The sequence below is a fragment of the Calyptranema fuscum S582 genome (genome assembly GCF_055793305.1).
Window position 1 is genome coordinate 1 of record NZ_JBSLYH010000035.1, and the last position, 57,671, is coordinate 57,671.

Here is a 57,671-nt window from a genome sequence, read left to right on the forward strand (position 1 = left end):
AATAACGTCAGCAGGGGATAAAGCCAGGGATCTTTGACTCTGACAATCACCGGAATTGACGTTTCACCCTCCGTGTAAACCAATAAAACTTCTCCAGTAAATTCGCCATTGGGTATAGCCTGGAGATTAAATGTGATTGGAATACTGAGCAATTCATTTGAACTGATTTGGGTAGGAGATGCTTTGATTTGAATGGCGGTAGAAGGCAAAACCGTGCTGTTATCTGCACTAAAAGCATCCAGGGCAATCGCTTTGAGATTGCTGGTCGTTTCAGGAGAGCGAAGGGCGATTGTGCGAGTAATGATGTCTCCTCGCGTGGTATAAATCGTAATTGACTTAGGAATGATGCTAATTTCTGCCTGGACAGTAACTATGGATTCCATCCAAATTGTTAATGTAAGAAACAGGATATTAAGAATTCCACTGCGAGTGAATTTCATACGTAAGATAGATTTGTAAATGCCTCAATACTAGCCCCCTTTTGCACATGAGTGAACTCTTTACCCATGGTTATGCCTGCGTCATTGGCGTAGGTGGAGACTTACCCAATACAGTAGATGATGCCATCGGTCTTGCTCAAATCCTCACTGATCCAGAGCGCTGTGCCTATCCAGTCGAACAGACCTATTTATTAACGAAGGAACAGGCAAAACGAGAGGATATTCTAGCAGCACTAGATCAACTTGCCCAAACAACGACTACTGATTCTACTGTCATCATCTATTTTTCTGGGCATGGGTATCAGGTTACCAGTGCCATGGGGGAAGCCTACTTTTTGATGCCCTTTGGTTATGACCAGACGAAACTTCATAAAACCGCGATCAGTGGCATTGAGTTAACGACCAAATTGCAGGCAATTCCAGCCAAAAAGTTGTTGTTATTACTGGACTGTTGTCATGCAGGTGGTTTAGGAGATGCAACAACACTGCAATACCACGCAGAAAAAGCACCCCTGCCCCCAGATGCTCAAGCACTATTTGCAAATGGCAAAGGACGAGTAGTGATTGCCTCGTCTCAAGCCGATGAAAAATCTTTGGCAGGCAGACCCTACAGTGCTTTTACACTGGCGTTGATCGAAGCACTGGCAGGTAAAGGAGCCTCTAAAAAAGATGGCTATGTACGGGTGGCAGATTTAGCCCTTTACGCTCGTGAAGTTGTACCGCATCGAACCCGCGATCGTCAGCATCCGATTTTGAACTTTGACCAAGCGGATAATTTTGAACTGGCGTACTACGCGGGTGGAGCTACTGAACCCAAGGGGCTACCCTTTGTAGAGGAGCCTGAAATTGAATCTGAGCCAGGTGAATTGAATCGTCAAATCATTAACCGTACTGAGGTTATTGCATCAGGCGATCGCGCTGTTGCTATCGGTGGAAATGCTAATGGTGCCATCATTATAGGAGGAGATGGCAATATCGTTGGCAGTAACAATGTTGTACAACGTGGAAAATATAACCTCAATGCTCAATCTATGAGCGGTGTACAGATTGGAGATACTTATGCCTCCTCTGAGCAGAGAACTTGGGAGGAGAGGCGATCGCCCAAGGATCAACAGACTTCATGCAAACAAGAATCGGCATCAAAATCGAATCGGGAATCACCATCTGATGCTACGGACGAGAAGGAGGTATTTATCTCCTATGCCTGGGGTGGCAAAAGTGAGGAGATTGCCAACCAAATTGAGAAAGCACTTCAAGCGAATCATATTTCACTTATCCGCGACAAGAACCATTTGGGTTTTAAGGGACGTATTAAAGCCTTTATGGAGCGCATTGGGCGCGGTAAGTGCGTTGTCGTTGTAATTAGTGAGAAGTACCTCAAATCTGAAAACTGCATGTTTGAGCTAGTGCAAATTGCAAAGAATGAGGAATTCTACGAGCGGATTTTTCCAGTTGTTCTAGAGGATGCCAAGATTTATAAACCGATTGAGCGCATCCAGTATGTGCAATATTGGGAGCAGCAGATTCAAGAACTCGATCAGCAGATTAGAAGTGTGTCTTCTGCCAATCTAGAAGGCTTTCGAGAGGATATTGATCTATACAATGAAATTCGCCAATATCTTCCTCGGCTCACCAATATTCTTAAGGACATGAATACCCTTACGGCTCAGATTCACAGTGAATCTGGTTTCACCGAATTGATCAAGGTGATTCAGCAGAAATTGGAAGAGTAGTTGGGCAAACAGCTAACGGCAAGCAAGGTGTGGCAGATGAGGTATGGCAGATAAGTCAGACGGGTTAGAAAAGCTCAAAGCGATCCTGCGGAAAAAGTTACCAGATACTTCAGATACTGAAGTTCAAGCATTGATGAAGAACCTGACGATCGCATCTGATAATGGTGCTGTGGCGATCGCAGGAGACGCAAATGAAGCCTTGATTATTACTGGCAGTCAGAACATTGTCGGTAGCCATAATCGGGTGGTCATAAATCAGGGCACTGATCCACAAGAACTCATCGAGATGCTCCGTAGCTTACTCCAACAGATGCCGCAGGTTGAGTTAGAGCCTCAGCTTTCCTCAGAGGAGTTACGCGCTGCGACAATTGCGTTTTTGCAGGATGTTCAGAATAGGTTTATGGAAACGCGACTTTTCCATACAAAGCAGCCCGTTATCTTGAAGGATCAATATATCCCAATTCAGGTGACATTGGAACCACATAAGCGAGAGGTGGAGACGCTGCGGGGCTATTGGGAGACAGAGGAAGAACTGAAACGAGCTTATGCCCTCAAGGGTGGCGAAGAAGAACTGAAACGTCAGCAGGTGGATTGGAAGGAAGCCAAGCAAAAGCACCAGCGGATCATGGTCTTGGCTGATCCGGGAATGGGAAAGTCCACCTTATTGCGAATGGAGGCTGGAAGTACTGCACAAGAGGAGCTGAAAAAGCTGTGGGAAAGTCAAACAACGAGTGAGGAAACAATCCTGCCCTTGTTCCTGCGTCTTTCGGAGTTGGCAAAACGATCTGAAGAACTAGTTGAAGCGATTCCATTACTCATTCAACGAGATTATCCTCATACGGCTCCACCGCTTCTCACTTTTCTCGTTAAGAAATTAAAAACCGGAAAATGCTTATTGCTATTGGATGCCTTGGATGAGGTGCCCAAACTAGAACGAAACCGAATTGAGTTAAAAGAAAAGCTCGATCGCTTTTTGAGGAATTATCCCAGCCGAGTTATCTGTACTTCCCGGATTGTGGGCTACGATGGCAACTTTTTAGGAGAGGGACAAGAAGTTGAGATTGTGCCCTTTCAGGAAGCACAGATTGAAGCATATGTGAAAACCTGGTTTATCAATGCAGCAGAACACCTGAATAACCAATTAGTGTCTGCAACTGCATTGTTACGAGAACTACGAGCTAAACCCCAAGTGCGGGGCTTAGTACAAAATCCGCTACTTCTATCTCTAATTTGCAGTTTGTATCAAGAGAAGGGGCTAACCTTACCTGCTCATCGGGTGCAGGTGTATGAGAAGGCTGTAGAGTACATGTTAGAAACATGGAACCAGACCCGACCATCCCAATTTCCCGGTAAAACGAGAGCGAAGATTCGCTTACTGGAAGCACTTGCCTATCACTTCTCTTGCCAGGATCAGGAGGTCTTTGATTTTGATGATCTCTATGACTGGATGGAGACGTATTTAAATAAGCAAGCACCCAGAGATCTGAAAGATGCAGGCACTGAATCACTCATTGCTGAACTTTCAGAAGCGGACGGTATTTTACAAAAGCTCAACTCGGAGGATAATCAATATCTGTTCTTGCATCGCACCTTTCAGGAGTATTTGACCGCCTGTTACCTGGAACGAGCAAAAAATGGAATTGAATTAGCAAAGGAGCATTTCTGGGAATACGACTGGCATGAAACCATTACCCTCATGGCAGGGCGAATGAAAAAGCCGTTGCCATTGCTGCAAGCCATCACAACTGAAAAAGATGACATTTTTCAGACACAACTGTTGTTAGCGGGTCGTTGTTTGGGCGAGTGCGAAGAAAGCTCACTGCCATTGGTTAAAGAAATCATTGACCGGATCTACCAGTTTTGGTTGGCTTATCCAAATGCTGAGTTTATTCAATCGGTTGTGATAGCGATCGGTCAAATCCATGCTTCTCTTGGTGAGAAGCTAGAAACGAGCCTCAACGATAAGAATAGGGGCGTGAGAGTATATGCAGCAGAGGTTTTAGGACAGATTGGTACTGAAAAAGCCACTGATGCCTTAATCAACGCTCTCAGTTATCAGGATGATGAGGTTTTTTCTGTGAGAAGGTTTGCAGCAGCGGCATTGGGAAGGATTGATAATGATAAAGCTATCAATGCCTTAATCACCATTCTTAATCACGAGGACAGCTATACGAGGATGGAAGCAGCAGCAGCATTGGGAAGGATGGGTAATGATAAAGCTATTGATGCTTTAATCGCCGCGCTTAATGATGAGGACAGCTATGTGAGAAGGAGTGCAGCAGAGTCATTGGGAAGGATTGGTGATGATAGAGCTATCGATGCCTTAATCACCACTCTTGATGATGAAGCTCTTTCTGTAAGAAGCAGCGCAGCAGAGTCATTGGGAATGGTTGGGAATGATAAAGCCATCGATGCCTTAATTACCACGCTTAATCATGAGAACTGCGATGTGAGAAGCAGCGTAGCGGAGGTCTTGGGAACGATAGGTAATGATAAAGCTATTGATGTCTTAATCACTACGCTTAATGATAAGGATTGCTATTTGAGAACGAACGCAGCAGATACATTAGGAACGATGGGTAATGATAAAGCTATCGATGCCTTAATCGCCGCACTCAATCATGAAGATCGTGATGTGAGAGTGAGCGCAGCAGCAGCATTAGGAAGAATTGGTAATGATAAAGGCATTGACGCTTTAATCACCGCGCTCACTCATGAGGACATGGAGGTGAGAGTGAGCGCAGCAGCAGCATTGGGAAGAATTAGTAATGATAAAGGCATTGACGCTTTAATCATCGCGCTCAATCATGAGGACATCAATGTAAGAATGAGTGCAGCAGCTGCATTAGGAAAGATAGGTAATGATAAAGGCATTGACACTTTAATCACTGCGCTCACTCATGAGGACATGGAGGTGAGAGTGAGTGCAGCAGCTGCATTAGGAAGGATAGGTAATGATAAAGGCATTGACACTTTAATCACCGCACTCAATCATGAGGAACACAATGTGAGAATGAGCGCGGCAGCGGCATTAGGAATGCTTGGTAATGATAAAGCCGTCGATGCTTTAATCACCATACTGAATGATGAAAAACATTCTGGAAGAAGGGACGCAGTAGTAGCATTGGGAACAATAGATCGTCCATCCTGTTTAGCAAAACTGCTTCAATCCCCTCAAATTGATATTTACCGCTCTGATATTTTTTTCTTAGCCCGATCATTCGCTGTTCGATTCAACAAGGCAGGATTACCCTTTATTCCGGTGTATCCAGAAAGGGTAGCGAGCATCAAGAATAAGGAATAAAGAGATTCAGAGCTAAACACAGCTATGCCAGAAGATTTACAAACCATCGTCGATCGCGCCAAAAGTGGAACCTTAGCACCAACAGATATTCAAGCTCTGGTGGCTGCGATTCGATCGGGACAAGTGATGCTGGCAACCGGACAACAAGCAGTGGCGATCGGTGGTAGTGCGGCTGAGTCGATCATTCTCACAGGCAGCAATAACCAGGTGATTGTCCTCAAAGGCAATGACGCAGAAGCGTTCCAAAATACGCTGCAACAAGTCAATTCAGCAACCATCCCACCTCAACTTTCCTCACGAGCTACCTTCCAGCAATTCCCCGAAGTGTCGCGGTTCGATTTAACTCAGCTAGTGGATAAATGTCTGGGAGAACTGCTGGATAAACGAGGGTTGATTGGACTGGCAGTGCCCTGTGGTGAAAGAGCATTCCTGAAAAACTTCTGCGATCGCCTTAAACATGAATTAGGTCGCAGTAATATTCAAATTCGCCAACCCCTTTCCCTAAATCCGCAAGTGATTTCCGTAAGTAAAGCTGTTGACGCCATCAAGCAATATAAAAAGCTATTGCAGACCAGCGATGTCATCTGTCCGATTCGTGTCGGTCTGCATGATGCAAATTCTAGTATTCCCAAAGATTTCTGGCAGCAAATCCAGATTGCTTTTCAAGACGATTTCAAGTATCGATTGATTATTGTTATGGTGGGTAGTGCAGACTGCATTTTTCCACCTGACGCCCTTTTACTTCATCCGCCTCAGTTTAAAGAAAGTCATGCTTTTCAATGGATTCGAGATATTACGCGATCGCTGAATTGGGAAGAAGTAATGGATGAGTGGCGAGAGAAAATGGTGGATCGCTGTTTGGGTGACATGCAAACAGGATGCTTAGATGTGGGGCTAGTCTATGAGCATTTGGAGTACACTCTGTCCATCTTACAAAGCAATCCTTCCCTATCTGCGGATGCCTTCTTAGAACAACTCGATTGAGGAAACAGATTCATGTCTAAGCGTGCGATCGATATCTCCACCTGGTTCTCTCAAGTTGATTATGCCGGACTGCCAGATATGCAGGACATCGAAGATTCTGACATCGATCCGGTTCCGGTTACTCATCCGCTCAAAAAGGCAGTTTCCAAAGAACTGTACTTGCCCGATGCCAAACTCAAAGAAGCTGTTGATTTGGCGATCGCATTAGGTCGTCCACTGTTGCTTCAAGGGGAACCGGGTTGTGGCAAAACTCGTTTGGCCTATGCCGTTGCCTATGCGCTGGGCTTACCCTTGGAGACAAGCTATATCAAATCTACCAGTCGTGCCCAAGACTTGCTCTATACCTACGATGCTGTCAATCGGCTCTATGATGCTCAGATTGGGGCAGAGCAAAGCAAAGATGTTAAGCAATATATTCGGCTGGGTTCATTGGGACGGGCGATCGCACGAGCACAATATGGGCGACGGTCTGTGGTGCTAATTGATGAAATCGATAAAGCGGATCTTGATTTTCCCAATGATCTGTTATGGGAACTTGACCGTCTAGAATTTCGCGTTACAGAAGCTCCAGAAATGCACTATGCAGTGGGCAATCATCCCGCTCTACGGCCGATTGTCTTTGTCACCCATAACGAAGAGAAAGCCTTACCCGCCGCATTTCTGCGGCGCTGTATTTTCCACTACATTGAGTTTCCTGCTACCGAAGAACGATTACAACAAGTCTTGGCAACCCAACAGGTTAGCAATGCCGCACTGAGTCAGAAAGCGATCGCAGTCATTTTGCAATTGCGCCAACTGGATCTGAGTAAAAAACCAGGGTTGAGTGAACTACTAGATTGGGTTGGTTATTTGGAAGCTGTGCAGAGACCGATTGAGGAACTGGATAGCCTGCCTAGTATTGGGGCATTGTTGAAACAAGAAGGCGATCGACAACGGGCAATGGAAGCTTTGGTGCAAAAAGAAAGGACAACGTATGACTGACGTTCCGGTGCTACCCCCTTTTCTATGGCAGTTGTTTCAACGCTTGCGTCGTCGAGGTTTTGTTATTGGACCGGCAGAGTATGAAGTCTTGCGAGATGCCCTACGCGCTGGATTTGGTTGGACTTCCCGTGAAGCCTTGCAAGATTTATGTAATTCTCTCTGGGCAAAGTCACGCCGAGAGCAAGACATTTTATCTGCACTGTTTGAACAACTTGCGCCTGATCCAGATGATTGGCAATATTCTCTGGAAGACCCTGATGCAACGGCAGCAGGAGATGAATTCTTATTACAATCCGAACAGCCAGATCCTGAAGCTAAGGGTTTACAGGAGAACAGTCCTAAAACTCAATCTCGGGGTGGGCTTCCTCCGATTTCCCTCGCTGATGTAACGGTATCTGAGCGCCCGTTTATCTTTGTGCCACAATTTCCCCTGACTTATCGAGAAGTTGCCCAGACGTGGCGACGATTGCGACGACCTGTTCGCACCGGAGCACCCATAGAACTTGATATTGAGGGCACGATTGCCCGTCGTAGTCGGTTAGGTGTTGCAACAACTGTAGTCCTTCAACCTAGACGGCACAATGGTGCTCGCTTGTTACTGCTAATCGATCGCCAAGGTTCAATGGATCCGTTTCACCAATTTTGTGGTGAGGTCTGCACTGCCATCCAACAAGCAGGCAGGCTGGAAGAAACTGCCCTGTACTACTTCCACAATGTTCCCGTCGAAGGAGCCGATGATCAAGTGCTAGAATCCTTGACCGGGCAGTTGTTTCCATCCCTTGACCCAATCTTGCCGCAAATTCAGCCTCTATCAGAAGGTTATCTCTACACTGATCCTAATTTACTTTCTCCTGAGTCGCTAACCTATGTCCTTCAGTCTTATGCCGCAGGATCGGCTGTTGTTTTAATCAGCGATGCTGGAGCCGCTCGCAACCGTTATCGGGTTTCGCGATTGCTCGATACGATCGCATTCATGAAAGCCCTCCGGAGTTATACTTCACACTATGTTTGGCTCAACCCCCTGCCCAAACCCTATTGGCTCAACAGCACTGCTGCCCATATTGCTCGCCATGTGCCTATGTTTGCGCTCGATCGCGAGGGTATGCAACGAGCCGTTAATGTACTCCGGGGACATCAGCATATAATTGAGAAACCATTATGACTTCTGCAATGGCGATCGATCGGGCACAGCGTCGTCTGAATGACTTTCAGAAACAGTGTGGGGACTATGGTAAAACTGCCCTACATCTGGCATATCATGCTGCATTGCCCGTCGCTCTCAATGCCGAATTGTTGCATCTATTACGAATTAACTTCTTTCTTGATCCACCAGAAGTTTTGCCTTATACCGTTGAGTTTGAGTTTCTCCTTTCCCCTCTTTGCCGTGAGATTGATGAAGGTCTGTATGAAATTGAACCGGGAATCCGAGATGCATTGCTAGCAGGCTTAACTCAAACCTATGATGCTCAACGAATTCGTGATATTGCTACCTTGCTTTGGCAATATGTTGATCATCATTCTCCCTGGGCAGACCGGGTGGAACTGGAGCGCGCCCAACAGGTAACAGCGCTCAATTTTCTTGCTCCGGCAAAAGCGCAGCAGTGGTTAGCCACAGTTGAAACAGAGGTCAGTCGAGGACAAGGTGCTACACGAGAATGGTTTGTGGCAATGCGGCAAGAAATTGAAAATCAAGTAGATTTACTACGGCAAGATGAAGAAACTACCTCTAGCTTACTGATTGCACTCCGTCACGAACGTAGTGATATTAGACAAAGAACGGTAGAGGCTTTAGGTAAAATCGGTTCTGACTTAGCAATTGCTGCTTTACTCAATACACTGCATGATATAAATAGTAACGTACGTTTAAGTGCAGTACAAGCATTGGGTAGTATTGCTTCTGAATCAGCTATTTCTGCATTAATTAATGTACTTTATGACGAAAATCGTATTGTGCGCTCAAATGCAGCAGAGGCATTAGGTAAAATTGGTTCTGACTTAGCAGTACCTGGTTTAGTTAGTGCACTGAGTGATCAAAACAGTAAAGTACGAGTAAGCGCAGCAGAAGCATTAGGTCAGATTGGTTCTGAGGTAGCTATTCCTGCATTACTCAAAGCGATCGAAGATATAAACTTTGACGTGCGTCAGAAGGCAACAGAAGCACTGACAAGAATTGGTTATGCTCAACAGAGTAATACCTCAGTTAATGAGATACTTGAGCATTCGTCCAAACGAGTCTTTGTTGCAGTTCTGCGATCGCTCTCCATCTCCCAAGAGTGGATCATACAAGGAGAAGTAATGCGAATTGGGACTGACCCAGATAACGATGTAGTGCTGTCTGGTGAACCAGGAGTATCTCGTCGGCATGCAGAGATCATGTATCGCTATGCTCCTGATAATGTTGATCAGCCAATGTACTTTTTGCGTGACTTCTCTCGTTATGGCACTTTAATGTTAATTCCTGGCTCTTATGGATGGGTGAAACTTTATCAAAAGGAAGCTGTATTGTCGAACGGAACCCAATTGAAATTTGGGAACTTGAAGCTAGAATTTTCTATTACAGATTTAGAAGCCATCGGAACACAGATAGAAGTGCATAGTGTTTCCTTGCCCAGCTTACTTAAGCGCGTATTAGAGCGGGCAGAACCTCTGATTAAACAGCGTCAGCTCTGGTCACAAGTCCACAATGAATTTGCTACTAAAATTGTGGGTGATATTATAACAATTGAGTTTGTTTTGAATGAGCTCTTTACCCTTGCTGGGCAGCGATGTCCTCCTGGCAGTCGTTTGGATATTTGGTGCCGTTCATTGGATGAACGTTGGTTTGAAATCTCTATTACAGACCATGGAACGGTTGAGCCAAAACTTTTGGAAGAACTACATGCCGGACGCGTCCAAGATGCGCCCTCAACTCTTGATAGTCCTCCTGGGCTACAGCTAGCTAATTGCCAATCTCTAATGCAGCAGATTGGTGGAGAATTTAATCTCTTCCGTTTAGAAGATGGCCGTATCCTTAGTCGTTTGGTTGTGTCGCAAAGTCGTGATGGTATTGATTTAGAAGAATCAAAAAATGGTTAGTTTGGCGATCGCACTCCATCTCATTAAACCAGCATGAACGGGAAGATAGAAATTGACAGAATCAAACTTGAGATTGAAAAGTAAGTGAGATATTATTTTTGAGAGCTAAATATTTTTATAGGTGCAATCGCCCACTTTGTACTATTTTAAGCCAGGTGATCGAGTTCCTGATCTTTGTTCCTCAACAAGCATTACTGCAAAATCCTCCATCAGCAGACGATCGATAAAGATATAGCCACTCCTCACTTTTTGCAGAAAGATGCGATTGTCTGTAACAATTGAGGAGAGCGAAAGGAGCTTTTGAGGATGGTCACGTCTCCCCAACAACCGCTCAAAATGACGGTTGCGGAATACCTGGAATGGGAATCTCAGCAAGAGATTCGCCATGAATATGTCAATGGTGAACTCTTTGCCATGACGGGTGGCACCATTCCTCATAATGACATTGCCCTCAACCTTTACACGGCGTTGCGCCCCCATCTAAAATCGCGGGGATGTCGGATTAATGTATCGGATGTGAAGCTGGAGGTGAGTCTCACCAGTCCTTACTACTATCCAGATATCATTGTCAGTTGCGACTCGCGAGACCTGAATGCCCGCAAGTTTATCCAATATCCCAAATTAGTGGTGGAAGTGCTTTCTCCCAGTACTGAGGCAAAAGATCGGGGTGAAAAGTTCACCTACTACCAGACGATGCCCAGCTTGCAAGAGTATATCTTGATTGATTCTGAGAAGGTGGCAGTGGAGTGTTATCGTCGGGGTGAGGGCAGGATGTGGCTCTACTATCCTTATCAGGCAGGAGATGTGATTTCTTTAAGCAGCATTGAGTTTGAGTGTCCAATTGAACTGCTGTATGAAGGGGTGTCGTTCGGGGATGAGGCTTGAGCGAGGAGATGAGTTGACCTAATGACGGATGATCTTTCAGCCATTATTGAACGGTTAAAAGCAGGCAGTCGAGATGACGCGGATATTCATGCGATCGCGGCTGCTATAACTGCGGGGAAACTCATTCTCGCCAATGCCCCTGGTGCGATAGGTATTGGCGGTGATGCATCTGGCTCTCAAATCATCGCAGGTCATAGCAATGTAACGGGCGATCGCAATATCGTCATTTATGATCCAGATGCTCAAACCCTCCAGGCGATTCTGAATCAGCATTCAGGTACAGAACGATCCATACCAAACAAATCTGTTGATGAGCTGGTACAAGAAGTGCGATCGCGTTTGCATGATGACATTCAACGCTTACATGGCACGATGCCACTGTGGGGGGTGGATCATTGGGTACCCTTGGATGAACTATTTGTTGATGTGAATATTCTGGAGGAGTTGAGCAGTAGCCATCGAGCAGAATTGGATGACCTGTGGCAAGACTTTAGCACAAACCCTGGCTACCGCAGTCTCGATCGCATTGGTCTGGGTCGAGAGCGAGAAAGGGTGTCAGGTCTGAAAGTATTGGAGAGAAATACGAACCTAATGGTTGTCGGTAAACCGGGTTCAGGCAAGACGACCTATTTGCAACGAGTGGTGACGGAGTGCAATGCAGGCAATCTGCAAGCCCATCGGATTCCGGTGTTGATCAAACTGCGGGAATTCGTAGACGATGGTCGTGCGCTTTCCTATTCTCTAGAACGCTATATAGAACAGTGCTGGCAGCGATCTACAGCAGAGACTCAATTGGTACTGAATCAGGGGCGAGTATTAATTCTATTGGATGGCTTGGATGAAGTGACTGGGGAAGATGGCAAGACTATTGCCAAGCAGATCAAACAGTTTGTTCGCACTTATCCCCATGTGCAGATGGTTATTACTTGCCGAACCCAGAGTCAGGAATCACGGTTTGAACGGTTTGATTATGTAGAAGTAGCGGATTTTAATGAATCACAAGTGCGATCGTTTGCTGAACACTGGTTTCAGACTGTTTGTACCGATCGAGTATCTGGTAAAGCAAAGGTAACAGCGTTTCTGGATCAGCTTTTTGAGGAGGAGAACAAGCCGATTCGTGAATTAGCTATCACACCGATTTTACTGAGCTTGACCTGTGCTGTGTTTCAACAAAAACAGGTGTTTTATTCAAAGCGCTCTAAGCTTTATGAGGAAGGGTTGGAACTGTTGCTAGAGCGGTGGGACAAATCGCGAGAGATTGAACGGGATGAAATTTATCGTGATTTATCAGTGGAGCGCAAGTTGGAGCTATTGAGCTACCTGGCAGTGAAAAAGTTTGAGCAAGAACAATATGTGTTGTTTGAGCAAGCAGAGATTGAGGGGTATATTGCAGAGTTTTTAGGGATTGGGTTACGGGAGAGTCGAGGGGTGTTGAGGGCGATCGCGTCGCAGCATGGGTTGTTGATTGAGCGGTTTCAGAAAGTTTGGTCTTTTTCGCATCTAACATTTCAAGAATATTTGGTAGCAAAATTGCTTTGTGAAATTTCTAACCCTTGGGATAAGTTACTTAGTCACATTGATGATGTTTCCTGGGGAGAAATCTTTCTGCTCAGTACTAGCATGTCTAAAAAGGCTAACGATTTATTTTTAGAAATGAAGAATAGAATTGATTTATCTGTTTCCATGGATTCAAAAATTCAAAAATTTCTTTACTGGTTATATGAAAAGTCAAATCCTGTCAAAAGAAGCTATGACCCAGCGGCAGTAAGATCTCTTTATTTTTCCTTTTACGAGGACTTGGTTGGCGAATGTGCTAAAAGTTTTGCAGTTGATGTTGCTCTCAATGATGGTACCCCTCTTGGAATCAGTGTTAGTTATAATAATGGTCTTGCTCGAAAACTAGATGCTAATCTGCTCTATGAAGTTAATAATAGTCTTTCTCCGTATACTCAAGACTTTGCTTTTCGTTTTAGTCACTCTGATTTACACACTTCTCTACAATATCTGAGAGATTTATTACCTACTTTATACATAGATCAGTGGCAAAAAAGTTGGAATTACTTTCAAGATTGGTGGAATACAAATGGTTTGGCTTGGACTGAGCAGTTAAGAGCAGTAATAGTTCAACATCATAATGTTGGTCACGCATGGCAGTTCACGGAAGAGCAACAAGAACTTTTGAAAAATTATTATAGTGCTAATCTGTTGCTTGTGAATTGCTTGGAAACTTGTAATAATGCAAGCTCGAAACTTAAACAAGATATTAAATACATGCTTCTATTACCGATCGCCGAAATTGAAAAACGTAAGCGTGAAACAGTGGAGTAGAGTAATTTCTCTTTATCCATCATGTGATTGAGGACTAAAGAATGTACCCATCAACCATGAAAGTTGAAGTAGAACTGGAGTATCGAGCGGTTCCACCTGATGAGGAATTTATAATGATTCGAGAAGCAGGAAAAGACTTACTACTGATCTTGAAAGTGTTTCAGTTCGGTTAGTGGAAACAGAAAAATATTCTCTGATTATTCTGGAATTTGTGATGAAAAATCAGGCACAGTATAAAGTCATGAGTGAGATTTCTGATGAAGTATAACGATGGTTAGGTGAACTTTACAATGATATTACTATTCGGTTTCACCAGCCTCGAAAGAAATCACGTCCACGGTAGCGAGATCGCCTGAATTAAAAAACGTAAATGTAGAAAACTGGAGGAGAGCGATCGCATTCGATGTAAGTCGCGATCGCCCCATACTCATCCTTTACAATAATTGTCAGAGGCAACACTTTTCCAGGATGAGGCTTGTCTATGATTGCGACTCCTGAACTTCGTCGGCTGACACCGCAGGAATATTTTGAGTGGGAAGCCCAGCAAGACCTGCGGTATGAGTATTTTGATGGGGAAGTTTTTGCCATGACAGGGGGAACGCTGCCCCATGCCGATATTGCCTTGAATGTTGCCAGCATTCTGCGGGAGCATCTGCAGGGACGCTGCAAGGTGAGAAATTCGGATGCTAAGGTTGGCATTACGGAAACGGGACCTTTTACTTATCCGGATGTCAGCGTCAGTTGTGATGAGCGTGATCGCACCGCTCAGCAATTTATTTGCTACCCCTGTCTGATTGTGGAAGTGTTATCGCCCAGCACAGAAGCCTATGACCGGGGCGGCAAATTTGCCCTGTATCGGCGGTTGGAAAGTTTGCAGGAATATGTCCTGGTGGGTTCTGAGACGAAGACAGTTGAGGTGTTTCGGCGTGATGCAAACGGAACCTGGGTATTTATCCCGTATGGTGAAGGGGCTGAAATTGAGTTAACTAGTGTGGGATTGACGGTTTCAATGGATGCGATTTACGAAGATGTAATACTGGCGCAGCCCCAAAGCCAGGAAAATTCTTTGTCTGAACCAGCAGGATGATTGGGGAAGTTTGCGATGAGGCTAGCTTCCTGCAACTTTCAGTCAGCCAAACATTTGCTCTACAGTCAGGATCAAATCAATACCTGGTAGGCAGGGAAGCAGGGCATCACCAGTCAAATCCTCAGGTAGAGTATTGGAGTGATAAGCTAACACTACCCGCTCATCTGGATCAATCAACCAGCCCATGTGTCCGCCGTGGCGCAGGCTGTGCAAAATATTGCGTGTCACCTTCATCTGGCTCTGTTCGGGTGACAAAATCTCAATCATCCAATCTGGCGCAACATTGATTCCTGTACTGATAATCTCACCATTTGTGTCTACGGGAATCTGGTTCTTTGCCAAAAACACTAAATCTGGAACGGACATTTCCCAATCTGCATCCCATACTGAAGTACTTTTTGTCCATCCGCTGTTTGCTTCCAGTGTTGCAACACCGACTCATCCTGCCCAACCGTCTTGAAGATGTGGTCTATCAGCGGCAATACTTATCAGGTGTGGTTATGGAAGTTCAAGGGGGCATTTAAACGAGCGAATTGCTGCTTCCAGTATGCCTCAACCTCTGAACGAAGAGAAATAAAAACGGCGATTCAAACAACAAATTCGATTGACCATCGAGGAGATATCCTCTGCTATGGCGTACTTTCCGTCTGTGGCGATCGCCTAAAACAAGGTAGTGTAGACCTTCGAGCGATCGCTCAAGTAATTTGAGAGCAAATGTCTCTAAGATTTAAGACTACTTCAACAGATCGTGCGTCTATCAGAAAAGCAACGCAAGAGGATCTACTGCCAACAGAAATTCCTCGTCCCGACAGCTTTTATCCCATAGCTTCATCGCCATGGATAAAAGCAAGGCTTAAATTTACTCCGTTGTAAATTTTAATTTGATACTTTTATGCTAAGTAATAATACTAATCTGATCAGTGCCCGAACGAGTCTGACTGTACCTTAAAAGCATCGATTATGAGTTGAAAAGAGGCTAATCGTAGTCTGATCACACCCTCAAAATTTCTTGATTACAAGCTATATCACTTAGTCCCCAATCTGTTTCTGACTGGACGATATCTGGTATTTTGCAAGAGATTATCTACTACGAACTATATCCGGAGAAGGGTTAGTTCTGATAGTGTTTCCCTCCGCATTCTGAAGATAAGCCGAAGATCATATTGCTCAATTCGGACTTTAGGGCGTGTCATGCCCACGAGACCTTACATCTGACCATTTTATAGAATTAGCCACCTGAGCGATAAAATACGATTTTAATAGGGTTTTGCCGGTTTAGGATGGTTCGATAATGCCTGATAAAGCGCATCAAAAACATGAATAATTTAAAAGCCCATTATTTAACTTCGTGAAATAAGTCGCTAATTATTTTTGATACATTAAAAATAGTTCGAAGTACTGATCCTCTGATGTAACATTAGAATTTAGGGAATAATAGAGCCTAAACTGCTTCTATGTATTCCCTAAAAATTGTTTTGAATTAATTCGAAAATCTGAGCCTGCGTTTTAGGGAATATTTAGCTTAGCTTTGTGTGAAACTTTTCCCTAACTAGAAAATTAGTACAATGAGTTTGAAATTAGGGAATAAAAATAAGCTAACTTGACCTAAATATTCCCTAAGCAAATTTTGTGTAGTAAGAAATGGCAAAGCGGGACAAAGCAGCGCAGTTGATTCAACAGCTCCAGGTTTGGAAGGATGATGAGTTGGAGGAGTTGCTTGAAATGATTCAAGGTTTACTGGAGTCTCGACGGGAACACCCAGAAGAGCAGAGTCAGGAAACCCGTGAGGATGGTTCACCATTTGGTAAGCGTGGGGGACGAGGACATATTGAACTGAAGATGATCCCTGATGCTAAAACGGGTAAAACGTATGGACCTTACCGTTATTTGCGTTACTGGGGGGTCACGAAAAAGGGGACGATGGGCTTGAAGAGTGTGTATTTGGGGAAAGGAAATGTATGAGGGGCGATCGCCTACTTTCTCGTGATCATTTCGCTGGTTGGGCTTGAGGCTGAAATAGTTCTATTGATCGAATCAAATTCTAAAAATTTTGGATGAACCATCAACGATTCCCAATGCCAATCACAACCCTATTTTAGTAGTTGATCTAACGTTTCAATGCTACAGTTCTCCTTTAGCTGCGGGGCTTCTGCACCTTTGGTGTCTCTTTTTCATGCAGCAACTCTTTCAATTGTTGGTTCTACGCTTCCAGTTCTTGATTGTGCCGCTCTAACTCTGCCAAACGTGTGTTCATATGCTCAATCCTCTCCCTCAGATCCGATAGGATTATGATGTATTCATTTGGCAGCAAGTATCCGCAACTGTGGCACCATTTTAGCCCGTTTTAAAATACACCTTATCAATATCTTGACAAACTGAGGGGATTGAGAATATCAAGGAGTTATTGATTCTCTGGTGTCTAGAGAAATTTAATGGGTGTACTACCTGTCAGGGATCTACAACAGGTCGAAATCTGATTGATGGATTGAGTTGAATCTACAAGCATCGCGGTGGATTTGTGAAGGAGAATCTACCGCGGGATTTTTGTACTTTCTAAGCGGCATCATCAACGTGTAAGAGTTTTACATCGGTAAATATCAAGGAATTTTGACATGACTATGGATCATCGGATTGGGTTATCGGAATTGATTGAGCAGGTTAAACAAGAACTGCTAACCCCGATAACTGACGACCGGACAAACATTCCTTTGTTAAGTGTGGATTCGATTGAGTTGGAATTGCAGGTCACAATAGAAAAGGAAATGCAAGGAGGGCTAAAGATTTATGTCTTAGATATTGGCGGTGGTGGTAACCGTAATGATGTTCAACGGATTAAAGTGAATCTCTCGCCTTTGTTGAGCAAAGAAGCACTGCTGGGATTGTACCGAAAGCAGCATCCAGAGCAAATGCAGAGGTTTGTCGAGCAAAGTCTTGAAGCTCTCACGAAAATGCCTGATGATGGCACGTCGTTAGAAGATCAGTTCTAGTCGGAGCGAAAGAAGCGAAACGATGGATATGTTTGACTTATATCTTTCACCGCTTGGGGCGAGTCAATTTAAGGCGATCGCCAAATCATCTGCGGGTGAAGGTGAAACAGAGTGCGTGTTACCTTTTTTTTGTAATGGCATAGATTGGCGTACAACCATTATTAAAATCCTGGAGACCTCAGCTTTCAAACCCGAAGATTTTCAGGGTGAGGGAGAGCAAGCCTGGATGGTTCAGGCTGGGATTCTGACAAGTAATCAACAGCACTTTCATCCTAATTTTCTGAGCACGATTGGTCAGGCTCTTTATCGATCGCTTTGCTTATCCGGAGGAGAAGTAGAGCGGCGGTTACAGGAATCTATCCGGTTAGCAGAAGCCAAAAATGCACCTTTGCTGTTTCAGCTTCGTTTTACAGCAGATTCTGTGCAGCGATCGCGTCTGGCAGATTATCCTTGGGAGTTGTTGCATGATGGCAAGGGTTTTTTAGCTCATCATCAGGTTCAGTTCTCCCGTTACATTGCCTATGGCGGTGCTCCACCTAAGTTGCTATCGGTTGATCGGTTGAATGTGTTGCTGGTGTCTCCATCACCTGACCATCCTGATTTCAAACTGCCTCAAGACGAACAGCAAGCGATTCGCAAAGGCTTACAAAATGCTGCACAAGCGATTCACTTAACCGAATTATCTCGTCCAACCTTAGAGGCATTGCGATCGCACTTAACGGCACCGCCAGCCGATCAAACACCTCATGTGTTGCATTTTGATGGACATGGATTGTTTGGCAAGTATTGTCCTCATTGCCACACCATGCATAGAGGCATCAAAGCTGAGCGTTGTAAAGCTTGTCAGGCTGAATTACCAGAGGCACAGGGTTATCTGGTTTTTGAAGATGAAGCAGGTAATCCAGATTATGTTAGTGCCAGAACTTTGGGCACGCTTTTGCAACGGACGGGTTTAAGTGATGGTACAAATCAGGGAAACCGTATTGCTCTGGTGGTTTTGAGTGCCTGTCAGTCTGGCATGGCAGTGGCGGGAGACTCGGTGTTTAATGGGGTAGCCCAAAATTTAATTAGCCATCGGGTGCCAGCAGTAGTTGCAATGCAGTATTCGGTGAGCGTCGATGCGGCGGCAAAATTTGCCGAACAGTTTTATCGCTCTCTGGGAGTGAAGAATTCTTTGGCAGTGGCAGTGAGCCAGGGACGAGAGGCAATGGCTGTTGAAGGGAATCAGTGGTATCGTCCGACGTTGTATTTACGATGGCAAGATAACGAAGGAGGGCAAATCTTCGCAGGCTCTCGTATTATTTATCCACCTTTACTAAGTTGGCGCAGTATCAAAATTCTAATTATTGCAAGTTTAGCTACTACAGCTTCATTAATTGGTATCCGTTCAGTGGGAGGATTGCAGCGCTGGGAGTTACAAGCATTTGATCAGTTAATGCAGTTGCGTCCCAATATCGATCAGATAGATCGGCGAATTTTAATAATTGCAATTGATGAAGAAGATATCCAATTTCAGAATGAAAATGGAATGGAACGACAAGGCTCTTTATCCAATCAAGCATTACTAGAGTTTTTGCAAAAAATTCAGCCTTATCCACCTCGTGTCATTGGTTTAAATATTACTCGCGAAACCGGACTTGGGGCAGCAGACCCTTATTTACAAGAGAATAAACTTGCAGATCGCTTCATTGCAATGTGTCGAATTGGCAGTATCCGCAATCAATTGCCTAGTATTCATCCGCCCCGTGAAGATTTTCCTCTACAGCAATTAGGATTTACAAACGTTCCTACCGATCCTGACGATGTAATTCGACGTCAGATATTAGGCATGTCCGCAGAGGATAAATTTTGCAAATCCGAAATTTCTTTAAGCCTTCAAGTTGCTTTGAAGTATTTGAGAGAAGAACCACATTTTAATGCAGCAGGAAATTTAGAAATTGGTGGTACAGTCTTTAGAAGACTAGAGCGAAATGCTGGTGGATATCAATTACCATCTCTTGATGGCTATCAGGTTTTGATTAACTATATCTCAACTAACTTCGAACAGATTCATCTTCGAGATATTTTAAGCGGGTCAGAAGACTACAATATACAACAACTTGTAGAAGATCGAATTATCCTTATTGGGGTGGTAGATGGAAAAAGTAATTTATTCACTACACCATACAGTCGAGGACAAAGCAATGATGAGAAAGTCTCGGCAGTAATACTTCAGGCACAAATGATTAGTCAAATTATCAGTGCAGTTTTAGATCAGAAACCATTATTGCAATGGTGGACTCAATGGGAAGAAAATCTTTGGATTAGTTTATGGGCTATAGTTGGCGGATTTATTGGTTTATTGTGGCGATTACCTCAGATTTTCATACTAACGTTTATTTTGGCTCTTAGTACATTATATGGATCCTGTTTATTTTTATTAATCTCCAATTGGTGGGTACCGCTTGTTCCTCCATTTTTTGCTCTATCCACATCAGGAGGTTGCGTAATAATTTACACGATGGTTCAGTGCAAGCGACAAAAAATCAGAGATAATTTCAAGCATTGAAATACTGTCTATACTCCCAATCTTGTTTCCGGAAAACTCTCTAAGAAGTAAGAATAGATTTTATGAATACTGAATTTTGAAGTAATCATAATGAGAAAAATACAGTCAACTTCTCTAAGTTTTCTTAAACGGAGAACACTAATTTCGATAATTGGCAAAAGTGCAACTGCTAGTCTTTTGGGCTGGATGTTTTCTAGCCGGGTGCTGAGTCAGACTGAAAGGATTAGCTCAGCATTTAGCTCGTCTTTAAAAGTAACCAACCGATCCGAAAGTAGTCAGTGGGGAAGTGATCATGGTGGTGAGGGTACAGCAGCAGATAATCAAGGAGAGTGTCCAGACGTTGATGTTTCGCTTACTGCTTTGATGCCCTCTGATATTAATTTTGGCAGAACTGTCTCTGCAAACCCAGTACTTTGGTTTTACATTCCATACACCTCTGGGCAAATTGCTTACGGCTCGTTTCGCTTACGTCCTACAAATAATGGAGAGTTCGTAAGACATTTTGAACTGCCTGGAGAGCCAGGATTTGTTAGCTTGTCAATTCCAATAGCTTTGGAAGTAGGTAAGGAATATCATTGGTACTTCGAGCTTTATTGTGATGAATCCGATGAAACTCCACGAACTGTTCATGGTTGGATTGGTATAGTAGATAGTGGTTCAAGCAGTGATTGTTGGTATGATGAAGTTGATAATTTAGCTACAAGTCGCCAAGCTAACTCTAGCAATTACAGTATTAACACTCGTTGGATAAGTTTATTGCAAGCAGGAAATATTAATCTCGATGGGAGAGAGCTTGCTTCTATTGTTGGTAGTGTTGATTGGATCTCATAGATTGCCAGAGTTTTTTAGTAGAGCAGCGAAATGAATCAAGATAATGATCGAGTCGCTGCTCAATTTTGCCTTAGAAAATATTCTATGAAATTTGTCTTAGTTAGAGCCAATTTCCAACTAAGGTATATCCAGCCCAATGATAGGGATGCTGCCAGCCTTCATCTTCAGTTTGTTCACGCAGCAACCATTTTTGTGCTCTTTGAAGTGCTTCTGCTCGGCTAATGTGATCAGCCGTATTCACTAGTTCTCGATAGAACTGTTCTATTAACTTAGCTGAAGAAACCTCAGAGACAGACCATAGAGTTGCTAAAGTACTTCTTGACCCTGCCTTAACTGTCAAACCTGCTAGACCAAGTAGAACTCGCCTATCTCCTTGAGCGGTTTGACAAGCACCTAGAACTAATAACTTAACTCCATCATCATGGGTTTCATTGATTTGCATCAAGTTATCCAAATCCTGTGCGTACAGAACCTTATCAGTAAACGCAATATAAGTCTTTTTAGGATCGGAGCCAAATTTCCCATGAGTCGCTAAATGAACAATATCAAACGAATGATTTTTGAGCTTTTCTTCAAGATTTTTGGTTGTGAATTGTTCATTGCCTGGAGTAACATCTGATTTATCAAATAGAGAATCATCAATAGATGCCGAGTTTCCCAAGGCATTCTGAATTGCTATCACTTGATTGGACACATACTCAAGTGCAGGAAAATCTTCACCGTTTGGATTATTTAATGGTTTAGTTGAACCAGCAACTAAAATTTTTAATTGTCTTGGAAGAGACTTTAACTCTAAGAGTTTTGAACTTGGTGCAATGGAAATGGCATATCTTTCTACTAAATAGTGTTTGCCATCATATAAAGCTGCCATTGGTATATTTTGTAAAGCATCGTCCAAAACAAATACTAAAGTTTTGATAGTTTCATTGTTTGCTAAAATCTCCTCTAAAGGGTGAATTAGCCAGGTATATAATTGTCTTGAAGATTCTTGCTGTAGTGTATCATATCCTTCTAGCTGTTCTCCTTCTAGCTGTTCTCCTACTTGTCCGCTCTCTCCTCTCGCTAGTTGACTACGAAATTCATCAACTACTTTAAAAACCTGTAAGTTAAAGTTTTCGGCAACAGTTATGGGGGGGATATAGTGAAGTTCCTGTTGAGTCTCATTCGATTCACTAGCTTTAGGTATAGAGAGAATAGTGGCTAACCGATCCTTGAGAAGAATTGTATAAATAATGGCTGCATTAGGATCAGTTTGATTCTCCGTAATCTGGATTGTTTGAAGATCACAGCGTAAAAAATTCTCTAATTTAGCTAGTTGCAGACCATCAATTAAATCGATTACCTGCTTGAGAGCAATCTGATCATTAGGTTCAGAAGAATTTAAAAGCAAGTCAACTAATTGGCGGTAAATAGGTTCTACACTATCTCGAAATGAAAACTGTGTATCTGAGTTAATAAAGCGTAAATCACTACGAACAGATTCTAGAGTTGTAACAGCTTGGGTATAAGCGGCGATCGCCTCTCTCTTTTTATTCTCTCTCTGCTCATTTGGGAAAGAATTCGCCTGCATCAGTAACAATTGTCCTAATTGCCATTGCCATTGGTAGGCAATGTCAGGGGCTTCCTGAGGCTGCATTAGGTATAAGGCTTTCTGAGTTTGTTGTTGAGCATTTTGAAGTAGCAATGAGATAACTGGTTGTAATCCTAATTGTTGAGAATGCTCGGCGAGAAGTTCGTATAGTTTCCCAAGATAGCCATCAGCATATGATTCTAATCTGCGACTGCCACTATTATCATCAAGATTCAAATCATTTATTGGATCGTGAAAGCTTTGTGTATGCTGAGATGCCATTTGAGAAGAGTCGAGACATTCAGCTTCTTGTCTTGCTATGACTAATTGTTGGGTAATACCTTTCCAAGAAAATAAAGATGTCTGCCCGCTTGAATCATTATCAAAGCTTATTTCGGAGGATTGACCACACATGCCTCCAGTGCCTTCTTTTTCCATCGCAAGCAATTGTTCAATTTCAGGTTCAGATAATAGTGGAAGAGAAGTAAATTTTTGATAACGCAATAAATTGTTTGCTAAGTTTATCCGGAACCATATCTTTGTTTGGCTCTCAGACAATTCATCTATTTGGTTAAACAGAAACCCCAATGCATTAATTTGCGAGTCAATAACTCTTTTTCGAGCTTTAACTTCATTACTAAGGTATTTAATTTTAGTTTTTAGTCGATCTCCTTCTCGTTCATAAATCGGTAGGTTTAATTTACTTGGCAACTTGACTGCAAAGTTTAAAAGCTCCTCTAGCCATTCTAAATCGTCTATGTAGACATTTAATAAATTAAGGTTTGCTTGAACTTTTAATATTGGGAATGTTGATTGAGCGATGCAGATTGTATATTGATAAGAGATTACAGCAGCTTGATACAGCTCTGTTACTTTTTGATCCGTAATTTGATCCGTAAAATTTTGTGATGGGGAGCAGTTAATTAGTTGATTATTATTGGTATTGTAATTATGTTCAGTATTCTGTCGATCGCGCTCCAAATTTCCTTTCGCTCTGAATGTATTGCCTAAACTCAGAAATGTAGCAGCCTTTGCCCTGTCTACTTCAGGGGAAGGACTACCAAGAACTTTTAAGCTTCTCTGAAGAACTTTTTCTGAGTTATCTAACTGTCCAACAGTTCGCAAAACATCACCGAGAATGCGTAGACTATTAGCCTGTACGGTATCTCGTTGAGCTAGAGCACCATGCACTTGCCACAATTCTTGCTGTGGTTCTTGTTGCGATTCTGGTAAGTCTATATCTTTACAAATGGAGGGTTCATCAGATGGTTCTAATTCTTCGGCGGGTAAGTGCAATTCTTCAGCAGATAATCCTAAAGCGTCTGCCAATGTCTCGCAGGCTCGTAATTGTTGCCCCATTTCCATCTGCAAGCGTCCCAAATTGACTAGAGTAATGGCTCGCTGTCGCTCTTGACCTGCCCGTTCAGATTCTTGACCTGTTCGTTCAAATTCTTGTGCTGCCTGTTCAAACCTCTCTGCTGCTCGCTCCAGGCAAGTATATACTGCTCCAAGATCTCTGCCCTGATAAATGGTTTCATCGAGTTGAGCCGGGCAGCTTGGATTTTCCTCAGATGCTTGAGACAAAACGGGAGAGGTACCCACTACAAGGCAAGTGGTTACTAGGCTGAGGGCGATCGCACACCAGTATCTTTTGGAGTGGAAGATACGGAACATCTGCAACGGGGTGTTGCTCAAAAACTTAGACCTAAAGATGCCGAAAAATGCAATCCATTTTCTTGCCATGTTCTATCTCTCCCATTGATGGAAATTAAAGGGATGCCCCAATCTAGACGGGCTGTAATCGTTGGATCTGTAAGTTTTGGAGGGCTATTTTGCCATTGCACCCCGATGCCAACCGATGCCAAAGCATTTGGGTTGGGGTTGGTTCGTATAGAATCGTTCCAGACTACGCCATAGTCTACGAATGGAATCAGGTGTAACACGCTATCTAAAGCGGGTATTCGTAAAACGGGTAATTGCACCTCTGCGGAAGCAAAAAAGCCGTTATCGCCCTGGAGGGCATCCTGCCGATAGCCCCGCACACTACTGGCTCCGCCGATCGCAAATTGTTCAGAAGAGAGGAGCGATTGATCGGCGAGCTGGGCATTCATCTGTAATGACAAACGAGCGCCATCGAGCCGATCATCCAGACGGTGAACCCACTGAGCCTGTCCTTGCCAGCTAAAGAAGCGGCTATCGGGAATGGAACCGATTTCTGCCACGGGTTCATTCACCGTAGAACCAAACGCATCTAAGCCTAAACTCAATTGCGATCGCACTGCAATTACATCTCTTGCGTTCTGCCGCAGCCATTCTTGAGAAAACCGCAATGCTGTAACATGAGAACGTCCATCCTCTTCAACACCGAGGGAGAGTGGAATTGGCATATCAAGGACAGTCGTAGCGCTATTTTGGACTGACAGTGATATACCTAACGCGAATTCTTCAAATGTGCGTGTTGATGGGCGTTGCTGAGTGGCGTCGTCGGATGAGCTTTCAAGGCTTTCATCTGATTCATCCTCCGATTCCTCAACGTCTGTTGATGCATTGAGATTGATAGGAAAGACTCGTCGAATAATGGGTTGACGCAACGCAATTTCGTAACTGTTGGAAGTAGAATCAATATCTAATCGATCGAAGGGCGGTTCAATCACCTGACTAGAGCTTGTATCGTAGCTCAGGCTCAGGGTGCCGTTTTGAGGATTGAGTGGTAGAACATATTGAACATTGAGGCGATCGCTACCATCAGTGCGAGCATAGCCAATGCTGAGTCCGTCTCCTAAACCCAGCACATTAGCATGGGTCAATTCGATTTGCTGTTGTAAACTCCCAATTCCGGGCGATCGCGAATTATCAACTGTTGTGTTGATGCTGAAGGGCGGTGCTTCATTGACTCGAACTAGCAGTCGGCTTTTACCGGGTGCTGAACCATCGGATAGCTCTACTGAAAGACTTTCAATCAACGGATCAAGTTGCAGTAGCAGTAAATGCTCCTGTAATGTATTGACATTAATCGGCTCTCCTGTTTCAACACCCAATCGCGATCGCACGTAGTTTCTTAACCGCAAATGTCCCATTCTTTCGGGTGTCTGAGGGTCAGCTTCACAAGGATAAGGCTCGATTTGAATACATTCTAATTCGCCCTCTACAACTTGGATAGTGACGATTCCTTCTCCATTTTGAGCATTATCTATGTTGATCGTCGCACCTGCTGCTGCATAGCCTTCCTCATGATAGTGCTCAGCGACATCAACGGCTACTTGAACTAACTCTTCTCGACTAAAGAATCGATGGTGTTCTGGGATCGGAGGAGTTCTCTCTAAAAGTTCTGCCTCATCAAAAACTGTATGGGATAGAGTAGTTGCATCGGGTTGATATGAGTCTGCAAATCTAATCTTAAATTCTGTTACACAAATCTCTGAACTATCAGGCAGAGTTGATTCATCATGAGAACATCCGACTACTCCCGATAGAGTGCTGTCTTCAATGGAGGTGTTTTCAGGTGTTGTAATGCTTCCTGATGGTTGTGGGGGAACTTGAGAAATGTTTTGATGGCTAGGGGCACTGGTGCTAAAGTCTGGGTGATCAAAGACTTCAGGTGAGCCAATAGATAGTGAAGGATCGGTAATGCTTGAGGGGATTTCGATCGCAGGTGCTACTTCAGACGATTCAATCGCTGTGGTGGATTGATTGAATGTCTGGCTGGCTTCAATTGGGGTGAATGTTTCAGGAGGTGCTGGAATCGGTTCTGCTAATATATCAGTATGAAATGATGTAGGAATTGATTCAGGTAAAGGTTGAGGTTCGATCGATGATGGTTCGATGGGTTCTGCGATCGCTGCACGGGCTGTTATCCCGCCAGTCAATACAACTGGACCTAATTGCAACAAGCAGCGAGATACACGATGTCCGCATGGGGGGCGATGGGGCATGATGGGCAGATTCTCGCAAGACTAAAGGTTAAAGCGAGTCATGCCTTCGGGGTCAAGGCATTTCCGTGAATCATATCCCTTAATTTTTCTCTGTGTAACTACTGAAACCCGGATGATTTTGTTTAAAGTTTTGGATGGAATCAACTTTGGCAAGAGGAGAGCGATCGCAACCGATAACCACCCGCATGTGTCTGATACTGCCTGGAACTCTCCATTGCAAACGCTTCATTGTGGGTCGGTGCTTGCGAAGTAGAATCAGAATCCAGGGAAATCCAATCTTCCTCCAGCGTTGTGCCATTGAGTGGATCCTCCGGACGAGGCGGTATGCCTGTCGAACCCACATCGAGAAATTGAGCAGTCCCCCGACCAGTACTTCCTTGACAGCTATCAACCAAATCTGGACTTTCCAGATTTTCAGGCAAGGTATTGAGATTTTGAGCCGGGTCAACATTCAAATTAACATTGATGGTTCCCGTCGCTGTCATATCACTCAGATCTGTATCCCGAAGATTATCCTGAATCTGAAACCCCACATAAGCATTCACATGAATCCCACCCCCACCGTCACCAGATACAGCCAAGATGTCACTATTTTCAATCGGGGCTGCAACTACCACTCCACTAGGAATTCGAATATTCCCATCTGTCCCATCAGAAATGGCTGAGATCTGGCTCTCATGACGCATCAATAGATAATCTTCAGTGTTTAAAGCGATGTTGCCCCCAGTACTATCGTCAGCAGAGGCTAAAAGCCGAGAGTGGTCTAATTTCATGACTTCGGTTTCTAAACCTATCCTTCCTGCATTACCATTTCCTGAGCTTCTAACTGTAATTCGAGAATCTGCTACTGAAACACTATCTCTTGAACGGATATTAACTGCTCCTCCAGTCCCCTGTCCTGTAGTCGTTGCATCTAAGTTAGCTCCATCAGAAATCTCAACTTGATTACTACGTGGTATAAAAATACTGCCCCCATTTCCTAATCCTGAAGTACTAGTTCTAATTTGAGCATGATTGGTGATTGAAACGGAGTCCGAATTGATTCTAATCGTACCCCCTTGACCTGAGTTAGAAGTACTAGCATTGAGTCGAGCGCCGCCGTTCACAGTAGTAGAAAGGCTATCAGAAATTAAAATGTCGCCACCGTCTCCTAAATTAGAAGTGCTGGCATTTAATACAGAATTCTCAGTTACAACAACTGAATCATTATTTTCAAATTGAATACTACCGCCATCTCCCGCTCCAAATGTGTTGACATTTAATTGAGCGTGATTACTCACATTAAGAGAATGGCTATTGAGAATCGAAATATTACCACTGTCACCTAGACTAGAAGTATTAACATTTAATACAGAATTCCCAGTCACAGCAACTGAATCATTATTTCCAAATTGGATATCACCACCATTGCCCAAATTGGTAGTGCTAGCATTTAATCGTGCTCGATTGCTCACATCAAGAGAACGGCTATTGAGAATCGAAATATTACCACTGTCACCTAGACTAGAAGTATTAACATTTAATACAGAATTCCCAGTCACAGCAACTGAATCATTATTTCCAAATTGGATATCACCACCATTGCCCAAATTGGTAGTGCCAGCATTTAATCGTGCTCGATTATTCATCCTAAGAGAACGGCTATTGAGAATCGAAATACTACCGCTGTCACCTAGACTAGAAGTATTAACATTTAATACGGAATTCCTGCCTAAAGTAACTAAATCATTACCTGTAAACCGAATATCACCCCCGTCTCCGAAACTAGACGTACTGGCATTTAATCGGGTACCATCACTCACATCGATAGAGTGGTTATCGAGAATCGAAATGCTTCCTCCGTTGCCAAAACTAGACGTGCTGGCATTTAATCGAGAGTCTTCAGCTAAAGTAACTGAATCATTTTCTCTAAATCGGATATTACCACCATTGCCTAAATCGGAAGTGCTAGCGTTTAATCGAGAATTTTCACTCAGAGTAACTGAACCATTATCTCTAAATAGAATATTGCCGCCATCACCAAAACCAGAGGTGCTGCTATTTAACTGAGCACCATTGCTTACATTTACAGAATCACTATCTTCAATTGAGATATTTCCTCCGTGACCAAAGCCTAAAGTATTGGTACTGAGTTGAGCATGGTTTGCTATTGAAACAGCACCTGCACTCAGTTCAATTTCGCCTCCTCTACCGGCAGAATCAGGAGTGTTGCTTGGATTCAGACTTTGACTAGACAGAGTAGTGTTGTTTCCACTGATAGTAATCCTGTCCAGAGCTTGAATGGTGATATTACCCCCATCACCCGAGGCAGAGGTACTACTGTTTAGTTGAGCACCATTACGTATATTTATAGAATTACTATTGCCAATTGAGATGTTTCCCCCATCTCCAGAGGCAGCAGTACTGCTATTTAACTGAGCACCATTGCTCACATCGGTGGAAAGACTATTGAGAATGGAGATATCACCCCCATTACCAGAGCCAGAAGTTCTAGAATCTAATACGGAATAATTGCTTAAAATAACTGAACCATTATCTCCAGAGCGAAATAAAATATCGCCCCCATAACCAGAACCGGAGGTACTGCTATTTAATCGAGCACCATCACTCACACTGGTGAAATGGCTATTGAGAATTGAAATATTACCGCCATTTCCTAAGCCAATAGTACTTGAATTTAGTTCAGTATTATGACCGATGATAGTAATCCTGTCTAAAGCTTGAATGTCGATATTTCCCCCAGCACCAGAATTGGAGGTACTGCTATTTAACTGAGCACCATTACTCACATTGGTGGAAAGACTATTGAGAATGGAGATATCACCACCATCCCCAGAGCCAGAAGTTCTAGAATCTAATATGGAGTTGCTACTCAAAGCGACTGAGTCATTATCTCTAAATAGAATATCACCTCCATCCCCAGAGCCAGAGGTACTGCTATTTAATCGAACACCATCACTCACACTGCTGGAAAGACTATTGAGGATGGAGATATCACCCCCATTACCAGAGCCAGAAGTTCTAGAATCTAATACAGAATTGTTGCTTAAAGTAACTGAACCATTATTCTCAGAGTGAAATAGAATATCACCTCCATCTCCAAAGCCAGAGGTACTGCTATTTAATCGAACACCATCACTCACACTGATGGAACGGCTATTGAGAATGGAGATATCACCCCCATCTCCTAAACCAATAGTGCTTGAATTTAATGTGGAATTCCTGTTTAGAGTAACTGCATCATTGTCTTGAAATAGAATATCACCCCCATCCCCAGAGCCAGAAGTACTGCTATTTAACTGAGCACCATTACTCACATCTGTGGAACGACTATTGAGAATGGAGATATCACCACCATCCCCAGAGCCAGAAGTTGTAGAATCTAGTACGGAGTTGCTGCTCAAAGCGACTAAGTCATTGTCTCTAAATAGAATATCACCCCCATCCCCAGAGCCAGAAGTACTGCTATTTAACTGAGCACCACTACTTACATTTACAGACTCACTCTCCTCGATTGAGATATTTCCTCCATGACCAAATCCTAAGGTATTGGTATTGATTCGAGCATTGTTTGCTATTGAGACAGTACCTGCACTCAGTCCAATTTCGCCTCCCCTACCGGCAGAACCAGGGATGTTGCTTGTATTCAGACTTCGACTAGACAGTGTAGTGCTGTTTCCACTGATAGTAATCCTGTTCAAAGCCTGAATGTCAATATTGCCGCCATTACCAGAACTACTTGTATCAACCGTTGCAAAGGCACCATTGTCAAAAGAGATTGAATCATTAGCTTGGATACGGATATTTCCTCCATCCCCAGTTCCCCCAGTATCCGTCCGTATATGAGATCTGTTATCAAGGCTGATTGAAGTTTCTGCGAAAAGTCTTGCATTTCCAGCATTACCACTTCCTCTGGTAAAAGCAAAGACATAAGAATCCCTATCAAAGGATATGCTTCCATCTATAGCTCGAATTTCTACATCACCTGCATCTCCTGAGCCTTCAGAAATGGCCTGTATTCGGGCATCATTATCAAAAGATATAGAACCATAATTAGACGTAACAAAAATCTCTCCAGCATCTCCAGCATCGATAATTGAAGTGTTAAGTGTATTAGAACTTATAGAAGTACCTTGGGCAAAGGATATGTTCCCATTCGATAACAGTTCAATAGTGCCTCCATTCCCTTGATTAGAAGTATTTGCATTCAGAAAGGCTCTATTGTCAAACGAGATTGAACCGTTAGCTCGAATTCTAATATCTCCGCCATTACTAGTTCCCCTAGTACCAGTTTGTATATATGATCCATGATCAAAATCGACTGAATCTCCTGTAAAGAGTTCAACATTTCCAGAATTACTATTTCTTCCCGTTGTGCTAGCAAAAATATAAGAATTTCTATCAAAAAAAATGCTTCCATTTATAGTTTGAATTGTTATATTGCTTTGATTTCCTGAAGCTTCAGAGATACTTCCTATTCGGGAATTGTAAAATGATATAGAACCATTTTCTGAGGTTAGAGAGATATTTCCGGCATTCCCAATATTATTTGTGTTAGCAATCATATAAGAATTGTTATTAAATGATATCTCCTCATCTGCTTCCAGTATGATATTCCCTGCATTTCCAATTCCAGAAGTACTTGCCGTTAAGCTTGTACTGTTAAAAAAGATTGAATTTCCAGATTGTATACTGATATTTCCTGAACTCCCTGAACCGTTTGTACGACTATTGATAGCAGAACTCATAAAGTTGATAGAATCTCCTGAGTCAATCGTTATATTACCTCCTTCCCCAGAACCTACGGTATAAGTGTTTATAGATGCATTCTCTGCTAAGACTTGACCTCCCGCACGAATAGTTATGTTACCGCCATTCCCTCGCTGTGATGTTTGACTAATAATGTCTCCTATTGTGGATACTGTGTTGTCAACAAATTGTAGGAATACTGTATTGCCAGCAAGCAAAATAATATTTCCAGCGCGAACATTAGAGGTTCCATAGTTAGAAGCATCCACATAGCTTTGGTTATCGAGATTCCTGTCAGAAATTCTGATATCGTTACGTGCGTCCAAAATCACTGAGTTTCCACTATCAACAGAGGATATACCTGAGAAATTTGTACCTACTGAATCAATTTCAATATTACCTCCTGGCAATGTTAAGTTAGGATAGTATTGGTTGGTTAAAAATACAGTTCCCCCTACATTATTGATAGTATTAATGGTGATATCGGCACTGGTGCCTGTTCCATCCGTAACTGGTGCACTGGGCGAAAATCCACCTATATCTCCAGTTGTTCCAGGGGGGGCAAAGGTAGTGGTTCCGGCACGGATATCTAGGGTGGGTCTAGTGCGACCGTTGATGAAAATGGGATTCCCATTAGATAACCTCACCTCCTCGCTCAAACCTGCTGTGGTGTCTGCCCCTGTAATCGTAATGCGATTGGCGGTAACACTGCCTCCCGCTAAAATGTGTAATGAAGCACCATTGTAACTATCAAAACTGACATCTCCGCTGGCTCGAATGATTGGGTCATAGGGGCTAAATAGATCACCGGGTTGACCATCTAAGTGTTCAATCCGAAAGCTGCCACCACTGGAAAAATGGGCATCTCCACCGACCGTATTGGTAGAGCGCAACAGCATATTGTCCCCTGAAAATAACCCGCTGTCTGGGTGATTCAGGGCAAAAATATCAACGTTTTGTGTGCCTCTCAGGAGTAGGTTTCCTCTAGCAGCGATTGTTAAGGGGGTGGTCGTACTATCTCGAAGCCGCACGGTATCTTGTGCCAGGAGTTGTAGATTGCCAGATGTTTCGATGTGGCTATCTGCCAGGGTCAAATTATGGCTGGCAGACACAGTAGCATTTGCGGCATTCAAGTTTTGAACGGTAATATCTCCTGCCTCAACCAGCAAACCCGTTCCGGGTAATGTCACTTGCCCTGCATTATCTAACAGTGCAACGGTTTCATTGCCCCATCCAGCGACCAAGCCCGATAAGGAGGGTGCAGTTGAAACAATAGGTTGAATCGGATTGGACAAAGCTCGCCCAATAAACTGTCCATTGGGATCGAGCCGTACCACTGGTGCCTGACCATCAGCACGAATCCCTGATACGGTAACCGCTGCAAACTCTGCCTCTGGTGCCGATAGCGTTCCCGTACTGAGGATGCTACCTGCGGCAAGTGTCAGATTTGCACCTGTACGGGTTTGTAACTGTCCTTCATTGACAATCGCTCCAGGGGTTGCTGTCTCAAACTGTAAACCGACGGGTACCGTAACATTAACTGTTAAGAGGGGAGGGCTACCCGGCTGGCTGGCACTGAAGCGTGAACCATCTGGAAAGACTACACTGTTTGCCGTACTGGCGGTGAAAGACCCATTCAGATCTAAACGTGCACCTGGACCAAATAAAACCCCATTGGGATTGAGCAAGAACAAGTTAGCATTGCCCAACACTCCTAACCTGCCATTGATTACAGAAGGGTTTTGACCCGTCACCCGACTGAAGATATTCTCGATCCCTCGCGGATTGCCAAAATAAACCCCCCGTCCTGATTCAACACTGAGTTCTTGAAAACTGTGAAACAGATTGACCCCACGAATCGCCCCACCGTCAATCCGCTGATCGCGCAGATTCATCGCCCGAACCCGTGACTGTTCTTGTCCCAAAGTCTGGTCTGGGATCACTTGAGCGATCGCCGTTTCGCCCCAAGCGATCGCCATACCTCCCAGAGCAACAGAGGTTGCAACGTGCGATCGCCTCAGCCAGGATGATTTATCCATCATAATTCACCGGAGGAAGGATTATTTTGGTTACTAACCCCTTCAAAATTTGGTGCATTGATCAGGACAAACTGAGAAAGTATTACAGTACGTAAAAGTACTGACACAACTTCAATGGATGTGCCATAGTAAGCAAAGAATTTCTTGAAATAAAAAATGTAGCGCATCTACTTCGGAAATCGGCAACGCCACCTCTGCGAATGCGTTAAGGGTGCAGGGTTGCAATCCCTCTTGTCGGTATAGTGCTGGCTACAGCGTAGAAAAATTTGAATTTCCAGCAATACCTGTTTTCTACCAATTCTCTCAATTCTATTTACAGATCTTCGTGGGGGTGGACGGCCGTCCACCCCCACAGCTTGATGAACCTGTGCTTTCCTTGCCCCCATAAGGTTAAACATGAATAATCCGGCTTTTGTTCCTCCTGACAGCGATCGCTTTTGGATTGCCAATCGAGAACTACCCAGAAGGGCTAGACTGATCCAAGATTTTCAGCTTGAAACTGACTTTATCGGTATTGCAAATGTCCGGGGAGTAAGCCGATTGTCAGACCTGGTGTTGATCCAGAGGGGACGAGACACAGTGATCCAGGCTCAGAGACGTACGATCGCCATTCTAGAAGGTATTTGGGTCGCTAATCTACTGCCTGAGATGTTTTTGTTTGATCCTTCGATGCAGAGACATCGTGAGTGTTCTTTACCTCCCGATCGCGTTGAACTCTCCATTAGTGATGTCACTGTGGTAGAAGGTGATGGTAGAAAGCTGGCTTGTTTTACCATCAGCTTATCGCAAGCCAGTAAATTGCCTGTAAGGGTTGACTTTTTTACAGCAAATGGAACGGCAATTGCCAATCAAGATTATCAATCAGTGAGTGGTACGGTCACCTTTGCTCCAGGAGAAATGAGCAAAACAATCACAGTACCAATCCTGGACGATTTGCTGAGTGAGCTGATAGAACAGTTTTCCGTCAACCTTTGCCATCCCAGAAATGCAGTTATCAAGGATGGACAAGGGGTTGGCACGATCCAGGATGATGATCAGATAGTGCAATTGCCAACACTATGGGTGAATGATGCCACCGCTCCAGAAGACGGAGAGACAAGCGCTATAACCTTTATTGTGAGTCTCTCAGCCACCAGTACTCAGACCGTAACAGTGGACTTTACTACAGTTGATGGCACTGCGATCGCAGGCAGGGATTATAGTCCGGTTTTAGGTATGCTTACGTTTTCACCTGGAGAAACGAGCAAAACTGTATCCGTTCTTTTGCTCCCGGATGATCTGGATGAAGCCAATCGGTTCTTTTTGCTCAAGCTCAGCAATGCCAGTCATGCCATCATTATTGTTGACCAAGGTCTGGGATGGATTGAGGATAATGACGAGCCACCCACACTTCAGATCGACGATGCTACCTTGGTTGAGGGAGATACAGCAACGGTCGCAGCAATCTTTACCGTCAGCCTTTCTAAGGCAAGTGGTCAGCTCATTACGGTAGACTTCACTACCGTAGATGGGAGTGCGATCGCAGGTAGCGATTATGAAGCAGTGAATGGTACCCTAACCTTTCTGCCGGGTGAAGCTCTCAAGCAAGTCATCCTGGTTCCCATTCTGGGCGATACGATAGATGAATCAGATGAAGCTTTTTCAGTACAACTGAGTAATGCTATCAATGCAACTATTTTTGATGGGCAGGGCATTGGCACCATTCAAGATAATGATCTGGTATTGCTGGAGGGAACGTCATTCCGAACAGTATATGAGCAAGTTGTTGAAATTCCAGAAAGCTCGTCTATCTTCAGCTTTACCTATACTGATCTGAACTTCGACACAACTGATCCAGACTTTATCAAAGATGCTTTTGAAGTCGCTCTACTAGATGTTCAGGGCAATTCTCTGGTTCATACCATTGCTGAAAATCGAGATGCCTTTTTCAATATCACAGAAGGTCAATCGGTGGCTCTAGCAACTGGAGCCACAATTCAAGAACAGACGGTTCAGGTTAATCTCACGGGCATCACTCCTGGGACTCAGGCAAACCTGGTTTTTCGATTGGTTAACAACGATGCCGATACAACTACATCCGTTCGTCTAACCCATATCAATGTTCAGCCAGGAGATGGCTCGATTCCATCGGCTGTGTCTGTTACAGTAACGAGAGCGATCGCTGAAGAAGCTGTCAATTTTTCCTTACTCTCTGACGTATCTGCAAGTCTGGTTGCGGTATATGGACGCACGTCTTTCAGCGAAGAGACAAACATTCTGTTTGCTGATCTCTCTGTCCGGAATGCAGGACAGTATACAGTGGGTATCCCTCTGGTCGTTGCAATTGGGAATCTCAGCGATGCAAGCGTACAAGTTGTCAATGCAGACGGTATCACACCAGACGGCTTGCCCTACTACACCTTTACTCCCTGGATTGAAGATCAGATCCTGATGCCCGGAGTGGTTACCGGAACGCGAAGCCTACAATTCTTGAATCCCAATGGCGTGCAGTTTAGCTATGACCTGGTTTTCTTTGGGCAGTTAAACCAGCCACCCAAATTTATCACCACTCCCAACACAGAAGCCTTGGTAGGGCGATCGTATCTCTACAACGCGAAAGCAGTTGATCCAAAAAACGATCCACTCACTTATGGTTTATTAGTGGCACCAACGGGAATGACGGTGGATCCAACAACGGGTGAGGTGAGATGGAGTCCCGTGGGTAGCGATATTGGCAATCATTCCGTGACCCTCGAAGTGAATGACGATCGAGGAGGTATATCGCAGCAAAGTTATGTAATCTCTGTTGCTGAGGTTGTCCCTAATCGACCCCCTATTTTTACGTCTGTTCCTGTCGTTTATGCCAATATTGCAGTGGGTTATACCTACCAGGCGACTGCTACAGATGCTGATGGGGATGAACTAAAATTCTCGTTAGTTTCTGCTCCGAGTGGAATGACCATTGCTACTGTAACAGGTGAGATTAATTGGCTTCCTACTGTGGAGCAACTCGGTCGCCAGACTGTGATATTGCAGGTAGAAGATAGTCATGGAAATACTGCAACACAGTCATTTACTATCCTAGTACAACAAAAACCGAATAATTATGCACCAGTCATAATTAGTAAACCCGTTGTTCAATTTGCTATACCCATTCATAAAGCAGATTCATCAATTACCCTAGATGCAGTAATTCGCGATTTTAGTAGTACTCATGCCAATTTTGAGAATAGTGGTCCATTCGGCTTATCTCGAGGGATTGTTGAAAACCAACTTGGTTCAGACCGAAAACCGATCTTGAAAAATGGCTTTAAATATATCACAACTAATCAATTCTACCAGTGGTATCACGATGTCCCAGGTGTTAATCAATCAACAGTTATACCACTGGTATTAACTGAAACTGCTTCAGGAACAGGAATCTATCAATTTTTTAGCAGTAGGTATTTCCCAATTGATGGTCAACTTTTAGGGAATGAAGGACGAAGAAATAATTATCATTTTACTACAGAAATTCATGCCTCTTTTACTTACCAAGGCGGAGAATTCTTAAAATTTGTTGGGGATGACGATGTATGGGTATTTATTAATAATCAGCTAGTGGTTGATTTGGGAGGAATTCATCCTGCTGTTTCTGGCTCTGTCAATTTAGATACGCTAGGACTTACGGTTGGTGAAGCTTATTTTATTGATATTTTTCAAGCAGAACGGCAAACAACAGGTTCTAACTTTCAGCTCCAAACTAGCCTACGACTCACACCGGTGTTAAAACAGGAATATGTTTATCATGTCAATGCGATTGATCCAAATCAGGATGAAATAATTTATTCTTTGGTTGAAGCTCCTACTGGGATGATAATCGATCCGACCAGTGGCTTAATCAAATGGCTTCCTATCAGCTGGGCTCAATCTAAACAAGTATCAGTTAGTGTTCGTGCTGAAGATGCTTATGGTGGTTTTGATATCCAGAACTATTCAATAGAAATAATTGATGTTCCCACAGGCGAAATTCAAGGCATTACATTCAACGACTTTAATAGTAATGGTGTACGGAACGATTTAGAACCGGGACTAGCGGGGGTAGAAATTTATATTGATCTTAACAAGAATGGTCTTTTGGATCCTAACGAACCAACTCAGATAACAAATGAAGCTGGGCAATACCGTTTTACGGGATTAGCAGCTGGTGAATATATTGTTCGTGAGATTGTTCTAGAAGGGTATAAGCAAACATTCCCAGGGATCTCTAGTGCATCTGATGATGCCAATTCCATACCCGGTCTAAGTGGTTTCCATATCGTAGAATTAGGCGTTGGTGAAACTATTATAGGAATTGATTTTGGCAACCAGCGCACTGATGAAGTTTTGCCTAATAAAGTACTAACATTTATTTCAGAACCACCAAACAAGATAACAGTTGGAGCGTGGCTAATCTATGATGCAAATGCTTTCACTCCTAATCAAGTTATTTTAACTTACGATCTATCCCTCAGCCCAGAAGGCATGGCAGTCGATCCTGCGACGGGTGTGGTGATTTGGCAACCCACTATCGAGCAGATTGGGGTGCATGATGTCATCCTGCGAGTGCGGGATAACCAGGGTGGAATCGATTTGCAGTACTTCCAATTGGAAGTGACACCACTGAATACTGCACCAATCTTTACTTCAGTCTTACCCGTCGAGGCTGTGGCTCAAGTTGGGAAGCCTTTTCAGTATCAAGCAAAGGCGATTGATGCAGAGGGCGATCGCATCACCTATGAACTTGGGGCTGGTGTCCCTGCCGGAGTGGTGATTGACAGCGCAACGGGAATCCTGACCTGGCTAGCGACTGCTGAGCAATTGGGAAGGCAGGAAATCACCATCAAAGCAAGTGATGGTCATGGGGGTGAAACCTTGCAGGTGTTACATCTGCAAGTAATCGAAGCCCTATCCAATACGGCTCCAACGATTACCTCCAGTCCTCGCACTGTTAGCCGTGTTGCTATCCCCTATTTCTACAAACTCACCGTTGTAGACCCCGATCACGACCCGCTTCGCTTTACCCTGGTCGAGGCACCAGAGGGGATGACGATTGATTCCCAGGGACGGATTGCCTGGTTACCCGGAGCAGCCCAAATAGGGGCACACACGGTTACGGTTGAGGTGACGGATGGACAGGGAGGGCAAGCAACCCAAACGTTTACCCTAGAGGTTCGTCATTTTGCAGGGAATACTGCCCCCACTATCACCTCAACCCCACCCACGCTGACCAGCATTGAGCAGCTTTATCGGTATCCCCTAACTGCGATTGATTTAGAGGGTGACTATTTGGTCTGGAGTTTGAATCAGGCACCCGCAGGAATGGTGATTGATCCAGAAACCGGGATGCTGGTCTGGCAACCAGAGATGACTCAAATTGGTGAACAGCTGGTTTCTGTGCAGGTCACCGATATGTTGGGAGCTTTCGCTACCCAAACCTTTACCCTTCGGGTTAGAGGAGTTAATACAGCCCCTCAGATCACCTCTACTCCTTCAACACAAATTGGTATTTACCAGCATTACAGCTACAGCGTGAAAGCCAGTGATCCAGAAGGCGACACACTCCGCTTTAGCCTGGAGAACCATCCAGATGGTATGACGATTGACGAGGTAACTGGGCAAATTCAGTGGGTGCCTCAGGCAAATCAGGTTGGCAATCATGTGGTTACCGTTGGGGTTAGCGATAACCAAGGAAATACTAGTCGGCAAACCTATGCCCTGGTGGTTTCCCAAACGCCAATTAACCGTGCCCCTACAATTACTTCCCAACCCGGATTTTGGGCTGACCCGCCTACAGGCTATCGCTATCAGGTGACTGCGACCGATCCTGATGGAGAGGTGCTTACCTTCTCTTTGGTAACTGCTCCAGTAGGCATGACAATCGACGCTACAAGTGGATTGCTGCAATGGATTCCTACAGCAGATCAGGTGGGAAGCCATTCTGTCAGCCTCGCTGCCTTCGACAGGCTAGGACTCGGCGCTATCCAAACTTATACTCTGACGGTTACGGCGGAAAATCATGCTCCTATCATTCGCTCCACTCCAATTCAAACTGTAACGGCAGGTTCTCAATATCACTACGATGTGTGGGCAACGGATCCAGATGGAGAACCGATTGTTTTTGCGCTGACTCACGCGCCTGTGGGGATGATGATTGATTCCTTCGGTCGTCTCACTTGGTCTCCCTCCGTGAATCATCTAGGGAGCCATCCTATAGAGATTGCCGTAACGGATAGTCGGGGAGCGATGACTCTGCAATCCTACCTCCTTACAGTTGCTGTCGATATCCAAGCACCTCAGGTTAACCTGGTTGCCAACAAAACCCGAATTGATGTGGGAGCATCGGTGACGCTAACGGTGATTGCTACGGACAATGTGGGCGTGAAGAGACTGACGCTGGAGGTTAATGGTGAGCCTGTGGCTCTGGATGCTAGTGGGCGGGCAACGGTATTGGTTAGGACTGGAGGTGTGTTTAATGCGATCGCCAAAGCAGTAGATGCGGCTGGAAACGAGGGGTCAGCAACCACCCAGTTTTGGGGCATTTATCCCAGAGATACAACAGCTCCTATTGTTGCCTTTACTTCCCTGCTGGGGGGAGAGATGATTGCTGCTCCCGTAGATGTTATCGGTACGGCAACAGATGAAAATCTTCAGTTCTATACCCTCTCGGTCGCACCTGTGTCTGGCGGAGCGTTTGTGGAGATTGCGCGGGGTAATAGCTCTGTGACTGAAGGAGTGTTGGGTCGGTTTGATCCCTCCACTTGGGCAAATGATAGCTATATTTTGCGTCTATCAGCAACTGATACTAACGGTTTAACTGCCACGGTCGAGACACAGGTGAATATTGCAGGCAACCTGAAGTTAGGGAATTTCCAGTTATCCTTTACTGACCTGTCGATTCCTGTATCAGGGATTCCCATCACCGTTACTCGCACCTATGACACCCTGAATGCTAATTTCAAAGGTGACTTTGGTTATGGCTGGCGACTAGAGTTCCGTAATATGGATTTACGGACGAGTTTGGGGATTGATGAAGCGTTAGAAGAATGGGGCTATGGTTCCAAAGGATTTAAACAAGGAATGCGGGTTTATGTCACGTTGCCAGGAGGACAGCGGCAGAGCTTTACCTTTCAACCTAAACTGGCACCCATCTCTAAATATATGCCGTCCATTATTGATAATTCACCTCTGTATGTCCCTGCTTTTCAGTCAGACCCTGGCGTCACTAGTACCTTGACTGTAAAAAAGATCAATTTGATCACAATTGATACAGATGAGTTTGTGGGGCTAAACGGAGGTAAATATAACCCAGCCAATACAGTCTATGGCTTTGGGGGATACTATGAATTAACCACCCAGGATGGGATTGTTTACCGGATTGATGCCCTTACAGGTTGTTTGCAAACCATTACCGATCGCAATAACAACATTCTAACCTTTACCAAAAGTGGCATTAAGAGTTCTACAGGGCAACAAGTCACTTTTGAACGGGATGCTGAAGGACGAATCACAGCGGCGATCTCCCCGGACGGTTATCGGGTGACCTACCAATATGATGCTCTGAGTAACCTGGTTGCAGTGACGGATCGCGCAGGCAACGTGACACGCTTTGACTATGACACGACCAGAATGCACTACTTAATGCAAGTGATTGATCCATTGGGACGAAGTGGCGTTCGCACGGAGTACGACGAGTTTGGGCGTCTGATTGCGTTAGTTGATGCAGCAGGAAACGCTGTTGAGATGGTTCACGACCCGGAGCATTCTCTGGAAACCGTTCAAGATCAGTTAGGCAATACAACGGTTTATGAATATGACGAGCGAGGTAACGTTCTGGCAGAGATGAATGCCTTAGGTGGCATCACTCGCCGCACCTACGATGCGAATAACAACAAACTAACGGAAACTGATCCATTAGGTAATACCACCCGCTTTACCTACGACAGTAAGGGCAACGTCCTAACAGAAACTGATGCTCTAGGGAATGTCATTCGTTTCACCTATGACTCGAATGGCAATGTTCTCACGACCACTGATCCCTTAGGACAGACGATGACCAATACTTACAATGCTAAAGGTTACCTCACCCAAATTTCAGGACAAGCCAGTGGATCTGTTAGCTTGAGTTATGACGGCTATGGGAATCTTACTTCAATGCAGGATGGCTCAGGAACAACGACGTTTGTGAATGATCCATCGGGGAATGTGATTCGTCAAACAGACGCACTGGGGAACGTTACTACCTTTACCTACGATAAGCAGGGGAATCGGTTATCAGAGACGACAACCCAAACGTTGCCGGGTGGAACGGAGCGGACTCTTGTCACTACGATGGCATACGATGCAGAAGGACGGATGATTCGCAAGGTTGATGCAGCAGGGGGCGTCACTCAGACCATCTACGATGCCGTAGGTCAACGGATTGAAGAAATAGATGCGTTAGGGCGATCGACTCAATACGTCTATGATGAGCGAGGGCAATTGGTCGAAACGATCTATCCTCATGCAAATCCTAATGCAACTCCCGACACAACCTCGGTTCAGGACAGTGGCAATCCTCGTACCCGCGCCGAATATGATGCCAAGGGGCAGGTCATTGCTGAAATTGACGAACTGGGACGACGCACCCAGTTTGTCTATGATGCGCTAGGACGAAAGGTGGCTACTCTCCATCCCGACCGCACCTCAGATGATCCAAGCAGTAATTCTTCTACCCAAACGCCTCGTACCCAAACGGAGTATGATGCGGCGGGTCGGGTGATTGCCGAAATTGATCAACGGGGCAATCGGACTGAGTTTCGCTATGATGCGGCAGGACGGTTGCTCGAAACCATTCTCCCCGATGCCACAGCGGACGACCTGACCGAAAATCCTCGTATCACCAACACCTACGACGCAGCGGGACGACAGTTAACGCAGACCGATCCGTTGGGACGGGTGACTCGCTTCCGGTATGACAATCTGGGTCGTCCCATTGGACAAACCTACGCCGATGGCACTACGACTGCTGTTGAATTTGATGCAGCGGGACGGGTGGCTGCTCGCACTAACCAGGCAGGAATTACTACACAGTTTGAATATGATGCATTGGGTCGTCTCACGGCGGTGATAGATGCACTGGGACAACGGACGACCTACGCTTACAACGAACAAGGCAACCTGATGACCCAGACCGATGCCAGGGGCAACGTCACGCGCTATGAATACGACGAATTGGGTCGCCGAACTGCCACCGAACTTCCTCTAGGAGAGCGATCGCACAACACTTACGATGCCGTAGGGAATCTAATCCGCACCGTTGACTTTAACGGCGACACTCTCACTTATACCTATGACTCGCGCAACAGGTTGATTCGCAAAGACTTGCCTGGTGATACCTTTGATGTCAGCTACACTTATACCCTAACGGGTCAACCGTACGCTGTTACGGATGGACGTGGCGTTACAACCTATTCCTATGATGAGCGCGATCGCCTGATTCAACGCATTGATCCAGATGGGCGCACCATTGCTTACACCTATGATGCAGCAGGAAATCGTACCTCTGTCCAGATTCCTTCTGGCACCACGTCCTACACATTTGATGCTCAAAATCGCCTTAGTACCGTTACCGATCCGGAAGGGGGCGTAACCACCTATCACTATGATGCGATCGGCAATCTGAGCCGCACTGAATTTCCCAATCGCACTGTTGAAACCCGTCAGTACGACAGCCTCAATCGCCTCCTTTATCTGGAAACCACCGCTCCCGATAGCACGATTCTCCAGAGCTTCCGCTACACCCTCGACAAGACTGGAAATCGCACTGCCGTAGACGAACACGACGGTCGCCGCGTCGAATACACTTACGACAACCTTTATCGCCTCACCCAGGAAACCATCTACAACCCTGGAGCCACCACCGCCAGCCGCACCATCAAATATATCTACGATGCAGTCGGTAACCGCCTCAGTCGTGAAGACTCCGCCGAAGGCACCACCACCTACACCTACGATAACAGCGATCGCCTCCTCACCTCTACCACCAACGGCACCATCACTACCTACACCTACGATAACAACGGCAATACAACATCCAAGACAACTGATGGCACCACCATCACCTACCAATGGAGCGCCGAAAATCGCTTGATTGGTGCAGACACCAATGGCGATGGAATCACTGATGTAACTAACCAATACGATGGTGAAGGCATCCGCGTCAGCCAAACCATCAACGGCGAAGAAACCCGCTTCCTGCTAGATAAGAATTTACCCTACGCCCAAGTCCTCGAAGAATACACCCCTGGTGGAATCATCCAGGTTTCCTATATTCACGGAAATGATTTGATTTCACAGGAAAGGAATGATGGGCGATCGTTCTATCATGTTGACGGTTTAGGTAGTACAAGAGCTTTAACAAGCTTAAATGGTACTGTTTCTGATCAATTTGATTATGATCCCTATGGACAATTAATTGGAAAGATTGGAACCATTGAAAATATGTATCTTTTTACTGGTGAGCAACGTGACCTAAATCTGAGCTTGGATTATTTACGAGCAAGGTATCTTGAATTTACGACAGGAAGATTTTTAAGTAGAGATCCATGGGAGGGGAGCCAGATTGATCCACCCAGCCTGCATAAGTACTTGTATGTTCATGCTAATCCTGTGATAGGACTTGATCCGAGTGGAGAATTTACTCTTTTTGACACGATTTCGACTCTTTCGAGTTATGTAAATTTTATAGGTTCTCTAGCTTCTTCCTTTACGCTAGGGTATTCAGTTGGGTCATATATCAATAAGGTTTCGGAAGAAGACATCGATTCTTTATCAGACCATGTAGATGAATTGTTAGATATTGGAGTGCAGACTATTTTGATGTTTGGAAGTCTTTCAACATTCAATAGATTATTCGCACAAATACTTGGTCCGCTTGGGAAAGCTAAATTTCTATCCTTGGGCAGTCGAAGTGGTAAATTAGGGAAAGCTGCTGAAACTTTCATTGCAAATAAATATTCTATGTTTAGAAATACGACAAAAGTAGTCAATGGGAAAGTACCTGACTTTGTTGGGAGGACTTCTATTCGAGAGGTTAAGAATCGTTATAGAATAAGCATTAACGCTCAAAATAAACAGTTGCTAAATTTAGCAGAATGGGCTGCTAAGGAAGGAAAAACCTTTTACATTCATGTAAGACCCTCGACCAAGGGTGTTTCAAGCACTTTGGAGCAGCTTAGAAGTAGATTTCCGAGCTTAAGAGTTGAAGCGATACGCGATATTCCGGAAACTCTTGCTGTTGTAAAATGATTTTGGTATAGCACATCATTAATTTAGTGAGTTATTGTCAAATCTGGTGTATGAAGAAGAATTAAGCAGCGTCCTGGTGGGTAGTTGAATCGTCTTTGTGATCTGCACGAATCCCATCTTTGAACTTGACTCCTTCAATCACCTCCGCTAATCGTTTGAATCCTCGAATCCGTAACCATCGTTTCTGAGCGCTCTGCACTAACTTGAACACCAACGACAAAATACTGTCTTGAGAAACACAACCTCGTGTTTTATCAGTTCTCAGACGCACCGTCGCAAAGGTTGATTCAATCGGATTGGTGGTGCGAATATGCACCCAATGCTCTGCCGGAAAATCATAGAATGCCAAGAGCGCATCACGGTCTTTAGACAAGCACTCCACAGCCTTAGGGTACTTGGTGTCATAGGTTTTGATAAATCGCTCAAATGCTGTTTGGGCATCGGCTTTTGTCTCTGCCATATAGATCTCATGTAGGGCAGATTTGGCTTTCGGTTGCTGACTCTTCGGCAAATTGTTGAGCACGTTAGCGGTTTTATGTACCCAGCACCGCTGCACACGAGTGGTGGGAAATACTTGTGCTAGCGCCTTCCAAAACCCTAATGACCCATCGCCAATTGCCAGCTCTGGAGCCTCTTTCAGCCCTTGGTCTTGTAGGCGTAACAACAACGGTTTCCAACTCAATTCGGATTCTCGAAATCCCGCTTCCAATCCCAGCAGTTCCTTGGTTCCTGTATCCGTAACACCGATGACCACCAGAATGCACTGGCGGTTGTCCTCGTTACGGATGTTGAAGTAGATCCCGTCTGCCCAGATATAAACGTAGCGTTTACCAACCAAGGATCGCTTCTGCCACTGTTGATGCTCATCAATCCATTGCGCCTTCAATCGGCTAATCGTACTGGACGACAAGCCTTTTGCCTGTGGTCCTAGCAACGATGCCAACGCTTCTGCAAAATCCCCCGTTGACACTCCTTTGAGGTACAGCCAAGGCAGTACTTCCTCCACACTCTGGGAACGTTTCAGATAGGGTGGTAACAACGATGAGTTGAACTTTATACCACTGCCACTGCGGTCACGCACCTTCGGCACTTGAATCTCCACCTCCCCAACCCCGGTCATAATCGTGCGCTCTGGCAAGTATCCATTACGAACAACCGCCTGTCGTCCCTGGTTATCTTTGAGGGACTGGTACTGAGCAAGAAACTCTTTCAACTCTGCTTCGACCGCTTGAGCAATGATTTGGCGAGCACCCTGACGAACGAGTTCACTCAAGGCATCGCTGAAGGGTGCGGCTGTTTCTGACGGTTGAAATGCAATAACATTGTCGTTACTCATGGTGTATCCTCGTCTGGTCTTTTTCCTTATCCAGCAGGATACGCCCTTTCTTCTCCTTTAGTCATACACCACAAATAAACATAGCTCTAATTTAGTTGATGGATGCAACCTCTGTTACCGTAGGCTGAATGTGAAGCAGGAAATCCAAAATTTCCAAAATTTCACATCGCAAAATTGAGTATATTCATAATAGGTGATTATCGTCTGTTTACTGTTGGGTATTACCACTGCTTTACCTGCTTACGAGAGACGATGACTTGCCACTAGGCTTCAATAGCAGCAGTAAGTTGAGCGATTGCTACTTGATTCTTTTGCTTCGTTTGGTGTTCGGAGGTCAAATTGTCGTTTGCCGGGGTTCGGGGTTCTGATTTGCAGGTAAAATGGTGAAGGACGCAGTGCGATCGCCATTTCCTCACTCTTGAATTCTGGGTTGTTGCTGAACTACCCATGCTTCGAAGAGTTGGGAACCGATGGTATAAGATTCATCATCCGTTTTTAAAATCACGCCTGTTCCTGTAAGTGCTTCTAGCACATCTGCAACTTCTCCATAACTTAGATGGGTGTTTTGTGACAAGCTCTCGGCGGTTCCCTTGCGACAGGTAATCAGGGCTTGGTAAAGCGTTCGTTCGCTCTCACCAAAACTATAGGGTCGCTGGGTGTCATTCCACCAGGCAGAAAAATCGCGGTCATGTTGCCTCAATAGTTCAGCTTTGAGGGTATCGAATGAGCGAGGGGTTTCTTTAGAATGTTCATCTAGAATATGGTTCAGGATTTGCTGGGTTAGGTAGGGATGACAACCCGCCCAATCAATCACCGTTGCGATTTCTGCGTCGGTTAAGGAAATCTGTTCTGCTTCAACCCGTTGAGCGACTAGTGTCTGTGTTTCGCTAATCGTTAATGGTGTGAGCCAATCCACTTCAGCAATATTCAATAATGGAGAGCCAACTGCCTGCTGATAATCTCTTAAATTACGATAGCCAGATAGAAGAAATCCCACAAATGGTTTGAGAGCAGTGTCCGTGTCTTTTAATCCACGCAAATAACTCCATGCGTCATTTGCCCACTCTTGGCTAACGACAAATTCAGCCCCGTCTAAAAGAAAGCAAACACCGTCAAATTGCCATTCTTGCAGTTCATTTATAGTCTTAAGCAATGCTTTGCGGAAGTCATCATGGGTCAGTTGCTTGTCATGGTCTGGGTTGCTGACCTTTAGCTTCATATTGATCGTATTCAGGAAACCAACGGTTACTTCTCCACTTTCAACCTGGCTAAGAAACTGGTTATACATCTCCCGTAATACAGTTCCAGGTACTTGCCGCCATCGATCCATTGCCTCTCGTAAACGAGCAATCAGCAAATATCTGAAGCTATCTAAGGTTTTGGGTTGTTCTACCTGCAAACTGATAAATACCGGAAATGCCCGAATAGTTTCCCTCATTGGCGAAACTAGAGTTTTATGGGGTCGTTCTAGATCAGTCTTAGACCCAAGTACTTTTGAAAAAGTAGGAAATAGTGTTTTAACCCAGCCTGGGTGAGTTTTGCCTAACTCTTCTGTGCCATGCCGCTGAGTTTGTTTGGTTAGAGAGGAGGTTTTACCGGGATCTAAATTGAGTAAATTCCATTCAACTGCTCTTAGAATGCTAGTTTTGCCAATTCGTCGCCCACCCAGGAGAATTCGGACTTGAAAGGGCGATCGCTTGACTTCATCCAGTAATTCACCGCGACCTGAGAAGTAAGGCGGATCAGTAATGGCAACCCTAAAATTATCAAACGGTCGTTTTCTCAATGAATGTGCCATTGGCGAGTTTCCTCCTCTCCCATTTCCATTTGCAACCAACGTGATAACAGAGGTACTTTGCTCTGATAATAGTCTTTTTGTTTATTGTCTTTACGCACCACCAGTCCTACCATTTCTAGCCAGAGTAAAGCGTCTAAACATTGGCTTTCTGTAAACAGGTTGCGGAGATGTTGGCGTAAATCTTGCTCGGCTACTCCTTCCGGGGAGTCTTGATTGCTTGCCAGCACTTGCAGAACCGCCATTGCCGATGCAAAGTTACGTTTTTTTAGGTCTGCCCAAATATTTTGTCCAAAGTAATCCTTTAACACACTAGAGTAAGCAAATGGTCGTTGAATGTAGCGTTGGGCATTAGACTTGGTAATTAGCCCATCTTGTTCTGGAATCTTACTGCAAAGGAGACTAGCAAGCTGACGAGCAATAAATGGATGTCCACCACTTTCTCGATGGATGGTTGAAAGCATTTCTGGGTCAAAGGTTCGACCCATGAGACGACTGATGTCAGTCAACATTGTTTTTGTTTCTTCTTCAGAAAAGGGAGACAACAAAACTTCTTTGAAGAAGCTGAAAACTGGATTCGTCGGTACGTCTGCTTGCTGCCATTGATTAATCCGATTACAGTCGGGATGAACATCAGCAACCAATAATCCCAGGCTGCGCTGTTCTTGACTTAAGGCTCGGAGTCCTCCAAAGAAAGCATTGAATTCTTCGACTTTGGCAGGAGGGTCTGTTGCATTGGGCAGGATGCGTTCTATTTCGTCTAAAAATAGCAGAATCGGTAACTGATAGCCCGCTGCTTTGAGGTGTTTAGAGAAGTGACCCACCCGTTCAATAAATTCAGTCGTTAATGCTGCGGCAGGACTATCTTGGGGAAATGATTCAAATAAGGGAACTGATGGTGATGGGCGATCGCCTATTAACACCGAGAGTTGTTTGAGAATCGCATTAAACAACTCCGCTCCGTAGCGAGGTTTGCCGCCATAGGGCTGAAGATCGATATGGATAACTGGATGGTGTCGCAGGGAAAAACCTAGCTGGAGCAAAATTGACGTTTTTCCAGACTTACGTAATCCAAATAATCCAACGCCTTGATTGCGAAGTAACTCTTCTTCTAAGCGATGCAATAACTCTGATCGTCCAAAGAAGGAGAGCGTGTCGCCAATTGCGTTGCGATCGTCAAATAAATCCGCCCCTGGTAAATAGCGATCGGCATAGTTCGCCAGTAATCCGGCACACGCGGTGCTATCTAAGACAGACTGCTCGATGGCTGCCAGGGGAATTGGAATTAGCACGAAATGATCGCGCAGTCGCACTTCTGCCATGCGGACTCGAAATAATGTATCAGGCAATTCGCGGTAGAGCAAAATCCCTGCCAATTTTTGAGGGTCAGTTCCCAATCGTTCCGCACAGCGCATCAATTCAGTCACGTCTTGAGATGTGGACTGCTCGATCGCCAGTAAAACGGGCAAAGGTGCTAATGACTTCAGCCGACCTGAAGCCGTCACAATGCGTAAACTGCGTTTGTTCTCTCGTTGAACTGTAGCACCTGCTTGTTCAAAGAAACGTTTGACAGTTGCTAACAGTTGACCCAAAGTTTCTCGCTCTTGTCTTGCGGCAACCATGGCTCTACCCAAGCGGAGCACCACGACAGGGCGGAACCAAAATAAAAGGAAGCCGCCTGCGATTAGTAAAGCGACGCCTCCAGCAACCACATTCAACATCATCCCCAATATCAGCGCACTTCTTTGAGCTGAAAGTGAATCGACACCTCGCCGAACTGGTGCTATCAAGGCTTCTGAAAACTGAGGCTTGCCCTCTGCTAGAAGGGCAGTAGGGTCAGGAGATTGCAAAACTCGCTGAGCCTGAGTTAAATCGGCGATCGCTTGATTTAGCGTATTCCATGACAGATTGGTTTGTTGGCTGCTAACATCATTAAGCCGATCTTGAAAGTTCGTAGAAATTTGACCTAATGCCAGGGCAGCACCGTCCCGAATCTTAGCATTCCGATCTCTTAACGCTCTAGTTAGATCAGGAATGATAGGTGCGCCGATTTGTCCTAAGGCAAAGATGGAGCCTTGCCGAATACCTTCCTGCGCTTCTCCGAGTACCTCGATTAATGTGGGGACAGCGACACTTGCCTCAATTCCCATTTCTCCTAAGGCATAAGTAAGGTAGCGACGAACCTGGGGATTTTTATTCTGATCCTGCAACACCTCAACTAGAGTAGGGACGGCTTCTGAACCCAGTTTGCTCAGAGCCAGTGTAGTTCTTTGGCGAACGACAGCATCTTGATCTGCGAGGGTTTTGATCAATGCTGAAATCGATGATTGGGCGGGTACCCCGATGCCACCCAACGCATGAGCGGCACTGGCTCGAATTGTCCAATCCTGATGATTCAGTGTCTTTATCAATACGGGAATAGCCGCTTCTGCTTCTGCGCCAATTAGCCCGATCGCTTCAATCGCGTGGGTCTGAACCGTTTGATCCGCATCTTCTGCCCGCTGAGTTAATGCGGGTACAGCAGACTTTGCATCTACACCCATTTTTCCTAAAGCCAGAGCGGCATTCAAACGAACATTGGGATCATTATCGTTGAGTACCTCAATCAATTCGGGAACGGAAGCAGAACCCATGCGGCTAAGGGCGATCGCTGCTGCCTGACGCACCTGATCATCTGCGTCTTTTAACGTCTCAATTAACACAGGAACCACTTGATCGGGTCTGGCATGAATTTTTCCCAATGCCTCAACCACACTCATGCGCACTAAATCATCCTCGTCTTGCAATGCTTCAATCAGTTCAGGAACACTGTCTTCAGCTTCAGAACCGATTCTGCCCAAATTTGCAGCCGAGATCCAACGAATCTCTGCACTCTTGTCTCGTAATTGCTGAGTGTAAATAGAAATTTCTGCATCATCCGAACCAGAGATACACCCACCTGGAGCCAAGAGCAGCGATATGAGTAGCCCCAAACAGACAAACCTGAGTATTTTGATGAATGGTCGTCTGTACTGCCGCATAACCCCTCTATACCCATTCGATTGCAAATTTAGAGACTGCCCAGTTCCTGCCCTGCTGAAAGTGCTAACCAGGACAATCCAGCACATTGCCCTAACCAGACGAGCCTGAATTGGAGTTAACGGCTTGAAGCTTGAAGTGATGTTGGAGATACTTGCCAAAATCATCATGCTCCAGCCACTCTACCTTTCGAGCCATTGAAAATGAAATCGATGCCGTGCCCTCTGGAGAGACTTGATAAACCCATTTAGCATCTTGGCAAACGGAAGACTCAAGCCCAGAAATTTGTTGCGGTAAACTACCTTGTCTTGCTGCCGCTTCCTTGACTTGCAAAACTTTTTGAGCCAACTCCATCAGCAATGATGTTTTGACACTTTTATACAGCTGATTGATTTGCCATTCAATCCAGGAATAATGAATACCATCAATAGAACTCATGGTTGGCATGATCACCTCGGTGCTCCACCAGGGGTTCCACCAGGGATCGGCAATGCCAACTTTTTCAATCCATGCTTTTAGATTGTCATGACAGAGATCTTCTTGGGGCAGAGCGCGAACCATCCGGCTCACTCTCTCAAACCGATCAACTGCGCTTAAGCGAAAGTAAGGCATCAATAACCAGCTTGGTAACGGGCCAAACCAGGGCAAAATCTGATAAATGGCTGGAGCTTCAGCATCCATGTCTGAAAAAGTAGCTTCATTGAAAGAAATGAGCTGATTCAATGAGTATTTTTGGAAACTCCGAACCATTCCCAGGGATTGAATTTCCAGGCTGGTTAAAAAGGCTTGAGGTTGATCATATTGTATGAATCGCTCAATCCGGTCTTGCCACTCAGGAGGTACCCCCTGCATCTTCTGCATGATTACGGCTTGTGGTTGAGTGTTGATAATCGCAACCAATTGGGGAATCAGGGTGGGTTGTTTCTGTAAACTTTGATTAAGTTTCCAAGAAACTTCTAGAGTTTTTAATGCATCCTCTGACTGCCCCAGACGAGTCTTCTCCAATATGTCCAGGGATAAAATTCTGTGGAAATTTGCCTGATTGAGAAAACTAGGCGGAGCAGTATTAATATCAAAAAGCCTGAAATCAATGGATTGCCCCTGCGGCAAATCACTATTAAGGACATGAGTACGAACTGCATCGAGTTGCGTAACGTGAGACGCTAGATAACGGCTCAAACTTTCTGGTGGAGCATCAATCTCATCGTTAGGCTTATCGATCTGGGAACCTACATATTGCTGTAACTCCTCTCGGATGGCTTCAAAAGCATTTGTTTCGGCATTAGATTCAGGCAAATACAGACTGTGAGTCAGACTAGAATCTGCACCGATCGACCATCTAGACCCCAAGCCAGCTGATAATTCGTCTAATTTAAGAGCAGAGCTATTGGGTTCCGTTTTTGGAAACTGCTGAGCAAATTCCTCAAGTGCTTGATCGACTTTCTTTTCTTGCAGAGCCGCCAGAAAGTTACCACCGATCATCCACACAATCAGCAGCCCCGTTAAGATCAAGAGGGGCGATCGTAAGTTTCTCAAGCATCTCAGTAGTTTCTGCCCCAAGTTCTCGGTTCCAGGAATGGGACGCTGCAAAATTTCGAGTAATTTTTGCCACATAACTGCCCTGCACCAACGAAAGAATGCACCTATACTTTATAGGTTCTATCCTACCGTTGTAGTTTTTGCACCAAAAACTTTAGGGTTGGCAAGTCATTTTATAGCAATCTGTTGAACCTTAGCTTTTAGATCCGGCACTCCAGGGGTTTTTCCCCAGCATTATGGCGATGATTATCTGCTAGTGGGTCGTTTGCCTTGAATATAGCTATTACGAGACATATATTAAGACAACTAGCCTTTTCAAAAAAGGCGATATTCATGCAAATTGATTTAGTAGTTGCAGCATAGAACTTTTGCTTAGGGAATGCTTTCAGACAAAATCACCTCAAAGTATTCCCTAAGTTGAACTATCTGCCAGAAGCCACGTATTGGGTTTACCCATGATGATCTGCTTCCAACCATTTTGGTTATTTAGGGAATACTTAACGGCGTTCTGGCTTTACACTATACCCTAAATCCTTTGACCATTCTGGCAAGAAGCTTGAGTCATGGAGTCTTTGGTACTTTTCCTCTGCTACCGCAGGCATCCTCTGATTGACCATTCAATCAGAGACACTGACCATGACTCAAGCATTACAACGATCGAGGGACAAGACTGCAAAGCAAAAAAAGCAGACTGAGTAACCGACTGACCACTTTTTCCTGATTCTGATTTTGATTGATCTTGGGGCTGAAGTAGTTTGATTGATGGGAACAAATTTAAACGTATTTGGATGAACTGCAAAATACTCCCGTTTCTAATCACAGCACTGTTTCAGTAATCGATGTAACATTTCAATTTGCTAGCGATGTACTCGATTATGAGCAGAATTTGCTATTGCGGCAGTTTGAAGAGGTTAGGTTGATTCCTCTGATGTCTTTTTTGATGTTTCTATTTCAATTGCAACAGTTTCCAACTCCATTTCTAGTTGTTCAAGGGTGGGTAAATTACCTTGAAGCGGTTCTGGTAAGGAATTTTTGAGTTGATAGGTGGAGATACCAATCGGCTTGTTAACATCTCGCAAGGCATATTCTGCCGCAGTCTTTTTCTTGCCCTTACAAAGGATGATACCAATGGTCGGATTGTCGTCGGGGTGGCGCAGCAGATCGTCTACAGCAGAAACGTAAAAGCTCATCTTGCCAGAGAATTCGGGTTGAAATTCTTTGACTTTGAGATCAATTACTACATAGCAGCGCAACTTAAGATGATAGAACAGTAGGTCAATATAATAATCATCGCCATCCACCTCTAGATTATATTGACTACCAACGAATGCGAATCCGACTCCTAACTCTAACAAGAAGTCTCGAATGTGATCGACCAGAGCGCTTTCTAAATCTCGTTCTTGTACGTTTTGGCTGAGAGTCAAGAAGTCAAAATGATAGGGATCTTTGATGAGTTGTTGCGCTAAATCTGATTGGGGTTTGGGTAATGCCCGCTCGAAATTGGTGATAGCACCCCCCATGCGGTGGTATAGTCCACTTTCAATTTGATGAACCAAGACATTCCGGCTCCAGCCATGTTCGATTGTTTGTTTGGCATACCACAAGCGTTCCTGATTGGTTTTGAGTTTGTCTAGTAAGGCAAGGTTGTGATACCAGGTAATATGTCCAATCTCTGCTTGGATCATGCCCTCGTCAGGGTAGGTTTGGGCAAATGCCCGCATGTACAGCAGGTTGGAGCGAGAGAACCCCTTCATCTCGGGAAACTCTTGTTTGAGATCTTTGGCGAGCCGCTCAATTACCTTTGCACCCCATCCCTCTTGTTGTTGACGAGAAAGGATTTCTCGCCCAATTTGCCAGTAGAGCAACACGAGTTCACGATTGACTGCCAGGGCAGCTTTAATCTGGGCGCTACGAATACGTTCTTTCAAGTTTTGTAGAAAGATGTTGTAGTCGTCTGGTAGAAAGGTTTTGCCCATGTCTAGTGTTTATGGCGCTTTGCGCCTGAATAGATTACGGTTGTTGAGAGAGAGCCATGCGTAGCTCTCTCAACAACGTGTACTGCACACAATTGAGAATTGCTATATAGTACGTGAAAACTATTGTCGGATCTAAGGTCGAATTGTCCAAGCACTGCTTGGACAATTTTTTTAGGGATGTTGATGGTTGGGATGGGGTATGTCGAGAATTCCAGGGTTGATATTTGCCCATGCGATCGCCTCTGCCATCAAGATTGGATCCCCCGATGCCAAATACTGCTGCATTCGGGCAATATGAGCAACCTGATAGGCTTCAGATCGAATCCGATCGGATTCTTCTTTGGCGATCTTGGAGGCTTCTCGGCGAACCTCAATCCAGGTTTTGGCATCTAATAAAGCCTGGTGGATTGGTTGAGCATTGATTGGAGATTGAGGACTTTCATTACTGGGTTGAATCGAACTCTCTTCACCGTGATCTAAAAGTCTATCTGATGCAATATTACCACCTTCATCTAGTGTTTTTGATTCAATGCGATCGCTAGAATTGATATCTGTCAAGGGATTACCGTCTGTTACTGATAATAAGCTTGGGGTGTTATCCACGTTAGCTGCGCCGTTCGCGCAAGCTAACGTGGATAAGTATGTAAAGGTTGGGGGGTCTGGGGGGGGTTCCCCAGGGGAGACAAGGAATTTGGGGTGCCACAGGTCACGGTGCCGATACAATGATCCGCCACCAATACCATAAAGGAGGAGTGCTTTGAATCTTGCTGTTGCGCCAGCGGGAAGCGTATTGTTTTTTAGAAGGTTGGCAATTGCTCCTTTGATTTTTGCTCGTGTTGCTTCAGACTGTTGTTGGTTCCAGGTTAATGCTGTGTTTTCGGATGACTCGAGCACAGCGCTTTTGTATTTTCCTTGTGGAATACCATATTGAAAGTAGTGACTATTTTCGATGCAATGCGCCCATTCTGATGCTCGCTTTTCAATTTCATGTTGATGCTGACACCATGTTTCATATCCTGGTAGAGCACGCGCTACCCTAACGATCTCATTAACGAGGGCTTGCCCTGCTAGAGGTTCGCCCCCTTGTAAGACGTGATGAAAGATATACTCGCGCATGGTAATGCGACCCAGGAGGTGGTTAGTTTGTCCTGAACCTGTCCATCCGATTTCAATCTCTGTGTTGAGATCATTGATAAACTTGTCAGCTTTGCCAGAGATCTTGTAATGTTTACGTTTGAATTGTTTGAGAATCTGCTTGATCGTTTTTGGATGAATATCATTTCTATTTTGAGCAAACTGCCACTGCTGCACAAAGTTGTATGAATCACTCCAAATGGGTTGAAAGTTTTGGTTAAGTAGATAGGATCCAGCTTGCATTGGTAAACGATGCGCATTGAAAAGACTGGGAGTCCCGTCCGTAATATAGGGTCTGGGATTTGGAAGAATTTCTAATTGTCCGGGATTTGGCTTGAAGCCTGCATTTTCGATCAAGGCTGAAACAGCGGTTGCTAGTTCCCAAGAATTAACTGCTTCTTTAAAAGGAAGATAGAGATGTAAACCACCGCTATAGCTAGAAGTACAGATTATGTAAGAAACTAATCCCAGCGGTTCTAAAGCTGCGACGATCCGAGCGATCGCAAATGGATCGTGTTGGGGATGATAACGGCTGCCAATATCGATGTCTAATAGGCAGTATTGGGTTTGACTGCCAAAACGAACACCAAAAAGGTAAGCACCCTGACGCAGAATGCGATCGCTGAGAAGGTGGCGACTTTCGGTTTGCCAATCAGGAGATTCTTCGGGTTGGGGATGGTTGGCATAGATATAGTCAAAGCGATGTGGGAATAGCGCAAGAAATGCGTCATCCCACTCTTTTACGTAGGCAAAGGTCTGGGTAGCAACGGAGGTAACTATGACGCACCTCCCAGCCTATTAATAGGTTTCTGTATTGGGTATTGTGTCTGTGCCTGCATGGGCTCAAAAACTCTCTTTTCTGTTTAGTTTCAGATGGAGAGAAATTTTCCCAGATCTATGTCTTGAGTATTTTGTGAGCGATCAGTCTTATCAGACTGATTAGGTTGTCTCATAAAGCTAGACATCTTACAAGTTAAGCATTCTAGAAAAAAGAAGTGTATTGATACGGAAAAAAGGTGATTTAATTGGGACGGTTCAGTGTGCCCATTTGGAGATGTTTGTCTTAATTTAAAAGCCTTAGAGGAAAAGGGTTTGAGTTATTTTTGTTTAGTTATTTTGGGTGAGACAGAGATCTGAGATAGCAAAAGCCTGTGCAGGTAAAAGCGGGTGAATGCTTTTACAAGATCGGTATGAGCTATACGGGACAATACATTGAGCGATCGCTTTTTATGATCTATTGCTGGAAAGAATAGTGATAAAACGCGGAGAATTATGTCTCATTTATAAAGTCCTGATTTGTATTCTCTGAAAATTACTCGGATAAGACCAAATCCTTATACAGCTTTTATTCTGAGACTAAAGTAGGTGTGAGTAGTTGTAGAATACGGAGGCATTTGTCTTGTCGTAACTCGGGAAATTGGTGTAATGCGGCAGGATTGATAAACTCGAATCAGTTACAAGAAACGGAGAACTTTGTCTGATATCGAGATTGTGTCTGAACTGGATTAGAGAAATTTGAAAGTGAGTTGATACGGAGAATTGATTTTAATAAAGTGCTTGCTCAGCTTTAGTTCTAGAAGATAAAAGACTGAGACAACATACAAATTAATGGAGATTAAGTTAAACGATGTGGAGATTTAGTGACACGATACGGAGAACTTTGTCTTAAAGCTGAGTTGTTTTTAGGGGAGCATTTAAGGGCGTGATGGATGCACTAAGGCAAAGTGATTGTATACGGAGAAAGTTGTCTTAAAACTAAAGTTCCCTGTTGCTTAATATTGAGTAGGTGTGGACGATCGCCAATAAGACAAACCCTGTGATAGTGCGAAGAGGGGAGACAAGAGACGGTAAAAAGGCATCTTGGGCGATCGCCTATCGCGTAGTGATTCTATACGGATTATCTTGTCTTGTTGTCTTAAGAAGTCAGGTGATAGTATACGGAGAAAGATAGTCTCATTTGTCTTAGGAGTTGAAGATTTGTTGCAAGAGCATTCTCTTCAGCTTGATTTCCCTATCCCAAAGTGTTTAGGAAAAATGTGAGTCATATCTCGCCGATCAAACTCTTTGCTTGTTAGAGTGAGATGCAACTAAGCTCTAGCGTGGATTGAGGAGTC

At 44.5% G+C, this 57,671-nt stretch carries 27 protein-coding genes and 1 pseudogene; 16 read left to right on the forward strand and 12 right to left on the reverse strand.

All coding sequences use genetic code 11. The annotated features are described in order from the left end of the window. Positions 1-383: pseudogene (locus ACR6Z4_RS21400) on the reverse strand (hypothetical protein); the annotation flags it as partial. A gap of 104 nt (positions 384-487) precedes the next feature. Between ACR6Z4_RS21400 and ACR6Z4_RS21405 the strand changes: the two are divergent. The 10 genes from ACR6Z4_RS21405 (at position 488) to ACR6Z4_RS21450 (ending at position 14,817) form a co-directional block, all read left to right on the forward strand. After that, on the forward strand, positions 488-2,173 hold the full coding sequence (locus tag ACR6Z4_RS21405; protein WP_479719356.1) for a caspase family protein: 1,686 nt from the start codon (positions 488-490) through the stop codon (positions 2,171-2,173). 43 nt (positions 2,174-2,216) lie between these two features. Beyond that, positions 2,217-5,477, forward strand: coding sequence for a HEAT repeat domain-containing protein (locus ACR6Z4_RS21410; RefSeq protein WP_479719357.1), 3,261 nt, complete (start codon positions 2,217-2,219; stop codon positions 5,475-5,477). Positions 5,478-5,501: 24 nt separating this feature from the next. Beyond that, positions 5,502-6,461 carry a hypothetical protein gene (locus tag ACR6Z4_RS21415; protein ID WP_479719358.1) on the forward strand — a complete coding sequence of 320 codons (960 nt, stop codon included), beginning with the start codon at positions 5,502-5,504 and terminating at the stop codon, positions 6,459-6,461. Between the two features lie 12 nt (positions 6,462-6,473). Then, complete coding sequence (locus ACR6Z4_RS21420; RefSeq protein ID WP_479719359.1) at positions 6,474-7,442, forward strand: AAA family ATPase; 969 nt, start codon at positions 6,474-6,476, stop codon at positions 7,440-7,442. After that, on the forward strand, positions 7,435-8,604 hold the full coding sequence (locus ACR6Z4_RS21425) for a VWA domain-containing protein (protein ID WP_479719360.1): 1,170 nt from the start codon (positions 7,435-7,437) through the stop codon (positions 8,602-8,604). Before ACR6Z4_RS21420 ends, ACR6Z4_RS21425 begins: the two co-directional genes overlap by 8 nt. Next, positions 8,601-10,517 carry a HEAT repeat domain-containing protein gene (locus ACR6Z4_RS21430; RefSeq protein WP_479719361.1) on the forward strand — a complete coding sequence of 639 codons (1,917 nt, stop codon included), beginning with the start codon at positions 8,601-8,603 and terminating at the stop codon, positions 10,515-10,517. Before ACR6Z4_RS21425 ends, ACR6Z4_RS21430 begins: the two co-directional genes overlap by 4 nt. A gap of 306 nt (positions 10,518-10,823) precedes the next feature. Continuing rightward, on the forward strand, positions 10,824-11,402 hold the full coding sequence (locus tag ACR6Z4_RS21435; protein ID WP_479719362.1) for a Uma2 family endonuclease: 579 nt from the start codon (positions 10,824-10,826) through the stop codon (positions 11,400-11,402). A 21-nt stretch (positions 11,403-11,423) separates the two neighbouring features. Beyond that, positions 11,424-13,730, forward strand: coding sequence for an NACHT domain-containing protein (locus ACR6Z4_RS21440; protein ID WP_479719363.1), 2,307 nt, complete (start codon positions 11,424-11,426; stop codon positions 13,728-13,730). Positions 13,731-13,771: 41 nt separating this feature from the next. Then, complete coding sequence (locus ACR6Z4_RS21445) at positions 13,772-13,903, forward strand: hypothetical protein (RefSeq protein ID WP_479719364.1); 132 nt, start codon at positions 13,772-13,774, stop codon at positions 13,901-13,903. A gap of 308 nt (positions 13,904-14,211) precedes the next feature. After that, on the forward strand, positions 14,212-14,817 hold the full coding sequence (locus ACR6Z4_RS21450; RefSeq protein ID WP_479719365.1) for a Uma2 family endonuclease: 606 nt from the start codon (positions 14,212-14,214) through the stop codon (positions 14,815-14,817). Positions 14,818-14,859: 42 nt separating this feature from the next. Here the strand turns inward: ACR6Z4_RS21450 and ACR6Z4_RS21455 are convergent, their stop codons facing one another. Next, positions 14,860-15,183 (reverse strand): Uma2 family endonuclease, encoded by a 324-nt coding sequence (locus tag ACR6Z4_RS21455; protein ID WP_479719366.1) that lies wholly within the window; start codon positions 15,181-15,183, stop codon positions 14,860-14,862. A 96-nt stretch (positions 15,184-15,279) separates the two neighbouring features. Here ACR6Z4_RS21455 and ACR6Z4_RS21460 point away from each other — a divergent pair, with 96 nt between their 5' ends. The 5 genes from ACR6Z4_RS21460 to ACR6Z4_RS21480 all read left to right on the forward strand — a co-directional run bounded on the left by ACR6Z4_RS21460 (position 15,280) and on the right by ACR6Z4_RS21480 (position 21,183). Continuing rightward, positions 15,280-15,525: a hypothetical protein gene (locus ACR6Z4_RS21460; RefSeq protein WP_479719367.1), complete on the forward strand. Its 246-nt coding sequence runs from the start codon at positions 15,280-15,282 to the stop codon at positions 15,523-15,525. 933 nt (positions 15,526-16,458) lie between these two features. Further along, positions 16,459-16,779: a hypothetical protein gene (locus ACR6Z4_RS21465; protein ID WP_479719368.1), complete on the forward strand. Its 321-nt coding sequence runs from the start codon at positions 16,459-16,461 to the stop codon at positions 16,777-16,779. A gap of 650 nt (positions 16,780-17,429) precedes the next feature. Next, positions 17,430-17,804, forward strand: coding sequence for a trypco2 family protein (locus ACR6Z4_RS21470; protein ID WP_479719369.1), 375 nt, complete (start codon positions 17,430-17,432; stop codon positions 17,802-17,804). A 22-nt stretch (positions 17,805-17,826) separates the two neighbouring features. Beyond that, a complete protein-coding gene (locus ACR6Z4_RS21475; RefSeq protein WP_479719370.1) occupies positions 17,827-20,352 on the forward strand; it encodes a CHASE2 domain-containing protein in 2,526 nt (841 codons plus the stop codon). Between the two features lie 90 nt (positions 20,353-20,442). Beyond that, complete coding sequence (locus tag ACR6Z4_RS21480; protein WP_479719371.1) at positions 20,443-21,183, forward strand: DUF928 domain-containing protein; 741 nt, start codon at positions 20,443-20,445, stop codon at positions 21,181-21,183. 100 nt (positions 21,184-21,283) lie between these two features. Here the strand turns inward: ACR6Z4_RS21480 and ACR6Z4_RS21485 are convergent, their stop codons facing one another. The 3 genes from ACR6Z4_RS21485 to ACR6Z4_RS21495 all read right to left on the reverse strand — a co-directional run bounded on the left by ACR6Z4_RS21485 (position 21,284) and on the right by ACR6Z4_RS21495 (position 33,476). Then, a complete protein-coding gene (locus ACR6Z4_RS21485) occupies positions 21,284-24,496 on the reverse strand; it encodes a CHAT domain-containing protein (protein WP_479719372.1) in 3,213 nt (1,070 codons plus the stop codon). Next, positions 24,445-26,685 (reverse strand): ShlB/FhaC/HecB family hemolysin secretion/activation protein, encoded by a 2,241-nt coding sequence (locus ACR6Z4_RS21490; protein ID WP_479719373.1) that lies wholly within the window; start codon positions 26,683-26,685, stop codon positions 24,445-24,447. Before ACR6Z4_RS21490 ends, ACR6Z4_RS21485 begins: the two co-directional genes overlap by 52 nt. Before the next feature lie 140 nt (positions 26,686-26,825). Next, positions 26,826-33,476 (reverse strand): two-partner secretion domain-containing protein, encoded by a 6,651-nt coding sequence (locus ACR6Z4_RS21495; RefSeq protein ID WP_479719374.1) that lies wholly within the window; start codon positions 33,474-33,476, stop codon positions 26,826-26,828. 393 nt (positions 33,477-33,869) lie between these two features. On the opposite strand from ACR6Z4_RS21495, the gene ACR6Z4_RS21500 reads away from it, so the two are divergent. Continuing rightward, a complete protein-coding gene (locus tag ACR6Z4_RS21500) occupies positions 33,870-44,759 on the forward strand; it encodes a putative Ig domain-containing protein (protein ID WP_479719375.1) in 10,890 nt (3,629 codons plus the stop codon). A gap of 61 nt (positions 44,760-44,820) precedes the next feature. On the opposite strand, the gene ACR6Z4_RS21505 is transcribed toward ACR6Z4_RS21500, so the two are convergent. The 7 genes from ACR6Z4_RS21505 to ACR6Z4_RS21535 form a co-directional block, all read right to left on the reverse strand. After that, the gene (locus tag ACR6Z4_RS21505; RefSeq protein ID WP_479719376.1) at positions 44,821-46,095 is read right to left on the reverse strand and encodes an IS256 family transposase; all 1,275 of its coding nucleotides are present in this window, start codon (positions 46,093-46,095) and stop codon (positions 44,821-44,823) included. Positions 46,096-46,507: 412 nt separating this feature from the next. Beyond that, the gene (locus ACR6Z4_RS21510; protein ID WP_479719377.1) at positions 46,508-47,893 is read right to left on the reverse strand and encodes an ATP-binding protein; all 1,386 of its coding nucleotides are present in this window, start codon (positions 47,891-47,893) and stop codon (positions 46,508-46,510) included. Next, positions 47,878-50,838, reverse strand: a complete 2,961-nt coding sequence (locus tag ACR6Z4_RS21515) for a HEAT repeat domain-containing protein (RefSeq protein ID WP_479719378.1) — start codon at positions 50,836-50,838, stop codon at positions 47,878-47,880. Before ACR6Z4_RS21515 ends, ACR6Z4_RS21510 begins: the two co-directional genes overlap by 16 nt. Positions 50,839-51,001: 163 nt before the next feature. Next, positions 51,002-52,522 carry a hypothetical protein gene (locus tag ACR6Z4_RS21520; RefSeq protein WP_479719379.1) on the reverse strand — a complete coding sequence of 507 codons (1,521 nt, stop codon included), beginning with the start codon at positions 52,520-52,522 and terminating at the stop codon, positions 51,002-51,004. 836 nt (positions 52,523-53,358) lie between these two features. Further along, entirely contained in the window at positions 53,359-54,423 is a 1,065-nt protein-coding gene (locus tag ACR6Z4_RS21525; RefSeq protein ID WP_479719380.1) for a PDDEXK nuclease domain-containing protein, read from the reverse strand. 171 nt (positions 54,424-54,594) lie between these two features. Then, complete coding sequence (locus ACR6Z4_RS21530) at positions 54,595-55,800, reverse strand: hypothetical protein (protein WP_479719381.1); 1,206 nt, start codon at positions 55,798-55,800, stop codon at positions 54,595-54,597. Between the two features lie 305 nt (positions 55,801-56,105). Continuing rightward, positions 56,106-56,243, reverse strand: coding sequence for a hypothetical protein (locus ACR6Z4_RS21535; RefSeq protein ID WP_479719382.1), 138 nt, complete (start codon positions 56,241-56,243; stop codon positions 56,106-56,108). Positions 56,244-57,671 lie beyond the last annotated feature (1,428 nt).

Excerpts from the sequence above, each read along its gene's own strand:
- ACR6Z4_RS21405 (WP_479719356.1), top strand. The coding sequence starts at position 488 with ATGAGTGAACTCTTTACCCATGGTTATGCCTGCGTCATTGGCGTAGGT.
- ACR6Z4_RS21410 (WP_479719357.1), top strand. The coding sequence starts at position 2,217 with ATGGCAGATAAGTCAGACGGGTTAGAAAAGCTCAAAGCGATCCTGCGG.
- ACR6Z4_RS21415 (WP_479719358.1), top strand. The coding sequence starts at position 5,502 with ATGCCAGAAGATTTACAAACCATCGTCGATCGCGCCAAAAGTGGAACC.
- ACR6Z4_RS21420 (WP_479719359.1), top strand. The coding sequence starts at position 6,474 with ATGTCTAAGCGTGCGATCGATATCTCCACCTGGTTCTCTCAAGTTGAT.
- ACR6Z4_RS21425 (WP_479719360.1), top strand. The coding sequence starts at position 7,435 with ATGACTGACGTTCCGGTGCTACCCCCTTTTCTATGGCAGTTGTTTCAA.
- ACR6Z4_RS21430 (WP_479719361.1), top strand. The coding sequence starts at position 8,601 with ATGACTTCTGCAATGGCGATCGATCGGGCACAGCGTCGTCTGAATGAC.
- ACR6Z4_RS21435 (WP_479719362.1), top strand. The coding sequence starts at position 10,824 with ATGGTCACGTCTCCCCAACAACCGCTCAAAATGACGGTTGCGGAATAC.
- ACR6Z4_RS21440 (WP_479719363.1), top strand. The coding sequence starts at position 11,424 with ATGACGGATGATCTTTCAGCCATTATTGAACGGTTAAAAGCAGGCAGT.
- ACR6Z4_RS21445 (WP_479719364.1), top strand. The coding sequence starts at position 13,772 with ATGTACCCATCAACCATGAAAGTTGAAGTAGAACTGGAGTATCGAGCG.
- ACR6Z4_RS21450 (WP_479719365.1), top strand. The coding sequence starts at position 14,212 with ATGATTGCGACTCCTGAACTTCGTCGGCTGACACCGCAGGAATATTTT.
- ACR6Z4_RS21455 (WP_479719366.1), bottom strand. The coding sequence starts at position 15,183 with ATGTCCGTTCCAGATTTAGTGTTTTTGGCAAAGAACCAGATTCCCGTA.
- ACR6Z4_RS21460 (WP_479719367.1), top strand. The coding sequence starts at position 15,280 with ATGTGGTCTATCAGCGGCAATACTTATCAGGTGTGGTTATGGAAGTTC.
- ACR6Z4_RS21465 (WP_479719368.1), top strand. The coding sequence starts at position 16,459 with ATGGCAAAGCGGGACAAAGCAGCGCAGTTGATTCAACAGCTCCAGGTT.
- ACR6Z4_RS21470 (WP_479719369.1), top strand. The coding sequence starts at position 17,430 with ATGACTATGGATCATCGGATTGGGTTATCGGAATTGATTGAGCAGGTT.
- ACR6Z4_RS21475 (WP_479719370.1), top strand. The coding sequence starts at position 17,827 with ATGGATATGTTTGACTTATATCTTTCACCGCTTGGGGCGAGTCAATTT.
- ACR6Z4_RS21480 (WP_479719371.1), top strand. The coding sequence starts at position 20,443 with ATGAGAAAAATACAGTCAACTTCTCTAAGTTTTCTTAAACGGAGAACA.
- ACR6Z4_RS21485 (WP_479719372.1), bottom strand. The coding sequence starts at position 24,496 with ATGGCAAGAAAATGGATTGCATTTTTCGGCATCTTTAGGTCTAAGTTT.
- ACR6Z4_RS21490 (WP_479719373.1), bottom strand. The coding sequence starts at position 26,685 with ATGCCCCATCGCCCCCCATGCGGACATCGTGTATCTCGCTGCTTGTTG.
- ACR6Z4_RS21495 (WP_479719374.1), bottom strand. The coding sequence starts at position 33,476 with ATGATGGATAAATCATCCTGGCTGAGGCGATCGCACGTTGCAACCTCT.
- ACR6Z4_RS21500 (WP_479719375.1), top strand. The coding sequence starts at position 33,870 with ATGAATAATCCGGCTTTTGTTCCTCCTGACAGCGATCGCTTTTGGATT.
- ACR6Z4_RS21505 (WP_479719376.1), bottom strand. The coding sequence starts at position 46,095 with ATGAGTAACGACAATGTTATTGCATTTCAACCGTCAGAAACAGCCGCA.
- ACR6Z4_RS21510 (WP_479719377.1), bottom strand. The coding sequence starts at position 47,893 with ATGGCACATTCATTGAGAAAACGACCGTTTGATAATTTTAGGGTTGCC.
- ACR6Z4_RS21520 (WP_479719379.1), bottom strand. The coding sequence starts at position 52,522 with ATGTGGCAAAAATTACTCGAAATTTTGCAGCGTCCCATTCCTGGAACC.
- ACR6Z4_RS21525 (WP_479719380.1), bottom strand. The coding sequence starts at position 54,423 with ATGGGCAAAACCTTTCTACCAGACGACTACAACATCTTTCTACAAAAC.
- ACR6Z4_RS21530 (WP_479719381.1), bottom strand. The coding sequence starts at position 55,800 with ATGCAAGCTGGATCCTATCTACTTAACCAAAACTTTCAACCCATTTGG.
- ACR6Z4_RS21535 (WP_479719382.1), bottom strand. The coding sequence starts at position 56,243 with ATGCCAACCATCCCCAACCCGAAGAATCTCCTGATTGGCAAACCGAAA.